This window comes from Micromonospora cabrerizensis, from assembly GCF_022230955.1.
Lineage (GTDB): Bacteria > Actinomycetota > Actinomycetes > Mycobacteriales > Micromonosporaceae > Micromonospora > Micromonospora cabrerizensis.
Genome location: NZ_JAKKFI010000080.1, coordinates 1 through 42728 on the forward strand (window position 1 = coordinate 1; position 42728 = coordinate 42728).

General features: G+C 70.4%; 40 protein-coding genes, 2 tRNA genes and 1 pseudogene. 25 read left to right on the plus strand and 18 right to left on the minus strand.

Annotated elements, in window-relative coordinates:
* Positions 1 to 712: 712 nt before the first annotated feature.
* The 8 genes from LADH09A_RS20810 to rpmH all read right to left on the minus strand — a co-directional run bounded on the left by LADH09A_RS20810 (position 713) and on the right by rpmH (position 6884).
* Positions 713 to 1726: a ParB/RepB/Spo0J family partition protein gene (locus LADH09A_RS20810; protein WP_238647156.1), complete on the minus strand. Its 1014-nt coding sequence runs from the start codon at positions 1724 to 1726 to the stop codon at positions 713 to 715.
* Between the two features lie 27 nt (positions 1727 to 1753).
* Positions 1754 to 2725: a ParA family protein gene (locus LADH09A_RS20815; RefSeq protein WP_372492321.1), complete on the minus strand. Its 972-nt coding sequence runs from the start codon at positions 2723 to 2725 to the stop codon at positions 1754 to 1756.
* A gap of 610 nt (positions 2726 to 3335) precedes the next feature.
* Positions 3336 to 4034, minus strand: coding sequence for a 16S rRNA (guanine(527)-N(7))-methyltransferase RsmG (gene rsmG, locus LADH09A_RS20820; RefSeq protein WP_372492322.1), 699 nt, complete (start codon positions 4032 to 4034; stop codon positions 3336 to 3338).
* Positions 4035 to 4182: 148 nt separating this feature from the next.
* The gene (locus tag LADH09A_RS20825) at positions 4183 to 4803 is read right to left on the minus strand and encodes a Jag family protein (protein WP_238647157.1); all 621 of its coding nucleotides are present in this window, start codon (positions 4801 to 4803) and stop codon (positions 4183 to 4185) included.
* A 212-nt stretch (positions 4804 to 5015) separates the two neighbouring features.
* Positions 5016 to 6008 carry a membrane protein insertase YidC gene (yidC, locus tag LADH09A_RS20830; protein ID WP_238647158.1) on the minus strand — a complete coding sequence of 331 codons (993 nt, stop codon included), beginning with the start codon at positions 6006 to 6008 and terminating at the stop codon, positions 5016 to 5018.
* Between the two features lie 3 nt (positions 6009 to 6011).
* The gene (gene yidD / locus LADH09A_RS20835) at positions 6012 to 6299 is read right to left on the minus strand and encodes a membrane protein insertion efficiency factor YidD (RefSeq protein ID WP_238647159.1); all 288 of its coding nucleotides are present in this window, start codon (positions 6297 to 6299) and stop codon (positions 6012 to 6014) included.
* Positions 6296 to 6712: a ribonuclease P protein component gene (gene rnpA / locus LADH09A_RS20840; RefSeq protein ID WP_238647160.1), complete on the minus strand. Its 417-nt coding sequence runs from the start codon at positions 6710 to 6712 to the stop codon at positions 6296 to 6298. The genes yidD and rnpA overlap by 4 nt, the downstream gene beginning before the upstream one ends.
* A gap of 34 nt (positions 6713 to 6746) precedes the next feature.
* Positions 6747 to 6884 carry a 50S ribosomal protein L34 gene (rpmH, locus tag LADH09A_RS20845; RefSeq protein ID WP_007453904.1) on the minus strand — a complete coding sequence of 46 codons (138 nt, stop codon included), beginning with the start codon at positions 6882 to 6884 and terminating at the stop codon, positions 6747 to 6749.
* 624 nt (positions 6885 to 7508) lie between these two features.
* On the opposite strand from rpmH, the gene dnaA reads away from it, so the two are divergent.
* The 5 genes from dnaA to LADH09A_RS20870 all read left to right on the plus strand — a co-directional run bounded on the left by dnaA (position 7509) and on the right by LADH09A_RS20870 (position 13915).
* Entirely contained in the window at positions 7509 to 9335 is a 1827-nt protein-coding gene (gene dnaA / locus LADH09A_RS20850) for a chromosomal replication initiator protein DnaA (protein ID WP_238647161.1), read from the plus strand.
* Positions 9336 to 10111: 776 nt separating this feature from the next.
* On the plus strand, positions 10112 to 11245 hold the full coding sequence (dnaN, locus tag LADH09A_RS20855) for a DNA polymerase III subunit beta (protein WP_238647162.1): 1134 nt from the start codon (positions 10112 to 10114) through the stop codon (positions 11243 to 11245).
* A gap of 40 nt (positions 11246 to 11285) precedes the next feature.
* Positions 11286 to 12158 (plus strand): phosphogluconate dehydrogenase (NAD(+)-dependent, decarboxylating), encoded by an 873-nt coding sequence (gene gnd / locus LADH09A_RS20860; protein ID WP_238647163.1) that lies wholly within the window; start codon positions 11286 to 11288, stop codon positions 12156 to 12158.
* Positions 12159 to 12174: 16 nt separating this feature from the next.
* Positions 12175 to 13308 carry a DNA replication/repair protein RecF gene (gene recF, locus LADH09A_RS20865; RefSeq protein WP_238647164.1) on the plus strand — a complete coding sequence of 378 codons (1134 nt, stop codon included), beginning with the start codon at positions 12175 to 12177 and terminating at the stop codon, positions 13306 to 13308.
* Positions 13298 to 13915, plus strand: coding sequence for a DciA family protein (locus LADH09A_RS20870; RefSeq protein ID WP_238647165.1), 618 nt, complete (start codon positions 13298 to 13300; stop codon positions 13913 to 13915). The genes recF and LADH09A_RS20870 overlap by 11 nt, the downstream gene beginning before the upstream one ends.
* Positions 13916 to 13921: 6 nt before the next feature.
* On the opposite strand, the gene LADH09A_RS20875 is transcribed toward LADH09A_RS20870, so the two are convergent.
* On the minus strand, positions 13922 to 14149 hold the full coding sequence (locus LADH09A_RS20875; protein ID WP_238647166.1) for a hypothetical protein: 228 nt from the start codon (positions 14147 to 14149) through the stop codon (positions 13922 to 13924).
* 118 nt (positions 14150 to 14267) lie between these two features.
* On the opposite strand from LADH09A_RS20875, the gene LADH09A_RS20880 reads away from it, so the two are divergent.
* Entirely contained in the window at positions 14268 to 14768 is a 501-nt protein-coding gene (locus LADH09A_RS20880) for a MarR family winged helix-turn-helix transcriptional regulator (protein ID WP_238647167.1), read from the plus strand.
* Here LADH09A_RS20880 and LADH09A_RS20885 read toward each other — a convergent pair.
* Entirely contained in the window at positions 14753 to 15307 is a 555-nt protein-coding gene (locus tag LADH09A_RS20885; protein ID WP_238647168.1) for a hypothetical protein, read from the minus strand. The two genes, LADH09A_RS20880 and LADH09A_RS20885, sit on opposite strands and share 16 nt — an antisense overlap.
* A 521-nt stretch (positions 15308 to 15828) precedes the next feature.
* On the opposite strand from LADH09A_RS20885, the gene gyrB reads away from it, so the two are divergent.
* The 6 genes from gyrB to LADH09A_RS20915 all read left to right on the plus strand — a co-directional run bounded on the left by gyrB (position 15829) and on the right by LADH09A_RS20915 (position 21857).
* Positions 15829 to 17775 (plus strand): DNA topoisomerase (ATP-hydrolyzing) subunit B, encoded by a 1947-nt coding sequence (gene gyrB, locus LADH09A_RS20890; protein ID WP_179781522.1) that lies wholly within the window; start codon positions 15829 to 15831, stop codon positions 17773 to 17775.
* A gap of 130 nt (positions 17776 to 17905) precedes the next feature.
* Entirely contained in the window at positions 17906 to 20428 is a 2523-nt protein-coding gene (gene gyrA, locus LADH09A_RS20895; RefSeq protein ID WP_238647169.1) for a DNA gyrase subunit A, read from the plus strand.
* Positions 20429 to 20432: 4 nt separating this feature from the next.
* Entirely contained in the window at positions 20433 to 21341 is a 909-nt protein-coding gene (locus LADH09A_RS20900; protein ID WP_238647170.1) for a DUF3566 domain-containing protein, read from the plus strand.
* Between the two features lie 151 nt (positions 21342 to 21492).
* A tRNA-Ile gene (locus LADH09A_RS20905) sits at positions 21493 to 21566 on the plus strand.
* A 43-nt stretch (positions 21567 to 21609) separates the two neighbouring features.
* Positions 21610 to 21738, plus strand: a complete 129-nt coding sequence (locus LADH09A_RS20910; RefSeq protein WP_007453934.1) for a DLW-39 family protein — start codon at positions 21610 to 21612, stop codon at positions 21736 to 21738.
* Positions 21739 to 21781: 43 nt separating this feature from the next.
* A tRNA-Ala gene (locus LADH09A_RS20915) sits at positions 21782 to 21857 on the plus strand.
* A 55-nt stretch (positions 21858 to 21912) separates the two neighbouring features.
* Here LADH09A_RS20915 and LADH09A_RS20920 read toward each other — a convergent pair.
* Positions 21913 to 22851, minus strand: a complete 939-nt coding sequence (locus LADH09A_RS20920) for a tyrosine-type recombinase/integrase (RefSeq protein ID WP_238647171.1) — start codon at positions 22849 to 22851, stop codon at positions 21913 to 21915.
* Between the two features lie 1262 nt (positions 22852 to 24113).
* Positions 24114 to 24476: a hypothetical protein gene (locus LADH09A_RS20925; RefSeq protein WP_238647172.1), complete on the minus strand. Its 363-nt coding sequence runs from the start codon at positions 24474 to 24476 to the stop codon at positions 24114 to 24116.
* 323 nt (positions 24477 to 24799) lie between these two features.
* On the opposite strand from LADH09A_RS20925, the gene LADH09A_RS20930 reads away from it, so the two are divergent.
* From LADH09A_RS20930 to LADH09A_RS20945, 4 genes are all read left to right on the plus strand, one after another.
* Positions 24800 to 25102 carry a DUF7677 family protein gene (locus LADH09A_RS20930; protein ID WP_238647173.1) on the plus strand — a complete coding sequence of 101 codons (303 nt, stop codon included), beginning with the start codon at positions 24800 to 24802 and terminating at the stop codon, positions 25100 to 25102.
* 726 nt (positions 25103 to 25828) lie between these two features.
* Positions 25829 to 26203, plus strand: coding sequence for a YciI family protein (locus tag LADH09A_RS20935; RefSeq protein WP_238647174.1), 375 nt, complete (start codon positions 25829 to 25831; stop codon positions 26201 to 26203).
* 62 nt (positions 26204 to 26265) lie between these two features.
* A complete protein-coding gene (locus LADH09A_RS20940; RefSeq protein WP_238647175.1) occupies positions 26266 to 26574 on the plus strand; it encodes a hypothetical protein in 309 nt (102 codons plus the stop codon).
* A 117-nt stretch (positions 26575 to 26691) separates the two neighbouring features.
* On the plus strand, positions 26692 to 27111 hold the full coding sequence (locus tag LADH09A_RS20945; protein WP_141911976.1) for a CBS domain-containing protein: 420 nt from the start codon (positions 26692 to 26694) through the stop codon (positions 27109 to 27111).
* A gap of 98 nt (positions 27112 to 27209) precedes the next feature.
* Here the strand turns inward: LADH09A_RS20945 and LADH09A_RS20950 are convergent, their stop codons facing one another.
* Both LADH09A_RS20950 and LADH09A_RS20955 read right to left on the minus strand, forming a co-directional pair.
* Positions 27210 to 28010, minus strand: coding sequence for an MBL fold metallo-hydrolase (locus tag LADH09A_RS20950; RefSeq protein ID WP_238647176.1), 801 nt, complete (start codon positions 28008 to 28010; stop codon positions 27210 to 27212).
* Positions 28011 to 28072: 62 nt separating this feature from the next.
* Positions 28073 to 32521 carry a cation-translocating P-type ATPase gene (locus LADH09A_RS20955; RefSeq protein ID WP_238647189.1) on the minus strand — a complete coding sequence of 1483 codons (4449 nt, stop codon included), beginning with the start codon at positions 32519 to 32521 and terminating at the stop codon, positions 28073 to 28075.
* Positions 32522 to 32727: 206 nt separating this feature from the next.
* On the opposite strand from LADH09A_RS20955, the gene LADH09A_RS20960 reads away from it, so the two are divergent.
* From LADH09A_RS20960 to LADH09A_RS20985, 6 genes are all read left to right on the plus strand, one after another.
* On the plus strand, positions 32728 to 32988 hold the full coding sequence (locus LADH09A_RS20960) for a hypothetical protein (RefSeq protein ID WP_238647177.1): 261 nt from the start codon (positions 32728 to 32730) through the stop codon (positions 32986 to 32988).
* Between the two features lie 58 nt (positions 32989 to 33046).
* Entirely contained in the window at positions 33047 to 34435 is a 1389-nt protein-coding gene (locus LADH09A_RS20965; protein ID WP_238647178.1) for an MFS transporter, read from the plus strand.
* Between the two features lie 47 nt (positions 34436 to 34482).
* On the plus strand, positions 34483 to 35136 hold the full coding sequence (locus tag LADH09A_RS20970) for a GAP family protein (RefSeq protein WP_238647179.1): 654 nt from the start codon (positions 34483 to 34485) through the stop codon (positions 35134 to 35136).
* Between the two features lie 97 nt (positions 35137 to 35233).
* A complete protein-coding gene (locus LADH09A_RS20975) occupies positions 35234 to 36016 on the plus strand; it encodes an SDR family oxidoreductase (protein WP_238647180.1) in 783 nt (260 codons plus the stop codon).
* 37 nt (positions 36017 to 36053) lie between these two features.
* On the plus strand, positions 36054 to 36248 hold the full coding sequence (locus tag LADH09A_RS20980) for a hypothetical protein (protein ID WP_238647181.1): 195 nt from the start codon (positions 36054 to 36056) through the stop codon (positions 36246 to 36248).
* A gap of 95 nt (positions 36249 to 36343) precedes the next feature.
* Positions 36344 to 36892: a YbaK/EbsC family protein gene (locus LADH09A_RS20985; protein ID WP_238647190.1), complete on the plus strand. Its 549-nt coding sequence runs from the start codon at positions 36344 to 36346 to the stop codon at positions 36890 to 36892.
* Between the two features lie 67 nt (positions 36893 to 36959).
* Here LADH09A_RS20985 and LADH09A_RS20990 read toward each other — a convergent pair whose 3' ends face one another.
* The 4 genes from LADH09A_RS20990 to LADH09A_RS21005 all read right to left on the minus strand — a co-directional run bounded on the left by LADH09A_RS20990 (position 36960) and on the right by LADH09A_RS21005 (position 40368).
* Complete coding sequence (locus LADH09A_RS20990; protein WP_238647182.1) at positions 36960 to 37595, minus strand: DsbA family oxidoreductase; 636 nt, start codon at positions 37593 to 37595, stop codon at positions 36960 to 36962.
* A gap of 20 nt (positions 37596 to 37615) precedes the next feature.
* Complete coding sequence (locus tag LADH09A_RS20995) at positions 37616 to 38044, minus strand: SufE family protein (protein WP_238647183.1); 429 nt, start codon at positions 38042 to 38044, stop codon at positions 37616 to 37618.
* Positions 38045 to 38115: 71 nt separating this feature from the next.
* Positions 38116 to 38541 carry a CBS domain-containing protein gene (locus tag LADH09A_RS21000; protein ID WP_099849526.1) on the minus strand — a complete coding sequence of 142 codons (426 nt, stop codon included), beginning with the start codon at positions 38539 to 38541 and terminating at the stop codon, positions 38116 to 38118.
* A gap of 57 nt (positions 38542 to 38598) precedes the next feature.
* Entirely contained in the window at positions 38599 to 40368 is a 1770-nt protein-coding gene (locus LADH09A_RS21005) for a proline--tRNA ligase (protein ID WP_238647184.1), read from the minus strand.
* A 178-nt stretch (positions 40369 to 40546) separates the two neighbouring features.
* Here LADH09A_RS21005 and LADH09A_RS21010 point away from each other — a divergent pair, with 178 nt between their 5' ends.
* The 3 genes and pseudogenes from LADH09A_RS21010 to LADH09A_RS21020 all read left to right on the plus strand — a co-directional run.
* Positions 40547 to 41077: a SigE family RNA polymerase sigma factor gene (locus LADH09A_RS21010; RefSeq protein WP_238647185.1), complete on the plus strand. Its 531-nt coding sequence runs from the start codon at positions 40547 to 40549 to the stop codon at positions 41075 to 41077.
* Positions 41074 to 42255, plus strand: a complete 1182-nt coding sequence (locus LADH09A_RS21015; protein ID WP_238647186.1) for a hypothetical protein — start codon at positions 41074 to 41076, stop codon at positions 42253 to 42255. Before LADH09A_RS21010 ends, LADH09A_RS21015 begins: the two co-directional genes overlap by 4 nt.
* 229 nt (positions 42256 to 42484) lie before the next feature.
* Positions 42485 to 42728: pseudogene (locus tag LADH09A_RS21020) on the plus strand (hypothetical protein); the annotation flags it as partial.

Here is a 42728-nt window from a genome sequence, read left to right on the forward strand (position 1 = left end):
AAAACAGTGGGGCGAACAGACGACGGCCGCGCACGAACCAGGCCGCGCACAGACCAGGCCGCGCACGAACCAGGCCGCGCACAGACCAGGCCGCGCACGAACCAGGCCGCGCACAGACCAGGCCGCGCACGAACCAGGCCGCGCACAGACCAGGCCGCGCACGAACCAGGCCGCGGAGATGTGGCCGGACTCAAGCCCGCGACGCGGAAACTGGATGCCTGCTCCGGCCGATCCCTCGGTGGATGTTCGTAGAGTGCCGTACACGCCGCTCAGTTGCCCGCTGCCGCGTCCGGCGCCGCAGGGGGTGGCTGTGATCGACCACAGCGCTGGGCGGCCCTCTCAGGGCGCGTGGGCATCACGCGTCGCGCTGCACGTCTGGCGGATCAGGTGCAGGCGGGCGTCGACCCTCCCCGACGCCCCCGTTTCACGTGAAACAGAGAAGTCGGTGGGCGACTGACGCCGACCGGCGGAGGGTCGGGTCGGCAAGGCGCTGCGCGGCTCGGGCCGAGTGAGCCGTAAGCGGTCGAGTCGTTCAAGCGTTCCTCGGCACCGGCACCGGCACGGGCACCGGGCACCGCACGGCACCGACACCGGCGCGGCGTGAAACGGCAGAGCGTGGAACGGCGGCCGTTTCACGTGAAACGTGGCCAGCGGGAAGCGGAACGGCCGCGCACCCCCAGGGGTAACGCGGCCGTCGGCGGAGGGAGAGGGCTCAGCCCTCGCTCTCCTCCTGCTGCACTCCGATGATCCCGACGATCCGCTCAAGGTCGTCCACCGTCGCGAACTCAATCGTGATCTTGCCCTTGCTCCGCCCGATGTCCACCTTCACCCGGGTGTCGAACCGATCGGACAGTCGGTCGGCGAGATCGGTCAGAGCCGGCGCGTGCGCCTTTGGCCGGCGCTTCGCGGCCTGCCCCTTGGCCGGCCCGTCGTTCAGTGTGAGAGCCACGATCTCCTCGGTCGCCCTCACCGACAGGCCCTCGGCCACGATCCGCAACGCCAACTGTTCCTGCGCCTCTGCTTCGTCGAGGCTGAGGAGGGCACGGGCGTGACCGGCCGACAGGATCCCTGCGGCCACCCGGCGCTGCACCTGCGCCGGCAGGTTCAACAGCCGGATGGTGTTCGAGATCTGCGGGCGACTCCGGCCGATCCGGCGGGCCAGCTCCTCGTGGGTAGCCCCGAACTCCTCCAGCAGTTGCTGGTAGGCGGCGGCCTCTTCCAGAGGGTTGAGGTTGGCCCGGTGGATGTTCTCCAGCAGGGCGTCGCGGAGCATGGCGTCGTCACGGGTGTCCCGGACGATTGCCGGGATGTTCTCCCGTCCCACCGCCTGGGCGGCGCGCCAGCGCCGCTCGCCCATGACCAGCTCGTACTTTTCGTCGTCGAGCTGCCGGACGACGATGGGCTGGAGGAAGCCAACCTCCTGGATCGAGGTCTTGAGTTCCTCCAGAGCCTCCTCGTCGAAGACCTGGCGGGGCTGCTTCGGGTTGGGCAGGATCGCGTCGACCGGGATCTCGGCGAACCGTGCCCCCGGCACCGGACTGAGCGTGGGCTCCGGCTCGCGGACCGGCGCCCCGACAGGCACCGCGGCGACGGCCTCGGTGACCGCGTCGTCCGCGTACTCGTTCTCCGGCTCGGCCGTCGCGGTGCCAGCGGCAGCCGGCGCCGGCCCGGTCGGGATCAGCGCCCCCAGGCCCCTACCCAGACCGCCCCGAGGACGGTTCTTCATGCCACGCCTCCCAGCGACTCATCCGCACTACGCATTCCGGCCCACCGGCTCCTTGACGCCTCGTTCCGCGATCTCCTGGGCTGCTTCGAAGTAGCTCGTCGCTCCCCGCGAACCGGGATCGTAGGTCATCACCGACTGGCCGTAGCTCGGTGCCTCCGAGACGCGGACGTTGCGGGGGATGACCGCCTGGAGGACCTTGTCGCCGAAGTGGTTCCGGACGTCCTGCTCGACGGCGTCGGCCAGCCGGGTACGGCGGTCGTACATGGTCAGCAGGATGGTGGAGACGTCGAGTTTCGGGTTGAGGTGCTGGCGTACCAGGTTGATGTTGTTGATCAGCTGGTTGAGCCCCTCCAGTGCGTAGTACTCGCACTGGATCGGGATCAGCACCTCCTGCGCGGCCACCAGAGCGTTGACCGTCAGCAGACCGAGCGAGGGTGGGCAGTCGATGAAGACATAGTCGAACTCGCCGGGATAGGCGGCGATCGCCCGGTCCAACCGCGACTCCCGTGCCACCACGGAGACCAGCTCGATCTCCGCGCCGGCCAGGTCGATGGTCGCGGGGACGCACCAGAGGTTGGGGATGCCCTCGACCGCCTGCGCCACCTCGGCCAGCGGAACGCTGTTGATCAGGCAGTCGTAGACGTCCGGGATGCCGGTGTGGTGCGGGACGTTGAGCCCGGTCGAGGCATTGCCCTGCGGGTCGAGGTCCACCACGAGCACCCGGTTGCCGTGCAGGGCGAGTGCCACCGCAAGGTTGACGGTGCTCGTGGTCTTGCCCACGCCGCCCTTCTGGTTGGCGACGCACATGACCCGGGTCCGGTCCGGTCGAGGCATGGTCACCTCGCCACTGGGATTCAGGATCTGCACGGCGCGCATCGCCTCCATAGCCAACGGTGGGTCATCCTCTTCGCGCGTCGGGGTTTCACGTGAAACGTACGTGGGGTCGGCCGCCACTGCGGCCAACGACTCGGTCGAAGCGACCGGCGCTTCGGCAACCACAGGTGCGGCATCCCGAACGACTGCGGCGGTGGGCTGCTGCGGGACCGCGGGCTCGAAGCGAACCGCCGCCGCGGTGTTGCGGCGCCCCGAGGTCGACCGCACCTCGGCGGCGTTGACCGGTCGGCTCAACCCCTCCGGCGTACGACGAACACTCGCCGGCTCCGGAGTGGCCGCGCCCTCCGGCCGCCCCGACCCCGGGGACTGATCGTGTGCTGCCGGCGCATCGCCGTCCGTCGGACCGGTCGAAGACCCGGTCGCGCCGGGCGACCAGCTCGGGTAGTCGGTTTCACGTGAAACGGGATCGCTGGTTGACCCGGTCACGCGTGGATCGTCGTACCTGCCGTCGTCATGCACCTGTCATCCCTGCCCGCTTCGGATGGTCGGTCCGCGCCCCGGTCAACTTTGGCCACACCACGCTCGCAACCCGGAGCGTACGGCCCTCGGGAGCGATCGGAGACCCGCGACGTCCACCGCCCGCTCCACACTATCGACGCGCGGTCAGCCTACGGCGGACGGGCGCGGCCGGTCCACGTCGGGTTCTCATCTCCTCGTCCATCCGTACCGGTACAACGAGGCAACCCACCGGCCGGAAGCCCGATGGCGCGAAGTGTCAGCGTCGGCGGGAGCGACCGGCCCGCGAGCGCTTGCTGGCCGCCGGTCGGGGCGGGCCCACCATCCGCTCGCGCGCGATCTCCACGACAGTGGTGGGCGGGTCGATGACCCCGACGCCGCAGAGGTGCACGGTCGGCTCTCCACCACCGAGCCGCTCCACGACCTCGGCGTGCTCTTCGATCTCCACCGCGGCGGAGGACCCCTTGAGCGCCAGCAGTCGGCCGCCACGAACCGCCAGGGGGAGGCTCCAGCCCGCCAGGCGGTCCAGTGGCGCGACCGCGCGGGCGGTCACCACGTCTCCGCTGATCGGGTCCCGGCCGCTCGATCCGGTGGCCGCCTCGTCCGCCCGGCCGCGGAACACCCGCACCGACTTCGCAAGGCCGAGCCGCTCGACGACCTCGATCAGGAACGACGTACGTCGGGCCAGTGGCTCGATCAGGGTGACCGTGAGGTCGGGACGGGCGATGGCGAGGACCAGGCCCGGCAGGCCGGCACCGGAGCCGACGTCGAGCACTGTCGCGCCGGGCGGGATCCGCTCGGCGACCGCCGCGCAGTTGAGCATGTGCCGGTCCCAGATCCGGGGTGCCTCCCGAGGGCCGATCAGACCGCGGACGACGCCGTCGGTGGCCAACAGCTCGGCGTACGCGGCGGCCAGGTCGAGACGGTCGCCGAAGAGAGTCAGTGCGGCCGGGGCCAGCTCGGGTGGCAGAGCCGCGTCAGCGGGCGACGGGGCGGTGTCGGGGCGGGCCGATTCGGCGTCAGCGGGCTGGACAGCGGACGGCCCGGGCGGCGTGCCGCCCGGGCCGGTCACGGTGTCGGCCGTGATGTCGTCGTGGGTCACCCGGTCAGTCCGCCGGCCGTACGACGATGCGCCGGTTCGGCTCGACACCCTCGGACTCGCTCGCCACGCCGGACATGGCGTTGACCACGTCGTGCACACACTTGCGCTCGAACGCGGACATCGCGTCGAGGCGTACCGGCTCGCCGTACTCCTTGACCTTCTCGACGGCGTTCTTGGCGACCGCGGCGAGTTCCTTGCGACGGTTGGCCCGGTAGCCGCCGACGTCGAGCAGCAGACGGCTCGGCGTCCCGGTCTGCCGGAAGACGGCGAGGCGGGTGAGCTCCTGGAGGGCCTCCAGGGTCGCCCCACGCTGACCGACCAGATTCTGGAGCCGCTCGCCGACCACCTCGACCATGGGGCGGCCCGCGGCGACCAGCTCGTCGATGTCGCCGTCGTAGTCGAGGATGTCGAGCAGCCCTTCGACGTAGTCGGCCGCGATCTCGCTCTGCCGGAACAGGTCGCCCTCGCCGACGGCCTTCTTCGTCCGGCCGCCGGTCGCGGCGGTGCCGGCGTCGTCGTCCGCCTCGGTGTCGTCGTCCTCGGTGTCGTCGCCGTCCACCGCGAGCGTTGCGGTCTCCTCCTCGTCCAGGGACTGCTCGGCGCGGGGGATGCTGGTCTCGGTCACGGTCTCATCTCCGTACTCGCTCGGCCGGACCGTCGGGTCCGACTGGTTTCCCGGGGCCGGCGGGAGGTCGCCGGTGCCCACAGGCACGTCTGTACGGGCAGTGTCGCCCGTGGCCGCGCGGTGCGCGGGCGGTTCCGACCGGCGCCGGCCTCACGGCGGCTGCGCGGTGCGGAAGGGGCCGCCACCAGTCACCTGGCGGCGGCCCTGAGCGGTCAGCCCTGCCGCTTGGCGGGGCGGCTCTTCTTCGGGTTGTTCGTCGGCTTCGCACCCGGCTTCGGCCCGGCCACCTTGGGCGCGGCGGCCTTGACCGGCGCGGGCGGGGCCGACTTGCCCCGGCCGAACAGACCGCCGGTCTTGGCGGGCTGCACCGGGTTACGACTGGCGGCGGGGGCAACGGCCTTCTTGGCGGTCACCGGCGGCGGGAACTTCCGCAGCACCCACTGCTGCTGGCCGAGGGTGAAGAGGTTGTTGGTGACCCAGTAGATGATCACACCGATCGGGAAGATCGCGCCGGAGATCAGCAGAGACGCGGGGATGCCGTAGAGCATCAGGCGCTGGATCATCCGCTGCTGCGGGTCCTCGGCCCAGCCGGTCTTCAGGATCATCTGACGGCTGGTCAGGTAGGTGGTCGCGATCATGACCAGGACCAGGACACCAGCAATGATCTTCACGGTGGTGCCGTTGGCGCCGAGGCTGGCCAGCTCGTCCGCGGTGGAGCCGAACTTGCCGGCGATCGGGGCGGTGAACAGCTTCGCCTGCGAGGCGCTCTGGAACTGGTCGACCGTCCAGCCGTAGAGGGTCTTGTTCTGCTTGTCCGGGTCGAGGCGGCGCAGCACGTGGAAGAGGCCGAGGAAGACCGGGATCTGAAGGAACATCGGAAGGCAACCCATCAGCGGGTTGGCCTTCTCCTTCTTGTACAGCTCCATCATTTCTTTCTGGAGCGTCTCCCGGTCACCCTTGTGCTTCTCCTGAAGCTCCTTGACCTTGGGCTGGAGCGCCTGCATCGCCCGCTGCGACTTGATCTGCTTGACGAAGACGGGGAACAGGATCACCCGGACGGTGACCACCAGGAAGACGATGGCCAGGATCCAGGCGAAGTTGGTGCCGATGACCGCGCCGACCGGCACCCCGATGGCGTCCCAGGCAGAGTGCCAGGTCAGCAGGATCCACGAGATCGCATAGTAGATCCAGTCAAGACTGAACAATTCTCAGGCTCCAGTCACATCGGCACGGCGGCGACCGCCCGGCTCCGGCACCGGGTCATGTCCACCAGGGTGGAAGGGGTGGCAGCGCAAAAGCCGCCGGACCGCGAGCGCGGCTCCCCGGAGGGCACCGTGCCGGACCACCGCCTCCTGGGCGTACGCACTGCACGACGGGTAGAACCGACAGCGGGCCGGCAGTGCCGGACTTATCCACCGACGGTACGCGATGATGGGGGCGATCAGCACCCTGGCACCGGTTGACGTGCGGCGCGGGGTGGTCGGGTCGGCGCTCATCGTGGCCGCCGCTCTCGGGACGACCGGGCAGCCGCGAGGGCGGCGTCCAGGTCGGTGGCGAGCCGGGGGTACGACGCCTGCGCCGCGGCGGGCAACGCTCGAACGACCAGCGTGCTGCCCTCGGGCAGAGCGGCGAGCCGCTCTCGGACCAGTTCCCGTAGTCGGCGCCGGACCTGATTGCGGGTCACCGCGTTGCCGACGGCCTTGGACACGACGAAGCCGGCGCGGGACGGCGCGGAGAGCTGCTCCGCACTGTTGTCCCGCACCGGCTGCGGCGAGGTCGGTGTGCTCGGGTCGGCGCTCACCGGCGTGGTCAGGTGGACCACGACGGCGCCACGTCCGGCGCGCCGGCCACCACGGACCGCTGCGGCGAAGTCAGTGCTGCGCCGCAGTCGCTGCGCGGCGGCCAGCACGACTGCCCACGTCCCCTGGACCGGCCCGGTCGGCTCAGGCCGACAGGGTGGTGCGACCCTTGGCGCGACGGCTCGACAGGATGGCACGGCCGGCACGGGTGCGCATGCGCAGCCGGAAGCCGTGGGTCTTCGCGCGCCGGCGGTTGTTCGGCTGGTAGGTGCGCTTGCTCACGTCAGGCTCTCCGTTTTCGTACGCGCCCCGTGCGACGGGATCGCCGGGGTCGTGTGGTGGTCCAGGCCACCTCGACGGTGGCCCACGATCGGTGCTGTCCGGCGGAGCGGAACCTCGGCGATGCGGGGGATGCGACCGCGGACAGCAAGCACCCATCACCCTAGCAGAGGGCGAGAAAGCAACCGTTCCAGCCTACGCAGGGGTGCAATGACCGTCAAACACCCCGAGGAGCGGCCAACAGGACGCGCCCGAGCCGAAGGGCGGTTTTCGCTGATGCCGAGAAGGGCGCCGCCGCGTCGCCGGTTGATGGCGCAGGGACAACGCTGTTACCGTGCCCGATTGCGGTGAGCGTCGGAAGCTCCGGTCGTCGCACAGGCAAGACCGGACAAGGCAGTGAATCGTTCGGCACGGTGAACCCGCTTCAACGCCCGTTCAGGCAGGGGCAGGTCCCACCCGCATCCGGCGGCGGCCACAATCGGTCGGTACACAGGCTGTGGATAACTTGTGGATGACCACCGGTCGACCGTCAGGTGGGTGTTGTTCCACCCGCGAACGCGGCGGGCCCGGGACGGCCGGCTGGCAGACAGCGGCGGCCGGGAGCAGAGGCGAGGGGGTGGCACGACGGTGGCCGGTACGACCGACCTTGCCGCAGTGTGGTTAGCGGCGACCGACGAGCTAGCCGACGAGATCATCTCCGCCCAGCAGCGTGCCTATCTCCGCCTGACCCGGCTGCGGGCGATCGTCGAGGACACTGCGCTGCTCTCCGTCCCGGACGCGTTCACCCGCGACGTGATCGAGTCCCGGCTGCGCCCGGCGATCACCGAGGCGCTCACCCGTCGGCTCGGCCGACCGATCCAGGTGGCGGTGACCGTTCGGGTCGCCGAGGACGCCACGGGCCGACCCGCCGGCACTGTCTACCGCAGCGCTCCGGAGACCAGCCCGTTCGACGCCGAGGGTCCGGCCGCGCCCTTCGATGACGACCAGGGCGCACGGCAGCATTCCGAGACGCTGATCCCTGAGCAGTCACACCCGCCGCGTTCGCCCGAGCCGGTCGCGCCACCCGCACCCGCTGGTCCGCCGCTCGCGCCGAGCGTCGACGCGCATCGTCCCGGGATGATCCCCGCCAGCAGGGACGGGCAGGAGGCGCTGTTCAGCGCCTCCTTCGCGGAGCCGATGCGGTCGCCCCGACCGGGAGCGGACCGGCGCGGCTACGACGAGCAGGCCGGTCGCCTGGACCCGCCGGGCCCGGACACGCGGCCCTACGAGCCCCGTTACCGGGAGGACTCGGCGTCGCCGCGCGACCAGCACGTGATCCGCGCGCTGCCCCGGGACAGCGGAACGGACAGCGGCCCGGGCCGCAGCGGGGTGGATCATCGCGCGGGTGGCCGCGACGACCGCAGGCTGCCCGGCGCCGACACCGGCGGCAACCGGCTCAACCCCAAGTACATGTTCGAGACGTTCGTCATCGGCTCGTCCAACCGGTTCGCCCACGCGGCGAGCGTGGCGGTGGCGGAGTCGCCGGCGAAGGCGTACAACCCGCTCTTCATCTACGGTCACTCCGGCCTGGGCAAGACCCACCTGCTGCACGCCATCGGGCACTACGCCACGACGCTCGGCAACGCCCGCTCGGTCCGGTACGTCTCGACCGAGGAGTTCACCAACGACTTCATCAACTCGCTCCGGGACGACAAGACCAGCGCGTTCCAGCGGCGCTACCGCGACGTCGACATCCTGCTGATCGACGACATCCAGTTCCTGGAGAACCGCGAGCGCACCCAGGAGGAGTTCTTCCACACCTTCAACACCCTGCACAACGCCAACAAGCAGATCGTGATCACCTCCGACCGGTCGCCGCGGCAGCTCGCCACCCTCGAGGACCGGATGCGCACCCGGTTCGAGTGGGGGCTGCTGGCCGACATCCAGCCGCCGGACCTGGAGACGCGGATCGCGATCCTGCAGAAGAAGGCGGCGCAGGAGCGGATGTACGCCCCGCCGGACGTGCTGGAGTTCATCGCGTCCCGGGTGTCGAACTCGATCCGCGAGCTGGAGGGGGCGCTGATCCGGGTGACGGCGTTCGCCAGCCTGACCCGGTCGACCGTCGAGCTGTCCCTGGCCGAGGAGGTGCTTCGGGACTTCATGCCCGACGGCGCCGGTCCGGAGATCAACGCTGACCAGATCATGGCCTCGACCGCCGACTACTTCGGGGTGAGCCTGGAGGACCTGCGCGGCCAGTCCAGGTCGCGGGTGCTCGTCAACGCCCGGCAGGTGGCCATGTACCTGTGTCGGGAGCTGACCGAGCTGTCCCTGCCCCGGATCGGGCAGGCCTTCGGTGGCCGGGACCACACCACGGTCATGCACGCCGACCGGAAGATCCGGCAGCAGATGGCGGAGCGCCGCTCGCTCTACAACCAGATCGCCGAGCTGACCAACCGCATCAAGCAGAACAGCTGAGGCGTACGACGGCCGTCGCGACGGCCCACAACTCGGGACACGCCCGGCCGGATCTCCGGCCGGGCGGTCTTTTTTTCGTCCTCGGCTGGACTCTCGACATGGTGCAGACCACATCATCGAGGCCGTGACCGCCTCGACGCCCACTCGTTGTCCACAGCTCGTCATCCACCGTCGGTGGATAACTACGGTCCGTCCTTCGACAGTTACCCACAGGCTGTGGAGAAACCCTGTGTATGGAGCTGTGGACGCCTGGGGACAACCGTCACGTTATCCACCGATGACGGTCCACCTGTGCATGAGCTGTTGAAGGTTCTGGGGATGACGGCAATGGTGATCTTCACCTTCCTCCACAGGCTTGGGGAGAAAGGCGGTGGATTACCGGTGGACAACCGGTGGACAACGGTGGACAACCGGCCGGCCGGACCGGGCTGTGGACACGCAAGCCAGTTGTACCCCCGGTTCTCCACAGCTAAATCACCGGTGGATACCCTCTCTGAGCTGCGCAGACGCGAGTTGTCCACAGTTTGCACAGGTGCGATGAAGACGATGAGTTATCTCTTCTAAGAGAACAAAAACCAATCATCACCGTTGGGCTTTCTGTGGATCGGGCCGAACGCTGCCGGATCAGCCGGTCAGCATCGACACGATCCATGGGGTCGGGCGCACAGCCGATGCCTACGCGCCCTAAGGTGCGATGGGTACCCGCACGGTTGGGCGGGACGGTAGGCAGCGGTCGGCATGAGAGAGTTGTCGCTGACGTCGACGCGGAGGCATTGATGAAGTTCCGAGTAGAGCGCGACGCGCTCGCTGAGGCCGTGGCCTGGACCGCGAAGAGCCTGCCCAACCGGCCATCCGTACCGGTGCTGGCCGGGGTGATGCTCCGCGTCACCGACGGCAACCTGCGGGTCTCCGGGTTCGACTACGAGGTTTCCAGCCAGGTCACCGTCGAGGTGCAGGGTGACGCCGACGGCGCCGCCCTCGTCTCCGGCCGCCTGCTCGCCGAGATCACCAAGGCGCTGCCGGCCAAGCCGGTCGACATCGCCGCGGTCGGCGCCCACCTCGAGCTGGTCTGCGGCAGTGCCCGGTTCACCCTGCCCACCATGCCGGTGGAGGACTACCCGGCGCTGCCCGAGATGCCGCAGAGCGCCGGCACGGTCGACGCCGCCGCGTTCGCCACGGCGGTCTCCCAGGTGGCCATCGCTGCCGGCCGGGACGAGACCCTGCCGATGATGACCGGCGTCCGCGTCGAGCTCTCCGGCACCACGCTGTCGATGCTCGCCACCGACCGCTACCGGCTGGCACTGCGCGAGATCCAGTGGCGACCGGACGACCCCGACGTGAGCATCAACGCCCTGGTGCCCGCCCGCACCCTGAACGACACCGCCAAGGCTCTCGGCCCGCTGGGCGGCGAGGTCATCCTCGCCCTCGCCCAGGGCGCTGCGGGCGAGGGCATGGTCGGTCTGGCCGGCGGCACCCGACGCACCACCAGCCGCCTGCTCGACGGCGCCAACTACCCGCCGGTGCGGTCGCTCTTCCCGGCCACCCACAACGCCGCGGCCCGGGTGCCGGTCAGCACCCTGATCGAGGTCGTCAAGCGCGTCGCGCTGGTTGCCGAGCGCACGACCCCGGTGCTGCTCAGCTTCAGCGCCGACGGCCTGGTGGTCGAGGCCGGCGGTTCCGAGGAGGCCCGCGCCAGCGAGGCGATGGAGGCCACCTTCACCGGTGACGTGCTGACCATCGGGTTCAACCCCCAGTACCTCATCGACGGCCTGGCCAACCTGGGCTCCCAGACCGCCGTTCTCTCGTTCGTCGACGCCTTCAAGCCCGCGGTGATCTCTCCCGCCGACGAGGATGGCGAGGTAATTCCGGGGTACCGGTACCTCATCATGCCGATCCGCGTCTCTCGCTGATCGCGCCCAGCAACACCCAGATCCACGGAGGTAGAAACACATGCAGCTCGGCCTTGTAGGACTCGGCCGTATGGGCGGCAACATGCGGGAGCGGTTGCGCGCCGCTGGGCACGACGTTGTCGGCTTCGACCACAACGCGCAGATCAGCGACGTAACGACCCTCGCGGGCCTGGCAGAGAAGCTTGAGTCGCCCCGCGCGGTCTGGGTCATGGTGCCCGCCGGTGTCACCGACGCGACCATCGACGAGCTGGCCGCGGTGCTCGGCGAGGGCGACATCATCATCGACGGCGGCAACTCGCGGTTCAGCGACGACGCACCCCGGGCCGAGCGGCTCAACGAGCGGGGCATCGGCTACCTCGACGTCGGCGTCTCCGGCGGCGTCTGGGGCCGGCAGAACGGCTACGGGCTGATGGTCGGCGGTGCCCAGGAGCACGTCGACCGGCTGATGCCGATCTTCAGCGCCCTCAAGCCGGAGGGCGAGTTCGGCTTCGTGCACGCCGGCCCGGTCGGCGCCGGGCACTACTCGAAGATGGTGCACAACGGCATCGAGTACGGCCTGATGCACGCCTACGCCGAGGGCTACGAGCTGATGGCCGCCTCGGAGCTGGTGACCAACGTGCCGGGCGTGATCAAGTCCTGGCGGGAGGGCACCGTCGTCCGTTCCTGGCTGCTCGACCTGCTGGACCGGGCACTGGACGAGGACCCGGAGCTGGCCGAGCTGAGCGGCTACACCGAGGACACCGGCGAGGGCCGGTGGACGGTCGACGAGGCGGTCCGGCTGGCCGTGCCGCTGAACGTCATCACCGCCTCGCTGTTCGCCCGATTCGCCTCGCGGCAGGACGACTCGCCCGCCATGAAGGCCGTCTCCGCGCTGCGTCAGCAGTTCGGTGGCCACGCCGTCCACAAGCGCTGAGCGGTATCCACAGCCTGTGTACGTCCAACGGTTGGAACTGGTCGACTTTCGCTCGTACGAGCGGGTGGCCGTCGACCTCCAGCCGGGGGCGAACGTCCTGATCGGCGCCAACGGCGTCGGCAAGACCAATCTCGTCGAGGCGCTGGGCTACGTGGCGACCCTGGATTCGCACCGGGTCGCCACCGACGCGCCTCTGGTCCGGATGGGCGCTGCGTCGGCGGTGATCCGCTGCGCGGTGGCCCACGACGGTCGGGAACTCCTGGTCGAGTTGGAGATCGTGCCCGGCAAGGCCAACCGGGCGCGGCTGGGCCGGTCACCGGCGCGGCGGGCCCGGGACGTGCTCGGCGCCCTGCGACTCGTGCTCTTCGCCCCGGAGGATCTTGAGCTGGTCCGTGGTGACCCGTCCGAGCGCCGCCGTTACCTGGATGACCTGCTGGTCAACCGTCAACCCCGGTACGCGGGTGTGCGGGCCGACTACGAGCGGGTGGTCAAGCAGCGCAACGCTCTGCTGCGCACCGCGTACCTGGCTCGCAAGACCGGCGGGTCCCGGGGCGGCGACCTCGGCACCCTTGCCGTCTGGGACACGCACCTGGCCCAGCACGGCGCGGAGTTGCTGGCCGGCCGGCTGGAGCTGGTCGCCGCGCTCACCCCGCACGTCGCCAAGGCGTACGACGCGGTGGCCGCCGGTCGGGGTGCGGCCAGCATCGCCTACCGGCCCTCGATCGAGCTGGCCGAGCCGACGACCGACCGGGCCGCGCTGGCGGAGGCGCTGACCGCCGCCCTGGCCGCGTCCCGCTCCGCGGAGATCGAACGGGGCACCACGCTGGTCGGCCCGCACCGCGACGAACTGGCGCTGACCCTCGGGCCACTGCCCGCCAAGGGGTACGCCAGCCACGGTGAGTCGTGGTCGTTCGCGCTCGCGCTGCGGCTGGCCGGTTACGACCTGCTGCGCGCCGACGGCATCGAGCCGGTGCTGGTGCTCGACGACGTGTTCGCCGAGTTGGACACCGGCCGCCGGGAGCGGCTGGCGGAGCTGGTGGGTGGGGCGAGTCAGCTGCTGGTCACCTGCGCTGTGGACGACGACGTGCCGGCCGCTCTGCGGGGCACCCGCTACCAGGTCGGCGAAGGGACGGTACGCCGTGTCGGATGAGCCACGCCGCAAGCGGCCCGAGGCCGGCAAGGGCGACGCCGCTGCCGCGCGTACCCCCGGAGCGGAATCGACCGGCGGTGAGCCGGCGGCGGCCGCCAGCGGGCCGGAGCTTGCCCGGGCGGTGCTCGACGCGGCGCTGACCAAACGGCAGCAGGCGGCGCGCGCCCGGCGTACCCCCGGCGGTGCGGGCGGCGACGCGGCCGGCGGCTCGGGGCGGCGGTTGCGCGGCTACTCGGGCCCGGGCCCCGACCCGCGCGATCCCCAGCCGCTCAGCGCCGTGCTGAACCGGTTGGTGAAGGCGCGCGGCTGGCAGCAGCCGGCGGCCGAGGCCACGGTGTTCGGCGCCTGGGAGCGGGTCGTCGGCGCGGAGGTCGCGCAGAACAGTCGCCCGGTCAAGCTGGAGAACGGCGAGCTGACCGTGGAGGCGCGCTCGACGGCGTGGGCCACCCAGCTGCGGCTGCTCGCCGGCTCGTTGCTCAAGCAGATCGCCAGCGAGGTCGGGCACAACGTGGTGCGCAAGCTGCACATCCACGGCCCGGCCGCGCCGTCCTGGGCGAAGGGGCCGCGTCGGGTGCGCGGCCGGGGCCCCCGCGACACGTACGGCTGACGGGCCTCAGCCCCGCCGGCGGGCCTCGCGGTCGGCCCGCTTGCGTTCGCGCTGCTCCCGGGTGAAGCGCTTGCGCTCGGCCAGGTCGCGCTTCCATGCCTCGCGGGCCTCGGCCGAGCCGCCCTGCACCGCGCCCTTCACGCCCTCGGCGGGGCCGGCGAGGTGCCGGAAGGCCCAGCTCAGCAGTCGGCCGCCCTCGCCCGGGGCCCTGGTGACCGCGCCGTCCTCGCTCATCTGCCGCACTCTCCCGCGTCGTGTGATCTCGTCCGTCGAACACGCAGATCATTGGGACACCAATGGTTGGTGCACCAATGATTGGTACGATAGCCATCGTGCATCAGGAGGGCAACCGATGAGCGAGAGACCGGAGGGCGTCGACCCGCTGGCGCTGGAGCAGCAGGTCTGTTTCGCCCTCTCGGTGGCCGCGCGCAGTGTGGTGGCGGTCTACCGCCCACTTCTGGAGCCGATGGGGCTGACCCACCCGCAGTATTTGGTCATGTTGGCGCTCTGGCAGCACGCACCGCTGTCCGGCCGCGACCTCAGCCGCCTCCTACAGCTCGACCCGGGCACGCTGTCACCCCTGCTCAAGCGGCTTGAGGCAGCCGGCTACCTGCGCCGGGAGCGCGACCCCAGCGACGAGCGCAGCCTCGCCGTCACCCTCACCGCCAGCGGTGCCGCGCTACGAAGCCAGGCCGAGCTGATCCCGGCCGCGATCGTGCAGCGACTCGGGTTGCCGGTGGAGGACCTGCAACACCTGCACTCGGTGCTCACGCAGCTGATCGCGGCGGCCAACCGGCCGGGCGGCGGCCCGACCTCGCCGACGGCCGGTGCGGCGGCTCAGGCGTCGGCGTAGACGGCGAAACCTCGCTCGGCGCAGCGCCGGTAGAACGCGGCCAGCACGCCCAGCTCGGCGCAGGTGAAGTTCCACTGCGGCGGGTCGCCGCGCTCGTCGCGCAGCGCGTCGAGCCGGCTCTCCAGCCACCGCAACTGCTGCTCGGCCAGCCTGCCGTCGCCCAGCAGGGAACGCAGCACCGTGCTCACCGACTCGAAGGTGACCGCCTCGCCGTACGGGCGGTGCCCGGACACGAACCTCTCGATGCCGCTGGCGATCCAGGAGCAGCCGTCCGGGTCGATCACCGGGTCCTCGTCCTCGGCGGCGGCGTCTGTGGCGTACAACACACCTTCCAGCCCGAGGAGCAGATCCACCAGCTCGGTGTACGCGGTCGCCCGGATCGTGCCGGTCTTCGCGATCAACTCGGCCAGGGCGGCCGTCGGCGCGGAGATCCGCGGCAGGTCCACGATCTCGCCGAAGTCGACGAACTCGGCCGGTGCGACCGGATCGTAGAAGCGGCCGGTCCGCGGCCAGTGCACCGCGACGTTGTCCAGCCCCATCTGTCACCTCTTCAAGAGCACGTGTCGGGTCGATCGGGTCGATCGTCCCGGTTCCGGCCGGTAAAGATCAAGGCAGGTTCCGGGGCGCCGCAAACGTACGGCACGGATGCTTCGGCCGCGACCCCCGACCCGCCCGGGCGCGGGTCAACCCGTCCGGGGGCGGCGCGTGCGATCGGACCCTGGCGTGTGGGGGGAGTCGCGGGCAACGGGGTTCTGCCGGCTACGGACTTCTCAGCCGCCTCTCTGAGGGTGCCGAGTGGTGGTTCTGTCCCCCGCGCACAGTAGGATTGACAGCGAGACGAAGACCCGGTGTGGGAGAGGGACGGGGCCGGTGGCCCCAGATTCATTCTCCACGTCGGGTCGAGCCGATCGCGATCCGCGGGCAACCGCGGCGACCGGCGCGTTCGACCCGCTGTCCGGAGGTCTCCGGCACCGGTCCGCGCGCCGACGTCGCGTCCTGTCCGCCGAACCCGCGCCCGACGCGCCCTACCGGCGTGGCTGACGCGAGAAAGTGGCCGAGGGTGGCAGCGCAGGACAAGCAGGAGTACGGCGCAGAGTCGATCACCGTTCTGGAGGGTCTGGAGGCGGTTCGCAAGCGGCCCGGTATGTACATCGGGTCCACCGGCGAGCGCGGTCTCCACCACCTCGTCTGGGAGGTCGTGGACAACGCTGTCGACGAGGCCCTCGCCGGATACTGCGACACCATCGACGTGGTGCTGCTCGCCGACGGCGGCGTGCGGGTCACCGACAACGGCCGTGGCTTCCCGGTCGACCTTCACCCGAAGCTCAAGAAGCCGGGCGTCGAGGTCGCGCTGACGATCCTGCACGCGGGTGGCAAGTTCGACGGCAAGGCGTACGCGGTCTCCGGCGGTCTGCACGGCGTCGGTGTCTCCGTGGTGAACGCCCTCTCCACCAAGATGTTCGTGGAGATCCACAAGTCCGGCGCCGTGTGGCGGCAGCACTACACCAACTCCAAGCCGAGCCCGCTGGAGAAGGGCGAGGCCACCGACCGCACCGGCTCGGCGGTCTCCTTCTGGCCCGACCCCGACGTGTTCGAGACCGTCGACTTCGACTTCCAGACCATCTACCGACGCCTTCAGGAGATGGCCTTCCTCAACCGCGCCCTGCGCATCCACCTGCTCGACGAGCGGGTGGCCGAGGAGGAGGACGGCCGGCAGCGAGAGGTGACCTTCTACTACGAGGGTGGCATCGCCGACTTCGTCCGACACCTCAACGCCTCGAAGAGCCCGATCCACAAGACCGTGGTCGAGTTCGGCGCCGAGGAGGAGGGCATGTCGCTCGAGATCGCCATGCAGTGGAACGAGTCGTACGGCGAGTCGGTCTACACCTTCGCCAACACGATCAACACGCACGAGGGCGGCACCCACGAGGAGGGCTTCCGCTCCGCGCTGACGAGCGTGGTCAACCGGTACGGCACCGACAAGAAGCTGCTCAAGGGCGACGAGAAGCTCTCCGGCGAGGACATCCGCGAAGGGCTCGCGGCGATCATCTCGGTCAAGCTGGCCAACCCGCAGTTCGAGGGTCAGACCAAGACCAAGCTCGGCAACACCCCGGTGAAGAGCTTCGTGCAGCGGGTCTGCAACGACCGGCTGGTCGACTGGTTCGACCGCAACCCGGCCGAGGCCAAGATGATCATCACGAAGGCCTCCCAGGCGGCGCGGGCCCGGATCGCCGCGCAGCAGGCGCGCAAGCTGGCCCGACGCAAGTCGCTGCTGGAGTCCGGCTCGATGCCGGGCAAGCTGGCCGACTGCCAGTCCACCGACCCGCGTGAGTCCGAGGTGTTCATCGTCGAGGGCGACTCGGCCGGCGGCTCGGCCAAGCAGGGCCGCGACCCGCGGACGCAGGCGATCCTGCCGATCCGCGGCAAGATCCTCAACGTGGAGAAGGCCCGGATCGACCGGGTGCTCAAGAACAACGAGGTCCAGGCGCTGATCACGGCACTGGGCACCGGCATCCACGACGACTTCGACATGGAGAAGCTGCGGTACCACAAGGTGGTGCTGATGGCCGACGCGGACGTCGACGGTCAGCACATCCAGACGCTGCTACTCACCCTGCTGTTCCGCTTCATGCGCCCGCTGGTCGAGATGGGCAACGTCTACCTCGCCGCCCCGCCGCTCTACAAGATCAAGTGGAACAAGAAGGGCGACGACGCGCAGTACGCCTACTCCGACCGCGAGCGGGACGGGCTGATCGCGCTGCGTCAGCAGAAGAAGCCGAACGCCAAGCCGGACGACATCCAGCGCTTCAAGGGCCTCGGCGAGATGAACTATCCCGAGCTGTGGGAAACCACGATGAACCCGGCGACGCGTACCCTGCGTCAGGTCACTCTCGACGACGCGGCGACCGCCGACGAGTTGTTCAGTGTGCTGATGGGTGAGGACGTCGAGGCGCGCCGGTCGTTCATCCAGCGCAACGCCAAGGACGTGCGGTTCCTGGACATCTGACGGATCGCGGTGGATCGGCCGGGTGCTGCCCGGCCGATCCACCGATCCACAGAGTTATCCACAGCTTGGCCGGTATCCACAGCGGTTATCCACAGCACAAAAACGACTCTGAGTCTGATAAGGGTATACAGTGACCGATTCTCCCGAGTCCACACCGAACGAGCCAGGGGTCCCCGCCGAGGCCATCGCCGCCGTGGTCGCGCACGACCGGATCGAACCGGTCGGGCTCGAGGTGGAGATGCAGCGCTCCTACCTCGACTACGCGATGAGCGTCATCGTCGGGCGCGCGCTTCCGGACGTCCGGGACGGGCTCAAGCCGGTCCACCGCAAGATCCTCTACGCCATGTTCGACTCCGGCTACCGGCCGGACCGCGGCTACGTGAAGTGCTCCCGGGTCGTCGGCGACGTGATGGGTCAGTTCCACCCGCACGGCGACTCGTCGATCTACGACGCGCTGGTCCGGATGGCGCAGCCCTGGTCGCTGCGCTACCCGCTGGTCGACGGCAACGGCAACTTCGGCTCGCCGGGTAACGATCCGGCCGCCGCGATGCGATACACCGAGTGCAAGCTGGACCCGCTGGCCATGGAGATGCTGCGGGACATCGACGAGGACACCGTCGAACTCCAGAACAACTACGACGGTCGGGCCAAGGAGCCCACGATCCTGCCGTCGCGGATCCCCAACCTGCTGCTGAACGGCTCCGAGGGCATCGCGGTCGGCATGGCCACCAAGATCCCGCCGCACAACCTGCGGGAGATCGGTGCGGCGGTGCAGTGGTGCCTGGAGCACCCCGAGGAGGACGAGGAGGCCACCCTCGAGGCGTTGCTCGGCATCGTCAAGGGTCCGGACTTCCCGACCCACGGCCTGATCGTCGGCACCACCGCGATCCAGGACGCGTACCGCACCGGTCGCGGCTCGATCCGGATGCGCGCCGTGGTGGAGGTCGAGGAGGACAAGCGGGGCCGCCCCTGCCTGGTCGTCAGCGAGCTGCCCTACCAGGTCAACCCGGACAACCTCGCCGAGCGGATCGCCGAGCTGATCAAGGAGGGCAAGCTCGCCGGGATCGCCGACATCCGCGACGAGTCCTCCGGTCGTACCGGCATGCGGATCGTCCTGGTGCTCAAGCGCGACGCGGTCGCGAAGGTCGTGCTGAACAACCTCTACAAGCACACCCAGCTCCAGGAGACCTTCGGCGCCAACATGCTGGCCCTGGTCGACGGGGTGCCGCGCACGCTCAACCTGGCGCAGTTCATCCGCTACTACGTCGAGCACCAGATCGACGTGATCCGCCGGCGGACCGCGTTCCGGCTGCGCAAGGCCGAGGAGCGGGCGCACATCCTGCGCGGTCTCGGCAAGGCGCTGGACGCACTGGACGAGGTCATCGCGCTGATCCGGCGTTCGCCGACCGTGGACGACGCCCGGCAGGGCCTGATCCGGCTGCTGGATATCGACGAGATCCAGGCGACCGCGATCCTCGACATGCAGCTGCGCCGGCTCGCCGCCCTGGAGCGGCAGCGGATCGTCGACGACCTGGCCAAGCTCGAGATCGAGATCGCCGACCTCAAGGACATCCTCGCCAAGCCGGAGCGCCAGCGGAGGATCATCTCGGAGGAGCTCGGCGAGATCGTCGCCAAGTGGGGCGACGAACGGCGGACGCAGATCATCCCGTTCGACGGCGAGGTCTCGATGGAGGACCTCATCGCCCGCGAGGACGTGGTCGTCACGATCACCCGGACCGGGTACGCCAAGCGGACCAAGGTCGATCTCTACCGCTCGCAGCGGCGCGGCGGCAAGGGCGTCAGCGGCGCTACGCTGCGGCAGGACGACATCGTCAGCCACTTCTTCGTCTGCTCGACCCACGACTGGATCCTGTTCCTGACGAACAAGGGCCGCGTCTACCGGGCCAAGGCGTACGAGTTGCCGGAGGCCAGTAGGGTAGCCAAGGGCCAACACGTGGCCAACCTGCTCGCCTTCCTACCCGACGAGCAGATCGCGCAGATCATTGAGATCCCGAACTACCAGGTAGCCCCCTATCTGGTACTGGCCACGAAGAACGGCCTGGTGAAGAAGACGCGGCTCGAGGAGTTCGACTCCAACCGTTCCGGCGGCATCATCGCGATCAACCTGCGCGATGAGGACGAGCTGGTCGGTGCTGCGTTGGTTGCGCCGGAGAACGACCTGCTGCTGGTCTCCAAGAAGGCACAGGCGATCCGGTTCAACGCCTCGGACGAGGCGTTGCGGCCGATGGGCCGGGCCACCTCGGGTGTCATCGGGATGCGCTTCACGGACGACGATGTCCTGCTCGCCATGGAGGTCGTCCGGGACGGCCTGGACGTTCTGGTGGCCACGAACGGGGGATACGCGAAGCGGACCCCGATCGAGGAATACCCGGTGCAGGGCCGGGGAGGTAAGGGCGTGTTGACTGCGAAGATCACCGAACGGCGCGGTGGTCTGGTCGGCGCGGTGGTGATCGATCCGGACGACGAGCTGTTCGCGATCACCAGCAATGGTGGTGTCATTCGGACTCCGGTGAAGCCTGTACGCCGTACGCGTGACCGGAACACAATGGGGGTCAAGCTGATGGACCTCCCGGACGGCGTGACTATCGTGGCGATTGCTCGCAATGCCGACGAGCCTGACGAACAGGACTAGTTGAATGACGGAGACACAGGCGAAGTCGGGGAACACGGGGACCTCGGCCAACCCGGTCGACGAGGAGGCCGCCAAGGGCGGCACACCAGCGACCGGCCGCGCGGCCGTGGGCCGGGCTACGGTCCCCGCCGATGCGCCTGCCCCGAAATTCACGAGGGCTCCGGGCATGACACCCCCGCCTGAGCCGGCCGGTGAGGACGCTGGGGCCGCCGACAAGACCGAGACGTCCGGCGCCGAGGCGCCGACGGCCGCCGCCACACCTTCGGGTTCGGCGGCGGCACCCTCGGCTCGTCCGGCGACCACCCAGCCGATCAACGTCCGGCCCGGGCAGGCGGCGTCGACCGGGTCCACCGGCACCCAGCCGCGAATCACACCGGGCATGACCCAGCCGCAGTCGGACGCGTCGCGTACGGCCGCGGCCGCCCGCCCGGCCAGCGGTGGTGGCCTGCCGCCGGGCATCGGCAACGCGTCCGCCGTCGGGGCAGCCCGCGTTGGCGACGCGGTACGCGCGGCGCGTACCTCGGTCAGCTCGGCCGCGTCCCGCGGACCGCGCCGGGCCCGACTGAACCTGAAGCGGATCGACCCGTGGTCGGTGATGAAGTTCGCATTCGCCGTCTCGGTGGTGCTCTTCATCGTCGTCGTGGTCGCCACCTCGGTGCTGTACCTGGCGTTGGACGCGATGGGTGTGTTCCAGAGCGTCAACGACAGCCTGAGTGACCTGGTCAACGCCGGCGGTGGCGAGAGCACCAGCGGGTTCCAGATCACCGCCAAGGGCGTGATCCTCAGCTCGGCGCTGATCGGCCTGGTCAACGTGGTGCTGTTCACCGCGTTGGCCACGCTGGGAGCGTTCGTCTACAACGTCTGCGCCGACCTGGTCGGCGGGATCGAGCTGACCCTCGCCGAGCGCGACTGAGCGACCGGGACGCCGGGGCACCGCGTAATGCGGTCGCTCCGGCGTCCCGTACTCAGGTAGGTTTTTGCAGGCGACGACGGCCCGGCTCGCAGGGTCGGACCCCGATTTGGGGCCGGCAGAGCGGATGGGTTAATCTTGCTCGTCGCAACGCGGGGCTATAGCTCAGTCGGTTAGAGCGCAGAGCTGATAACTCTGAGGTCGATGGTTCGATTCCATCTAGCCCCACCGCATTGTCGTCCGACGCTAGTCGAGCGCGAGGGGTCGCCCCATGTTCAAGAAGCTGCTGATCCTGGCCGGCGTCGTCGGTGTGGCTGCCGTCGTCTTCAACAAGGTCAAGGCCGCGAACGACGAGCGTGCCCTGTGGCACGAGGCGACCACCGCGCCCGACCTGCGCTGAAGGTCCGGCCCGGCGACGAGCGATCGACGCCACGGCCACTCACGGGGCCCTAGCTCAACTGGCAGAGCACTGCCTTTGCAAGGCAGGGGTTAGGGGTTCGAGTCCCCTGGGCTCCACCAGCACTTTCTCCGGATGATCTCGGTCCGAGTACAGCCATCCGTACAGCCAAGCCGGTCACGCCGTCCCCTCCTGGCCGAGAATTCGGTCAATGGCCGAGGCAGCCTGACGAGCCCGCGCCGGCAGAACGTGGCCGTAGGTGTCGGCCGTCATCCGGATGGTGGAGTGCCCGAGCAGCTCCATCACCGTTCGCAGCTCCTCGCCTTGGTCGAGCAGGAACGTGGCGAAGGCGTGCCGCAGGTCGTGCAGGTGTAGCCAGTCAAGCCCGGCCGCCGCGCGGAGCTGCTCGAAGCGCCGGTTGACGTTCCGCGGCTCCATGGCAGTGCCGATCGTGCTGGCGAAGACCGGGCCCAGATCGGACCACACCTCGCCGGCCGCGAGCCGTTCCTTGGCCTGGCGCACACGCTGTGCCTCCAACGCCCGAACGGCCAGAGCCGACAGCGGCAGCGGACGGGCCGACCGGTGCGTCTTCGGTGGCACGAACACCAACCCGTGATCCGTGCGCTGGAGCGTCTGCCGAACGAACAGCGCCCTTCCCGGCAGGTCGACATCCGACCACCGCAGGCCCAACAGCTCAGCCCGCCGCAGCCCGGTCGCCAGCGCCAGGACGAACAGCGACTCCAACTGGTCCCCGGTCAACACCGACAGCAGCGTCTTGGCTTCCTCGGGCGTCAGAGCGCGCCGCTCGGTTCTGCCGAGGGCCGGTGGCTTGGCGGCCTTGGCGACGTTGCGCGGGACCAAGTCCATCCGCTCGGCGTCGGCCAGGGCGACGCGCAGGACGGCGTGCACCTTGATGATGCTGGCCGGGGCGAGCTTGCCCCGCAGCCCGGTCAGGAACCGCTGCACGTCCCGAGGCGTCAACCGGTCGAGCTTGACCCGACCGAGGCCCGGCACCAGGTGCTTGCTCACGGCCAGGCGGTAGCGCACCAGCGTTGACGGTCGGGTGCCGTCGTGCGCCTTCACGTCCCGCAGCCACTCCGTCAACCAGGCTTCCAACGTCCGAGGCTGCGCGGTGAGGTCGACGCCGAGCTGAAGTTGGCGCCGTCCTGCTCAGTGATGGGGCAAGCCGCATCGTGGATCGCTTCGCACTCGCGGACTGGCCGGAAGTTCTCGCCCTCATCACTAGGTCGGGACCATCCGAAGTCATCAGGCAAGTCCGAGCAGCGGAATGCAGCGATCCGCAGGGTAGGAGGTGGCCGCGTGGCAAGACCCATGACGACGCCACCCTGGCCTACTGCACTCAGCTTGGCGAGCCGGTTGGTGATCCGACAACCGATGCGCAACGCATCTCCGCCAGGTGATCTGCGACAGGCTCCAGCAATCTAGGTGCGGCAGGTTAGTCGCCGACGAAACGTTCCGTCATGTCGATGCGCATGCGTTCGATTGCCGTGCAGCCGATGCGGAAGATCCGAACATTCGCCTACGGCGGCAGATCGCTTGCGCTGATGGGTCATGCTGAGGCAACCGGGGCGACGGCCCGATTGGAGTAGGACCATGACGATGTTCTGGCTCTGGACCGCAGCGGGCGGCGTAGCGCTGCTGCTTGTCGTTACGTCGGCCGTTGTCGTTGTGCGACGCCGCCGGGTGGCCCGCGCATCGTTGACCCGTGACCCCGTCATGCGGAACGCACAGCGAGCTATGGCCGAGCTGCAAGACCAACGTCGGCGTTCCAACAAGGGCACGATCCGGGGCAAAGGCGGCGGTGGGGACGCGAAGACAATGCATGACGCTGCATATGGCTCGGACACCTCCACCGGAGCCTAATCGGATCGACGCCACCCACGATCGGGCGCATTGATCTGGCGGGATCAGCGCGCCGAGGTGCCGCAGATCAGTTGGCGGAGAACCATCGCACATCAGTCGCGGCAGGACAGCTTGGCGAGCCGGTTTCACTGCCGAATTGACCTCTTAAGAATCAAGGCGGCCCGCAAGCGGGCCGCGCCGGCCCGGCCCCGGCCTGCTGGCGACCTCCGGCCGGCATCGGCCGGGCCGGCCGGCCACGCTCGGGAATCACAGAATCAGAAGACCTCAGGGCTCCGCCCCGAACCCCGGCCCTCCTCAGAGATCAGCCGCGAGCGGATCACCTCGCCGGGCACCACAAGGGCTACCAGCCTCCCCGGATGGGGCCAAGGTCGTTCGTCCGGTAGGGCGCTCCACCTTGTCCCCGTCCGGGGAGGCTGGACGGTCTACGACTGCCCGACGAGGAGATCCGCCCAATGACGACGTGCAGTACAAAGACCTCTCCCGCCAAGCCCGCGTCATCCCGCTTCGAATAGCGCGTCGACATCCACCGTGAGCAAGCTCCGCTCCGGAGTCGTCACCAGACCCGGTTTGTGAGAAACAGTCGACCTGATCGCCTCGACTGTCTGGTAGAGCGTTTCGGTCAAGGACGCGTTCAACATCAACCCCGGCAGCTCGGCTAGTAGCTCCTCAGCGCTACTGACCAGCTCGGCCGCCGTGGGTGGGGCTTCCTCTTGCAGGTCCTCGATCCACTCCACGGGACCCTTGTAGTCGACCAGGGCATGTCCCGTGGCGGCACGGCATAGCTCCTCGGCCCGAAGTGCCAACACTGCGTATCGGCAGCCCCACGAAAACAGAGGCATCCGGACGCCCTTCACCATGCCGGTTACTGTGCCACCCTGACGCTCCGCACCGTCCCGCAGGTGAGCAGTCCGCATCTAGTCCGCAAGAGGTCGGTGGGCGGCGGGGGAGTGGTGTGAGACGTTGAGAGGTGTTTTCGCTGCTAGAGCGGCATGCGGCCAGGTCGCCGGGACAAGTAATTTGATCTCGTAATGCGTAGGTCGCTGATGCGGTCGCTTCCAAGTGATGCCGTGACGATCACGAGAGAGGCCAGCCGACGGCGAGGGCGGGGCGATCGCTGCCGCGCCGCTACGCGGCTTGCCACCGGGTAGCAGTGCTCTGGCCAGTGCCGCATGATCAGCGCGTGGGCCAGTTGCCGGAAGATGTCAGGTCGTGTTACCGGTTCTTCGCGTTCTACCTCGCCAATGGCACGCTGTGCCTAGACCTCCTGGACGGGATTGACTACCGGCCTGCTCTCATGCAGTTCGGCTCGACGCTCGAACAGGTCATGGCGATCTTCTCCAACGTGCTCGACATCAACGAGCACGGCCAGGTGACGAACGCAGGTGATGCCGAGTGGCGCGCCGCGCAGTACATCCGCCGCTACTGCGACCGGGAGTACACAGTCGAGCCGCCATTCGAGGCTTGGGAGCTAGAACTGCCGTGACGACGGGTGGCTGTACAGCCACCCGTACAGTCAAGCCGACCGACGGAGACGGTTAGGGGTCGACGCGAGGCGACAAGGCGAGCAGGTCAACGGCAGCCGCCGACGCCAGTCGACAGCAGTCTTGATCTTTGCAAGGCAGGGGTTAGGGGTTCGAGTCCTCTGGGCTCCACCAGCACTTTCCTGATTGATCGCGCTTCCGAGCGGTTACGCCTTCCTCTCCTCGCCCCGCACCATCGATGGCCCAGGCAGCCCGACGACGGTGATCAGCTCGAACGGCCAGGTTGCGACGACGCCCTCCTCCGCTCGCCATGTGGCTCCTCCGAGACGGCTGCCATCCAGTCCAACGTTCCGGGCGAGATGATGCCGAACGCGGCATCCTCATTCCGCGTGGCGAGGCGCCGCCTCAGTTCGGCTAGTTCGACGGGGGAGTGCAGCAAACGCCAGCCAGCACCGAGCGATTCCACCAGAGCCGTGCACGGTCACGAAACGGCTGGCTCGGCGACTCAGGCCAGGTGGTGGGCGGCGCTGAGATCTCCTCACGATCGCACCTTATAGACCGATCGATCGCCCTCACCGGGGCGCTTTCGCTCGCCGTCGATCGTTGCTTCAAACTGACGGACAGATCCCGCGAAATTTCTCTGGCACAGTGTCGAATCCGGGGGAAGCCGTTCGTAGAGCAGACGAGAGGTGGCCGCGGTTGGCCGCCGGGACAAGGGAGTCATGAGGATGACGCGGTACCTGATCTCGTTCAATGACGGCGCCATGGACCACATCCCCGCTGAGGAGTTGCCCGACGTGGGCAAGGCCGCGCACGCGGTGGTCCAGGAGGCCGTGAGCGCCGGCGTCTGGGTGTACGGCACCGGCCTCGAAAGGCAGCAGGCGAGCATCGTGGCCACCGACGGGACGGTCACCGACGGCCCTTACCCGGAGACCAAGGAGGTCATTGGCGGGTTCGTCGTCATCGACGCGGCCACCCGGGAGGACGCGCTGGCCTGGGCTGCCAGGTTCGCCGCCGCGTGCCGCTGCGCCCAGGAGGTCCGGGAGCTCATGCCCGACCCCGAGACGGACGCGATGCTCCGTGAGGCCGAGAGCCGGGGCTGACATTCGGACGTCGTCGGCCAAGGGGATTACCACGTCGGAGCCGTCGTCGTCATGATCAGTGCATGGGCGAACAGTCAGCACCGGTCACCATGCACATCTACTGCCGGGTCGAGGTGCTCGTCACCGACCCGGCGGCGGTCACCGGTCACGCGGTCGCCGACCTGTGGGCGGCGGACATCGACTGGTCCACAGAGGAGGACGACCTGGAGACGGCGGTCGAGGAGCTTCGATCGGACCTCGCCACCTCCGTGTCGAGCATCGTGGACATCAGCCACCTGGCCGACGGCATCCCCGGGGTGGAGTTTCGCGGTGGCCTCTGCTGGGCCGAGCAGGGCCCGCAACGGGACCCGTTCCGCTCCGACGAGCAGTGAAGAACAGGCCGCGTACGGACGGCGCGGGCGCGCGACGATGACAAGGCGGGCGGCATGGCCGTGCCCGACCGGGGTAGGAGAAACGGCAACAACCCCCGGAAGTGAGGTGTCCTACCAATGCCTACGGCACGCGAGATCATGACGAACGACGTGACCTGTGTCCGCGAGCAGGACGACCTGAAGTCGGCCGCGAAGCAGATGGCGGAGCTGGGGGTCGGTTCACTGCCGATCTGCGGTGACGACAACCGCCTCAAGGGCATGCTGACCGACCGCGACATCGTAGTGAAGGTGCTGGCCGAGGGCCGCGACCCGGCCAACGTGACGGCCGGTGAGCTGGCCCAGGGCGAGGCGGTGACCATTGGCGCGGACGACGACGCGGCCGAGATCCTGCGGACCATGGGCCAGCACAAGGTACGCCGGCTGCCGGTGATCGACGGGCATGAGCTGGTCGGCATCGTGGCCGTCGCCGACGTGGCCCGTTCCCTGCCGGAGCGCCCTGTGGGCGACCTCATCGAGGCCATCTCCGAGCGCAGCTGACCGTCGCACCCGTTCCCGGTCGCCGCCCCGCATGGGCGGCGATCGTCGTGTCGGGCGCCGCCCGATCGGCCGTCAGGAGGACAGAGCGAGGGAGGCGGTCAGGAGGGCGGGGTGAGCGGGGCGGTCTCCCCGCGGGCGATGGTCCGGACCTGCTTCACCCAGCCGCGGCGGCGGGCCTCGTCGACGAAGTGCGCCAGGGGCGAGCGGAACACCAGATAGTCGTCGTAGTGGATCGGCACGGTCAACTTCGGGCGGACCAGTTCCACCAGGTCGGCGCCCTGCCGCGCGTCCATGGTGAGCAGGATCCCGGCGACCTTCGTGCCGCCGAGGTGGATGAGCATCGCGTCGATGTCCGGGTAGCGCTCGGGGATGGCGGTCAGCAGCGGCCGGTTGAGCGTGTCACCGGTGACGTAGAGCCGGAACTCGCGCCTCCCGGAGCGCTCCACGTCGATCATCGTGCCCATGACGTCGGGCATCAGCAGGTCCAGGGCACCCGGGCCGTGCTGTCCGGGCATCGAGGTCAGGCGCAGCGTCGTACCGTCGCGGTGTAGCTCGCGGGACGACCAGGTCGGCAGGCCCTGCGCGGCCTGGAAGCCCCAGCGACGCAGCCGGCGTTCCGCCGCCGGTGTGGTGACGATGGGCAGATCGCGGTCCAGTTTCCGGCGGGCGACCCGGTCGAAGTGGTCGCCGTGCAGGTGGGAGAGGACCACCGCGTCGAGTTCCGGAAGCTGGGCGATGCGCAGCGCCGGGTCCGTGCGGCGACGCGACCACAGACCCTTGCCCAGGTACGCCCGTTGGCCCCGGTGCAGAAAGTTCGGGTCGGTCAACAGGGTGAACCCGCCGATCCGCAGCACCGTCGTCGCGGTACCGATGAACGTCACCTGTGGTTGCTCCGCCATTGTGCCCACCTCCTCCGGCTGCGGTACCCCGGTGAGGCGTGAGCAAGCGCTCGGTTCGATGCTCAGCCCTCGGAACCGCTCGCGCCTTCCCCGTCCGGTCGGGCCTGCGGCACGTGTTCCATCAGCTTGGTGAGCGCGCCGTTGGCGAAGGTGGCGCCGAGCGCCGACCCGGCCCCGATGGTCCAGCCGACCGGCCCGAGCGGGGTGCAGCCGAAGAACTGGCTCACCCCCGGCGTCTGCACCACGACGACCAGCACGCCCAGCGACGCCGCCGTGGACGCCAGCACGGCCGGGCTGGTGCCGCCGGCCAGGATGGTCTGGCCGAGTTGGGTGCCGACCAGCGAGACCAGGGCGACCGTTCCGGCTCGCTGGCGGCGGCCGGTGTAGCGGGCCAACGTCCAGCCGGCGGTCGCGCCCAGCGTGGTGGCTGCCGCCCGCAGCCCGATCTCCCTGGTGAGGCTCTCGCCGAGCGCCGTGTCCGGGCCCTCCCGCAGCAGCGCGTCGGTGCGGTCCGACGCTGGTGGCCGGACGGCGATGGCCAGTGCCGGCGCCAGGTCGGTGAGCAGGTTGACCAGCAGCAGTTGTCGTCCGGTGAGCGCGGAGCGGCCGGTCGCCGCGGCGGTGAGCACACTGAACGCGATCTCGCCGAGGTTGCCGCCGACCAGGATGCTGAGCGCGTGCCGCACCGACGACCACATCGCCCGCCCTTCGATCAGGGTCGCGATGATGGTTTCCAGCCGGTCGTCGGTGACCACCAGATCGGCTGCGGCGCGAGCGGCCGGGGTGCCCCGCTGGCCGAGGGCGATGCCGACGTCGGCCAACCGGATCGCCGGGGCGTCGTTGGCACCGTCGCCGGTCATCGCCACGGTTCGCCCGCACTTCTGCAACGCCTGGATGATCCGCACCTTGTGTGCCGGGGTGCAGCGCGCCACCACGTCGGTGTTGGCCAACCGCTCGGCGAGCGCGTCGTCGTCCAGTTGGTCGAGTTCGCCGGCAGTGACCACCCGCTGTTCGTCGTGCTCGCTGATGGTGGCGGCGATCGCCTCGGCGGTGGCGGGGTGATCGCCGGTGATCATGATGGTGTGCACGCCGGCCTGCCGGATCCGCCGCACCGCCGGGGCGGCGCTCTCCCGAACCCCGTCCGCGAGGGCCAGGAAGCCCACGAAGGTGAGCCCGCGCACACCGGAGTCGGTCACCTTCGGGTCGTCCACCGTGCACTCGGCGACAGCCAGGATCCGGTTACCCGCCCCGGCCCGGTCGGCCAGCATCCGCTCCAGCTCCGCGCGGCCGGCGTCGTCCAGCGGCACCTGACTGCCGTCCGTACGCCGGGCCGAACAGCGCGGCAGCACCGTCTCCGGAGCACCTTTGACGCTCAACAACAGGCGGCCGCCGGTCTCCCCGACGCTCGCGTGGTAGCCACGGGACGGCTCGAACGGCAGCCCACCGGCGGCCCGCCAACCGGGTGCACCGGTCTGCTCCACCACCTTGGCCTCGCCGGCACCCCGCCAGACGGCCCGGTCGGTCTGCATCGCCAACTCCTCCGGCTTCGTCGCGGCGGGCGTGGCCCGCAGCGCCGCTGCCAGCGTCAACCGGAGTCGGTCGTCCAGTCGGTCCACCGGGGCGTACCGGTCGCCGGTGCTGTCGCCGACCCCGGCGAGCAGCAACTGACCCTCGGTGAGGGTGCCGGTCTTGTCGAAACAGAGCACGTCGACCCGGCCCAGCGCCTCGATGGTGCGCGGGTTGCGGACCAGGGCACCGTGCTCGGCCAGCCGCCGTGCTGCTGCCAGCTGCGCCGCGCTGACCAGGAACGGCAACCCCTCCGGCACGGACGCCACGGCGAGGTTCGCGGCGGTCGCCGCCGTCTCGGCCAGGGGTACGCCCCGAAGCAGACCCGCGCCGGCCACCGCCACCGCCGACCCGGCGGCCAACGGGATGGCCGCCCTGGTCAACGAGCCGAGCCGAGCTTCCACTCCACTGGCTGGCGGGGCCTGCTTGACCAGGGCGAGGCTACGGCCGGATTCGGTGTCCGACCCGGTCGCCACCACCACGGCGGTGCCATGCCCGGCGGCGACGGTGGTGCCCTCGTACAGCATGGAGTGCCGGTCGGCGATCGCGGCGGCCACCACCGGCCGGTTGGACTTGGCGACCGGCAACGACTCGCCGGTCAGCGAGGATTCGTCCGCCTCCAGACCCACCGCCTCGAGGATGCGACAGTCGGCGGGCACCGAGTCACCCGGCTCAAGGGCGATGACGTCTCCGAGGACCAGGTCCTCGGCGGCGAGAACCTGCTCGGCACCGTCGCGACGGACCCGTGCGGTCACCGCCGAACGGGACAGCAGTTCGGCCAGTGACCGTTCGGTGTTGCGTTCGTGCACCGCGCCGATCAGGGCGGACCCGCCGACCACACTGCCCACCAGTGCCGCGTCGACCAGCGATCCGAACGACGCGGAGAGCACCGCCCCGGCCACCAGCACCGGGGTGAGCGGGTTGGACAGCTCGTCCACGAAGGCACGCAGCAATCCTCCACCGCTCGGTCCGGCATCGCCGTTGCCGCCGCCGTGGTGCCGCCGCTGCGCCTCCGCGCTGGCCAGCCCGTCCGGCGTGGACCGCAGGTGGTCGAGCACGGTGCCGACGGGCATCAGGTGCCAGGGGGTCGTGACCGGCGCCGGGGTGTCCGACTGGTCGTGCAACCGGCGGGCCTGCCAGACCCCGTTCGCGAACGCCAGCCCGGCCGCGCCGTTCACCGCGACGAGCGACCGGCCGGGCAGCTCGGTCGGCGGTGCCGTGAACGCGCCCAGCGCCCCCAGACCGCTCCCGGCCATGGCCAACCGGATGTTCTGCTGTGCTGTGCGCCGAGCAACCCCGGTCGCCTCGATCACCAGGGCCACCACCCGCAGGTCGGCACCGACCAGCAGGTGCGCCCCCCACGGCGGGAGATCCTCCGGCGCGGCGAACCCGAGACCGCAGTCGGACGCGCCGAGCGCCCTGCGGTCCGCGGAGACCAGCATCACCACCGCGCCGTCGTGCTGCAACGTCCGTACCGACTCGGCCAGGCGGTCCCCGCCGGGCAGCATCGCATCGGCGAATCCGTACCGCTGCTCGTCCCCGCCAGCCACCACCAGCCGCAGTCCGGCCTGCCGGGCGGCGGCTGGCAGACCGTCGACGCCGGGTGCGGGTTCCGGCTCGACCCGCAGCAGTGCGGCGAGCCGGTCGCCGTGGGCGAGACCGAGCAGTTGGCCGCCGGCCGAGCGGAGCCGGTCGGCGTCCGGCACGTTGCCGGGATCGTGAGCGGGCATCTGGTCCAGCGGTCCGAGCCGCCAACCGTCCGCCGTCCGGGAGGCGGCCGGATCCTCGGGGTCGAACAGCGCGAAGGCCCGCTCCGCCACCTGGTCGACGTCCGCACCGGGCACGGGTGCCAGATCGGCCAGTACGCCCCGGTCCGAGCCGAGCACCGCGGCGTCCAGCACGAGCGTGTCGATGCGGTCCAACTCCCGCAACACACTGCGGTCCATCGCGATCACCCCGCGCCGGGCCAGCATCCGCCCGAGCTGTGCCGCGTAGCCCTCCCGTCCGCTGCCGGGCGCCTTGGGCAGCGCGGAGAGGCCGAGCGCGGTGGCCCGCTTCGGCCCGGCGAACGGGATCGCCGCCGCGCCGGCGGCCGTCCCCGCGGCGAGCATCCGGTTGATGTACCGCTCGACCGGGCCGTCCGGCTTCGGCCGGGGACGTTCGACCACCGGCCATCGGGCGGTGGCGCGTTCCGCCTCGCCGGTCAGCCGTGGCTCCGCCCGCTCCCAGGCGGAGAGCTGGGCCCGCGCCTCGCCCCACTGCACCACCCGCTGGGCGCCGTCCAGGACGATCCCGGTCCAACGCCCGGTCAAGCCCTGCACCACCGCCTCGGCCAGCGGGAAGAGCAGGTCGGCGCGCGGGTCGGAGCGAAGCCGCCTGCCGACGAACTCGTGCAGCTTGGGTTGCAGATCCACCGCGGAGAGCAGGCCCGCCACCTCGCCGGGCAGCGGCGCGAACGGCAGGATCCGGGTGGCCGCCGAGATGGTCAGGCCCAGTGCGTCCGAGGCGAGCGCGCCCAGGGTGCGAGGGGTCCGTGGCCCCTCCTCCGGCGGGTGCGGCGGCGGGATCTCCGGGTCGGGTTCGTGGTCGCAGGTCCGCTCGACCCGCTCGATCGCGGCGATCAGGGCGCGCAGCGTCGGCTCGGGCGTCTCGACGGCCACCACCACCCGGCCGGACGGGGCGTTGACCCGGGCCCAGGCGACCCCGGGCATCCGCTCCAGCGCGCCCTCCACCTGACGTGCCAGCTGGTTCCCACCGTCCTGGCAGACGCCGTGCACCTCGATGTGGTGCCGGCCCGGCCGGGACCAGACCCGACGCCGGCTCAACCCGGCCGTCCGCGCCAGCCGTGTCGCGGCCGAGCCGACGGTCCGGGACGCCTCGCCGAGCAGGTGCGGCACCCCGAAGGACGGCAGGATTCGGCCGGCAGCGCGACCCACCGCCGTCATCGAGGCGTACGGCTGGACGGGCCCCTGTTGCTGCTGGTCCTGACGTTCGCCATCTTGTCCTCCCACCGCCTCCACGTCCGGCGGCCTGGCTTCCCGACCTGCCGTCCGTTATGCCCCTCAAGTGGTGGAACTTTCCGTCGCTGCCGACGCATGGACGAGGTGGGCTGTGGAATCCGACCACCATCACCGGACATGGGGAGGCCGGCATGAGCACGCTGACGCGACATCTCAACGGTTCGCACGAGAACGTCCGGATGTACAGCCGACGGGTCGAGCTGCCGATGCTGGGCGAGGTGGCGGTGCCGCCACCGGACAAGGTCGTCTACTACGCCGGGCTCGGCGTGCTCGCCGCACTCCAGGTCATCGAGTGGCCGATCGCCCTGGTGATCACCGCCGGTCACCTGTTGGCGGACCAGCATTTCTCAGGACTGGTGCGCGGGCTCGGCGAGGCGCTCCAGGAGGCCTGACGAGAGCCCGGTCACCGGCGTTTGACATGAATCAGGGTTGAGGTCGCATGCTCGGTCCATGCCGAGCACAGTTGCCCCCGCCATTCCCGCCGCAGCGGGGCTGTTCGCACCCCGGCTGCGGGCGATGACGGTGGGCAGCGTCGCGTTGATCTCGTTGCTCGCCTTCGAGGCGCTGGCCGTCGGTACGGCGATGCCGACCGTCGCCCGCAGCCTGGACGGGCTCGCGCTGTACGGAATCGCGTTCGGTGGCCCGTTCGCCACGGGTGTGCTGGCCATGGTGGTGTCGGGTATCTGGTGCGACGCCCGAGGTCCGCGGGGACCGATGTGGCACGGCGTCGCCTGGTTCGTGGTCGGGTTGCTGATCGCCGGAACCGCGCCCGTGATGAGTGCGCTGGTCGTCGGGCGGGCGGTGCAGGGTTTCGGCTCCGGGCTGCTCTCGGTGGCGCTCTACGTGATCGTCGGGCAGGCGTACCCGCAGGATCTGCACCGGCGGATCTTCGCGGCGTTCGCGGCGGCGTGGGTCGTACCGTCGCTGGTCGGACCGGCGATTGCCGGTCTGATCGTGCAGTACCTGGGCTGGCGGTGGGTCTTTTTGGCGGTGCCGGCGGTGGCGGTGCCGGCGGTGTTGCTGATCCACCCGGGCCTGCGCACGCTGGCCCGGAGTGTGGCGACCGGGCCGGCGGCCGGCGCGGCGGCGCGGATCGGTTGGGCATGCGGTGCCGCGGTGAGCGCCGCACTGCTGCACATCGGGGGTCAGCAGCGCGGCGTCACCGCCGTGGTGTTGATCGTGCTCGCCGGGGTCGGTCTGCTGGTGTGCGCTCCGCGGCTGCTGCCGGCCGGGTTCCTCCGGGCCGCGCGGGGGTTGCCCACCGTCGTCGGGCTGCGCGGGTTGGCGTCGGCGGCCTTCGTGGGCGCCGAGGTGGTCATCCCGTTGATGCTCTCCCGGGAGCGGGGCCTCTCGCCGACCGCGGCCGGGCTGGTCCTCACGGTCGGCGCGCTGGCCTGGTCGGTGGGCTCGTGGTTGCAGGGCCGGATCCCGCTGCCTGCCTCCCGGGCCAGCCTGCCGCGCGCCGGGCTGACCTGCATCACGATCGGCACCGCCACGGTGGCGCTGGCCATCCGGCCCGAGCTGCCGGTGACCGTTGCCGTGGTGGGTTGGGCGATCGCCGGCCTCGGCATGGGGCTGCTCTACCCGTCGTTGTCGGTGCTCACCCTGGAGCTGTCCGCCCCCGGTGAGCAGGGCCGCAACAGCTCGTCGCTGCAACTGGGCGACTCTCTCTTCGCGGCGACCGTGCTCGCCCTGACCGGGGCCGTGCTGGCGGCGGGAAGCGCACCCGGCCCGGCCAGTTACACGCTGACCCTGGTGGTGGCCGCGGGCCTCGCGTTGCTCGGGGCGCTGCTGGCCGGCCGTGTCGTGACGGGCGGGAGCGTACGGCCGGTCGGTTGATCGGTATTCCGCGGCATCCGAGCCGGTTGGCCGGGAGGATGGCGGCGATGAACTTCCTGACCGTCCTGCCGCTCGCCGTGGTGATGGTCGCCGGGACCCAACTGGTCGTGGCGGTCTTCCTCGCCTCGTCGGACCGGCCCCGGGCGGCGTCGCTGGGCTTCCTCTCCGGTGCCGGGCTGGTCGTCGCTGCCGGAGTGACGGTGGGCTGGCTACTGACCCGTTGGGTCGGCGGACTGGTCGCCGACGCCAGTGCCGTGGCCGGCAGGGTCGATCGCGGTCCCGCCATCGACCTGGTGGTCCTCGCCCTGCTGGTCAGCCTGGCCGTGGTGGTGTGGGCACGAAGGAACCGGGCCGGGCCACCGAGATGGCTGGGCAGCATCGAGCGCGCCGACCCGCGTCGGGCCCTGCGGCTGGGTGCGTTGCTCTTCGTGGCGACGCCCACCGACGACCTGACCATGGCCACCGTCGGGGCGAGCGTGGCCCGGCGCGACCTGCCGTGGTGGCACCTGATGCCGTTCGTGCTGCTCACCGTGCTCCTGCTCGCCCTGCCCCTGCTGGCGTTGCTGCTGCTCGGGGACAGGGCGGCGCGGGCGCTGACCCGGATGCGGGAATGGGCCGAGCGGCACGCGTGGATCGTCAACGAGATCGTGATCGCGTTCTTCGCGCTGCTGACCGTGCTGGACCTGATCCGTTCGGGATGAGGTGTCGCACACCCGGTCACAGGAGTGCCGCGTCGTCCGTCCACACCGGGCGGGCCACCGGCCCACCGAGATGGTTCGCGGCAGGACAGGAGTCGAGATGAGGGTTCTGGTCACCGGGGCGAGCGGCCACCTGGGGCGTGCGGTGCTCGCCAGGCTGCACAGTGACGGGGTCACCGTCCGGGCCACCAGCCGGCGAGCCCAGACGGGCACCGAGGTCGAGTGGGTGGTGGCGGACCTCGCGACCGGCGACGGGCTGGACGAGGCGGTGTCCGGCACGGACGCGGTGCTGCACCTGGCCTCCGCGCCGCGGGGAGGGAAGACCCACCAGGTGGACGTGCTGGGCACCCGGCGGCTCTTGCTGGCCGCCGGCGCGGCCGGTGTGGGCCACCTCGTCTACATCTCGATCGTCGGGGTGGACCGGGTGCCGATCCCGTACTACCGGCACAAGCTCGCCGCCGAGCAGGTGATCGCGGCCGGACCGGTGCCGTGGTCGGTGCTGCGGGCCACCCAGTTCCCACAGTTCCTGGACGACCTGCTCACGTCCAGCGCGCGGTTGGGCCCGGTGATCGGGGACCGGGCGGTGCTCGCCCAGCCGGTCGACCCGGGCGAGGTGGCGGCGCGCCTGGCGGCTCGGCTGGTCGCCGGCCCGCTGGGCTGCATCGAGGAGTACGGCGGGCCGCAGGTACTCCGCTTCGACGAGGCGGTCCGAGCGTGGCGGCAGGCCCGAGGCTCGCGTCGACCGCTGCTGCCGGTGCGGGTTCCCGGCCGACTCGGTCGCGAGTTGCGCGCGGGTGGTCTCACCACCGAGGCACTGCCCCGCGGCGTGCGCACCTGGGCCGACCACCTCGCTGACACGTACGGGGGAACCGGGCGGAGATGAGAGCAACAACGGTTCACGTTCGTCTTACGGTGACGCCATGTTCGCTGTCGTCACCACGGTGATCCTCTACGTCTTCGGCTTCGTCTTCCTCTACGGCGTGATCCGGCTGGGTGTCCGCCACGCGTTGGAGGACCTGGAGTTGCAACGGGCCAAGGCCCACCGCGAGGAGGAGTTGGCGGCCGCCCGCGACCGCTCCTTCCTGCGCGACAACGCCTTCCTCTCCGGCAGTTGAGCACCGGTTCGGTTCGGCCCGGGCCGGTGGTGTCCCGGGACGGCCCGGGAGCCGTCGGGCGGTTCGGCGTGTCGGATGCGAGGATCGCACCCGTGATGGGAACGCTGAAGACCGAACCGGCCCGCGCCCGCCTCGACCTGCTCGCCCCGCCGGTGGCGGAGGCTGTCGCGCAGTGGCCCGCCGACGCGCCCGTGGACGTCAACGACGTGCTGGTCGCGCCGATCGACGCCGAACTCGCCGACACCGCCGCGTTCTGCGCGGCGTACGAGGTGGGGTTGGACGTGTCGGCCAACTGTGTCGTGGTGGCCGGCAAGCGTGAGGGTGTGGTGCGCTACGCGGCCTGCATCGTCCTGGCCACCACCCGGGCCGACGTGAACGGGGTGGCCCGGCGCACGTTGGACGTGCGCAAGGCGAGCTTCGCGCCGATGGACGACGCGGTCGAGCTGACCGGCATGGAGTACGGCGGCATCACCCCGATCGGGCTGCCGGCGCAGTGGCCCATCCTGGTGGACGCGCGGGTGATCGCCACGCCGCACGTGATCATCGGGTCCGGCGTACGGCACAGCAAGATCGCGCTGCCGGGGCCGGCGTTGGGCGCACTGCCCGGTGCGCAGGTGGTGGAGGGGCTGGCCAGGCCGGCCTGAACAGGCACCGGCATCGATGTTGTTGCACGTGAAACATCGTGATCATCGATGCCAGGTGCCCGGTGGCTCAGCGTGCCGCGGCCTCGCGCTGCTCGACCTCGCCGAGCGCGGCGAGCAGTGTCTGCACATCCTGCGCGCCGGAGACCGCGTACTTACCGGCCAGGACGAAGGTCGGCACGCTGGTGATGCCGAGATCCCGGGCGGCGGCCAACTCGGCGGCGATGTCGGTGACGCGCTCGTCGGAGTCGAGGAAGCGTCGGACGTCGACCGCGTCCAGGCCGATCCCGGCCGCCACCGAGGCCAGCGCCTCCCGGGAGCCGACGTCCACACCCTCGTTGAAGTGCGCCTGGTAGAGCGCCTCCACCATCTCGGCCGCACGACCGTGGTCGGTGGCGTAGGAGACCAGCCGGTGCGCGTCGAAGGTGTTGGCGATCACCGCGCGGTCGTAGTCCAGCCGGAGGCCGTCAGCCGCCGCGACCTGGGTCACGTGCGCGACCATCTGCTGGGCACGATCCGGGCCACCGAACTTGCCAGCCAGCGCCTGCACCAGCGGAAGCGGCTCGGGCACCGGTGACGGGTCGAGCTGGAACGGTCGGTAGCGAACCGTCACCTCACCCTCGTAACGGGCGAGGGCCTCATCCAGGCGGCGCTTGCCGATGTAGCACCACGGGCAGATGACGTCCGCGTAGATCTCGATCTCCATGATCGGTGGCAACCTCGCGGTCAGCCGAGTTGTTCCCGCACCTGACGCTTGAGCCGGCCCAGGATCGCCGTGCCGCCGCGGATCCGCAGCGGGCTGATCGCCTGCGCCAGACCCATCCGCTGGTAGAGATCGTCCGGCACGTCCAGCACCTGCTGGGCGCTCGCGCCTGCCAGCCCTTCGGCGAGGATCCCGGCGAACGCCCGGGTGGTCGGCGCCTCCGGCGGGCAGTCGAAGACCGTGTCCACGGTGCCCTCGGGGGTCACCCTGGCGCGCAGGAAGAACGACGTCTGACACTCCGGCACCTGCTCCATGCCCTCGCGTGCGGCGGCGCCCTCCGGCAGCACCGGGATGACGTCGGCGTACTCCAGGAGCATCTCCAGCACCAGGTCGCGCGGCGCGGCAGCGAACTCGTCGACGATCTCGGCCAGTCGGGCCGGCATGTCAGCCATGCGTCGAGGTTACCGCCGGTCATCTGCGAGCAGGCCGGCGGCGCTCACCGCGCCCGCCGCCGGCCCCTTCGTCACACCGTCGGCGACTGCTCGCTGATCTCGCTGAGGGCGCTGGTGGGGTCGAGCTGCATGGCCAGGTCGCCGAGCGAGACGATCCCGACCAGCTTGCGATCGCTGTCACAGACCAGCACACGCCGAATGCCCCGGTCGCGCATGAGCGCCGCCGCCTCACCCGCCGTGCAGTGCTGCTCGATCATGACCACCTCGCGGGTGACGATCGAGCCGATGGTGGTGGCCGCAGGGGAGCTGTTCTCCGCCACGGCCCGCACCACGATGTCCCGGTCGGTGAGCATGCCGGCGAGGCTGGCGCCGTCGGTGACCACCACGTCGCCGATGTCCGCCTCCTTCATCACCCTGGCCGCCTCGTCCAGGGTGGTTTCGGCCGGCAGGTACACGACCTGTCTGGTCATCACGTCACTGACCCGGTAACCGGTCATGAGAGCCTCCGAAGACGTATCCACCCGATCCGACTGCACTACCCCGTGACGCGACAGCTACACCAGGCTCCCACGTTCCTGGCGTACCTCGTGGACGAGCCGGTCTTCCAGACCCTCCAACGACAGCTCGGTGCGCCCGTCGCCGGCCCGCTCGCGCAGCTCGACGTACCCGTCGGCGAGTCGACGGCCGACCACGACGGCCCGGGGGATGCCGATCAGCTCGGCGTCGGTGAACTTCACCCCCGCCGAGACGTGCGTGCGATCGTCGACCAGCACCCGCAGGCCGGCGGCGGCGAGGCGCCCGCCGAGCGCCAGTGCCGCGTCGAGCTGCGGGCCCTTACCCGCAACCACCAGGTGTACGTCGCACGGCGCGATCGCCGCCGGCCAGATCAGCCCCCGGTCGTCGTGGTGCTGCTCGGCCACCGCCGCGACCGCTCGGGAGACCCCGATGCCGTAGCAGCCCATGGTCGGTCGGACCGGTTTGCCGGCCGGGCCGAGCACGTCGACCGCGAAGGCGTCGGTGAACCGGCGGCCGAGCTGGAAGATGTGCCCGATCTCGATGCCCCGCCGGATGGTCAGCTCGCCGGCGTCGCACGCCGGGCAGGGGTCGCCGGCGCGCACCTCGGCCGCCTCGATCGTGCCGTCGGGCGTGAAGTCCCGACCGCAGACCACGTCGGTCGCGTGGCGGCCCGGCTCGTTCGCCCCGGTCAACCAGGCAGAACCGGTCACCACCCGCGGGTCGACCAGGAAACGGATGCCCAGCTTGTCGAGCAGCTGCGGCCCGATGTAGCCGCGTACCAGCTCGGGGTGGTCGGCCCACTCCTCGAAGACGGCCACCTGGGCCGGGTGCAGGGCGGCGCCGACCCGCTTGAGGTCGACCTCCCGGTCACCGGGCAGCCCGATCACCAGAGGTTCGGCGCGGTCGGCGTCGGGCTGGCGGACGGAGAGCACGACGTTCTTCAGGGTGTCGGCGGCGGTCCAGTCGTCCCGACCGCCCAGCCGGCGGGTGTTGGCCAACTCCACGAGGCTGGCGATCGTCGGGGTCTCCGGTGTGTCGTGCACCTCGACGGCCGGCTGCGCGGTCGGGTCGCCGGCGGCCGGTGCCCGGGTCACCACCGCCTCGGTGTTGGCCGCGTAGTCGCAGGCCGTGCAGCCGACGTAGGTGTCCTCGCCGACGGGTGTCGTCGCCAGGAACTCCTCCGATGCGGACCCGCCCATCGCACCGGACATCGCCCGCACCACCGTGTAGTCCAGACCCAACCGGTCGAAGATCCGCCGGTACGCCGCCCGATGCCGCGCGTACGCGTCCCGCAGACCCGCATCGTCCAGGTCGAAGGAGTACGCGTCCTTCATCAGGAACTCCCGGCCACGCAGAAGGCCGGCCCGGGGCCGGGCCTCGTCGCGGAACTTCGTCTGCACCTGGAACAGCGTCACCGGGAAATCCCGGTACGAGGTGAACAGGTCCTTGACCAGCAGCGCCGCCATCTCCTCGTGGGTGGGCGCCAACAGGTGCTCGGCGCCGCGCCGGTCCGCGAGGGTGAAGATGTCGTCGCCGTACTCCGCCCAGCGGCCGCTCGTCCGATAGGGCTCGGCCGGCAGCAACGCCGGAAAGTGCACCTCCTGGTCGCCGATCGCGAACAGCTCGCCGCGCACCACCTCGGTGATCCGATCCAGCACCAGCTTGCCCAGCGGCAGCCAGGTGTAGCCGCCCGGTGCGGCACGACGGATGTAACCGGCGCGCAGCAGCAGCCGGTGGCTCGGCACCTCCGCGTCGGCCGGATCCTCGCGCAGGGTCCGCAGCAACAGGGTCGACATGCGTAGCAGCATGCGCGCAGCGTAGAGCCGTGCCGGACGGCCGAGCGACCCAATTCGGCCGGTGCGTCGCGGCCCGTCGCCCGGAAATCCTCGAAAATGGCCTGTCCGTGGCGGCAACCACGGTTGCCCGGGGCGACGTCTGGAGGGGCATCACGTCCCTCACGCACCACGACCCGAAGGATCGGCCCGTGTGGACCCTCTGCTGAGTGAGTTCGACTCGTTCGTCCGTAACCGCACGCCGGCGTTGCTGCGCTCGGCCTACCTGCTGACCGGTGACCAGCACCTGGCCGAGGATCTCGTCCAGTCCGCCCTGGCCCGAACACACCGGTCCTGGAACCGGCTGCACCACAGCGGGAACGCCGAGGCGTACACCCGTAAGACGATGTACCACCTGCAGGTGTCCTGGTGGCGGCGGCGCCGGGTACCCGAGTCGATGCCGGGCGACCTGCCCGAGCCACGCGGAGGCGACTCGGGCCCGGACCACGCGCAACAGACCAGCCTGCGGCTCACCCTCCGGTCGGCGCTGACGAGGCTCTCCCCGAAGCAACGGGCCGTGCTGGTGCTGCGGTTCTTCGAGGACCGCACCGAGACGGAGACCGCCGACCTGCTCGGCGTGACTGTCGGCACGGTGAAGAGCCAGACGGCCAAGTCGCTGGCCAAGCTGCGAGTGGTCGCGCCCGAGCTCGCCGAGCTGTACGTCCTGGAAGGAAGCGACCGATGAACGACCAGCGCCTCCGGCTCGACCTGACCGATCTGGCCGAAGAGGTCACCGTCGTCGACCTGCGGGACCGGACCCTGCGTACGTCCCGTCGGCTCGGTATCCAGCGGGCGGTGGCCACCACCGCCGCCGCACTGGTGCTGATCGGGGCGGCGACCGGCACCGCCCTCGCCATCCGCCCGGATCAGTCTCCGGCCCCACTGCCCGCCGACACTCCGTCGGTCACGGCGACACCGTCGCCGTCGGCCGACCCGACGCCGTCCACCAGCACCAGCGACGCGCCCGGCTCACCGCCCAGCGGCGGGTCCGGCACGAACACCCCGACGGTGAAGATCGGCAAACTCTTCTACGGGCCAGCCGGGACGACCGAGGCGACGACGGCGAACCTGCGGTCCTGGCGGCCGGGTGGGGACACGGCGCGTCTCCTGTCGCTGCCGGACATCTCCGCTGTCGTCAACGCGAACGTGTCGCCGGACGGCCGCCGGGTGGCCTGGGTCGACACGGCGGACGGCGGCCAGGGCACCCTCTATCTCCAGAACGTCGACGGCTCCGGCAAGCAGTCGCTGCGCGCCGACGTCGACCCGAACTGCGTGCCGCCGACCTGGTCGCCGGACAGTCGACGCCTGCTGTTGCGCGAGGTGAAGCCGTCGGGCGAACCGGGCCGACACGGTGTGCTGGACACCCGTGGCGGGAAGAACACGGTCACCTGGTGGGCGGGGGAGAATCTCGGCTGTCACGCCCTCTGGTCGGCGGACGGCCAGACCATCGCCATGCGCGTCGACGGCCAGGTGGTCCTCTACGACCCGGACGGCAGGAAGCGCCGGACGGTGCCGGGCTTCTCCCGCTCCGCGGGGTGGTGCGACGACGTCACCAGTCTCGCCCCGGACGGCTCCCGGATCGCCCTGTACCGGCCGAAGCCCGGCGACGACGGCACCGACGTCGCCCGGGACCTGCGGGTCAACAGCGTCCTGGACACCGGCACCGGCAAACAGGTCGCGTTGCCACTGGCTGGGCGGACGCTGCGGCAGGTCTACTTCCAGACCGACGGCTCGATGGTCGTACGGGTCCAGGACGGCAGTGGGTACGCGCTGCTGCTGGTGGACGAGGACGGCCGGAAGATCTCCGAGACCGCCGAGCCGGCGGCCCTGAAGGACATGCGGATCCTGGCCGTCGTGGCCTGACGACCAGCAGCCCAAGGGCGGGTCACCTTCGGGTGGCCCGCCCTTCTGCCATCTACGCACCGACCGTCGCGACGACGTCCGTCACCGTCGGTGATCTGCGGAAATGGTTGCCGGGGCGGCCGGATCCGACTGTCGGATAGCGGCGTCGGGCGGCGGCAACTCGGCACGACCGGAGGCTCGTCTTGGGTGGTGTCCCACTCGGTAACGAACTGCACAAGGGAGCGACACCATGAACCTCGGCCCGGTCACCACCCGTCTCGCCGCCCCGTCCCGCCAGTCCCGCGCGCTCGTCGGCACGGCAGCTCTGCTGCTCATGGCGCTCGGTGCTGCGGCCTGCGGGAGCGCAGACCCGGACAGCGCGCCCACTCCCGCCCCCACCGGCAGCGCCGTCCCCGCGACCGGCGGTGCCGTCCCCGCCGCCGCCGACACCTCCGCCGCGGGCGACGCGGGGTCTGGTGCGGCCCCGGTCGGCG

What these genes read in the sequence shown, in the direction of transcription:
- LADH09A_RS20940 (WP_238647175.1), top strand. Translation starts at nt 26,266, where the DNA reads ATGGGCGAACAGTCAGCACCGGTCACCATGCACATCTACTGCCGGGTC.
- LADH09A_RS21000 (WP_099849526.1), bottom strand. Translation starts at nt 38,541, where the DNA reads ATGACCGGTTACCGGGTCAGTGACGTGATGACCAGACAGGTCGTGTAC.
- LADH09A_RS20990 (WP_238647182.1), bottom strand. Translation starts at nt 37,595, where the DNA reads ATGGAGATCGAGATCTACGCGGACGTCATCTGCCCGTGGTGCTACATC.
- LADH09A_RS20875 (WP_238647166.1), bottom strand. Translation starts at nt 14,149, where the DNA reads ATGAGCGAGGACGGCGCGGTCACCAGGGCCCCGGGCGAGGGCGGCCGA.
- LADH09A_RS20900 (WP_238647170.1), top strand. Translation starts at nt 20,433, where the DNA reads ATGACGGAGACACAGGCGAAGTCGGGGAACACGGGGACCTCGGCCAAC.
- LADH09A_RS20985 (WP_238647190.1), top strand. Translation starts at nt 36,344, where the DNA reads ATGGGAACGCTGAAGACCGAACCGGCCCGCGCCCGCCTCGACCTGCTC.
- LADH09A_RS20910 (WP_007453934.1), top strand. Translation starts at nt 21,610, where the DNA reads ATGTTCAAGAAGCTGCTGATCCTGGCCGGCGTCGTCGGTGTGGCTGCC.
- LADH09A_RS20925 (WP_238647172.1), bottom strand. Translation starts at nt 24,476, where the DNA reads ATGGTGAAGGGCGTCCGGATGCCTCTGTTTTCGTGGGGCTGCCGATAC.
- LADH09A_RS20950 (WP_238647176.1), bottom strand. Translation starts at nt 28,010, where the DNA reads ATGGCGGAGCAACCACAGGTGACGTTCATCGGTACCGCGACGACGGTG.
- yidD (WP_238647159.1), bottom strand. Translation starts at nt 6,299, where the DNA reads ATGAGCGCCGACCCGACCACCCCGCGCCGCACGTCAACCGGTGCCAGG.
- LADH09A_RS20885 (WP_238647168.1), bottom strand. Translation starts at nt 15,307, where the DNA reads ATGGGGCTGGACAACGTCGCGGTGCACTGGCCGCGGACCGGCCGCTTC.
- LADH09A_RS20970 (WP_238647179.1), top strand. Translation starts at nt 34,483, where the DNA reads ATGAACTTCCTGACCGTCCTGCCGCTCGCCGTGGTGATGGTCGCCGGG.
- dnaN (WP_238647162.1), top strand. Translation starts at nt 10,112, where the DNA reads ATGAAGTTCCGAGTAGAGCGCGACGCGCTCGCTGAGGCCGTGGCCTGG.
- LADH09A_RS20955 (WP_238647189.1), bottom strand. Translation starts at nt 32,521, where the DNA reads ATGACGGCGGTGGGTCGCGCTGCCGGCCGAATCCTGCCGTCCTTCGGG.
- LADH09A_RS20880 (WP_238647167.1), top strand. Translation starts at nt 14,268, where the DNA reads ATGAGCGAGAGACCGGAGGGCGTCGACCCGCTGGCGCTGGAGCAGCAG.
- LADH09A_RS20975 (WP_238647180.1), top strand. Translation starts at nt 35,234, where the DNA reads ATGAGGGTTCTGGTCACCGGGGCGAGCGGCCACCTGGGGCGTGCGGTG.
- gnd (WP_238647163.1), top strand. Translation starts at nt 11,286, where the DNA reads ATGCAGCTCGGCCTTGTAGGACTCGGCCGTATGGGCGGCAACATGCGG.
- LADH09A_RS20995 (WP_238647183.1), bottom strand. Translation starts at nt 38,044, where the DNA reads ATGGCTGACATGCCGGCCCGACTGGCCGAGATCGTCGACGAGTTCGCT.
- LADH09A_RS20810 (WP_238647156.1), bottom strand. Translation starts at nt 1,726, where the DNA reads ATGAAGAACCGTCCTCGGGGCGGTCTGGGTAGGGGCCTGGGGGCGCTG.
- LADH09A_RS20935 (WP_238647174.1), top strand. Translation starts at nt 25,829, where the DNA reads ATGACGCGGTACCTGATCTCGTTCAATGACGGCGCCATGGACCACATC.
- LADH09A_RS20960 (WP_238647177.1), top strand. Translation starts at nt 32,728, where the DNA reads ATGAGCACGCTGACGCGACATCTCAACGGTTCGCACGAGAACGTCCGG.
- LADH09A_RS21005 (WP_238647184.1), bottom strand. Translation starts at nt 40,368, where the DNA reads ATGCTGCTACGCATGTCGACCCTGTTGCTGCGGACCCTGCGCGAGGAT.
- LADH09A_RS20945 (WP_141911976.1), top strand. Translation starts at nt 26,692, where the DNA reads ATGCCTACGGCACGCGAGATCATGACGAACGACGTGACCTGTGTCCGC.
- LADH09A_RS20980 (WP_238647181.1), top strand. Translation starts at nt 36,054, where the DNA reads ATGTTCGCTGTCGTCACCACGGTGATCCTCTACGTCTTCGGCTTCGTC.
- LADH09A_RS21015 (WP_238647186.1), top strand. Translation starts at nt 41,074, where the DNA reads ATGAACGACCAGCGCCTCCGGCTCGACCTGACCGATCTGGCCGAAGAG.
- LADH09A_RS20965 (WP_238647178.1), top strand. Translation starts at nt 33,047, where the DNA reads ATGCCGAGCACAGTTGCCCCCGCCATTCCCGCCGCAGCGGGGCTGTTC.